This window comes from Paenibacillus sp. N22P23, assembly GCF_059383735.1.
The window spans coordinates 173,014-230,684 of the sequence record NZ_JBXENT010000004.1; the positions used below are offsets into that span (position 1 = coordinate 173,014).

Sequence of the window (57,671 nt, forward strand, 5' to 3'; positions counted from 1 at the left end):
ACCTCCGGATCCTGACTTAACGGGTTGCTCCACGCCCCCGCTTCCGCAATGACAATGTTTGCCGCTGCCGCTGCGCGAACGTACTCCTCGATTTGTGCCGAATCATCCACATCAGGAAAATAAGCAGCCGTATAACCACGCGCTACATGTGCAGCAATCCAGCGCTCCGGATCAAGCGTTTCCCTTGCCAGAATTGGACCTCCGAGTCTCATGGGGATCATTCCTCTCTGTCCTATTTTTCCTAACAACTGTATTCCTTGACCGCTGCCCGAAATCCTTCCATCTCGACTGCCACTAATAACAAAAACAGCAGAAACGGTCCATCATAACCCGCCCCTGCTGTATTAGCAACCGTCCTTCTACTTCGCGATATCAATAACAACCATCTGATGGCATTCCAGTCGATCCACGGTAAATGTCAGCTTCCCTTCGAGCTGAACGAACGGGAGCGCCGTTTGTTGTGGAGCCAAGTATACATTCTTGACCTCTTCCTGCAATTGCAAGGAAACCTTTGTATCGAACACAGGTAAAATATCTTCAATAATCTCAATCCCGTTGCCGCGTTTGACCGGTGTAGCATACAGCAGATGGTTGATGTATCGCCCTTCCGAAAGCTGCTGCTGCAGAGTCACAATTCCTTGTGCGGGCAAAGAAGTTTCGATCGTTTTCCGATCGCCAAGCAATCTATTCAGGGCATAAAGCACCGTTTCCCTAAGGATCAAACTGCCTTTCGTCCCGTAATCCTCGAACACATTCCAGGCGATATAGATGCCGTTCGGTCCTTCCACCATGCCAGGCCCACCGTCGCTCCGCGAGCTTGGCGTATGCTGATGAGAGCAGAACGTGAACACATCTCGGTTGAAATAGGGATCTTCCCGCCGCCCAAGTGCCACACCGCCTCCACCTTCAAGCGCAATACGTTGGCCTTTACCATAAAAAATAAATGCAGCTTTTCCGAGTCCGTTCACCTCAAAATCCGGCCGGAAATAATCCGGTTGAAACTCGTTCTCGCCTATCCACTGCACACCGAAATCTAGGCCAAATCCGCTCCCATCGTCCTTCAAACCCGATCGCCCTGTAGCCAGAACCTTACCGCCGTTAGCCAGATACAACGTAAGACTGGCGGCTAACTTACGGCCCAGCAGTACTTCGTCAGGCAAAATAATGACTTTATATCGGGAGAAGTCCGCATCCATATCGATAACATCAAACAAAATACCCCCTTCTAGCAGCATCCTCACAGCACCGGCATCGGAGTGTCCTGTGAAATCCACTTGCCCCGACGTCTTGTGAACGCCGACGGCCTCAAGAGAAAGCAGCGCAACATCGGCCACATTTAACGTATCCGTACACCATGCTTCCTTCTGCTCTACTTCGCGGTATGCGTGACCAATCAGCTCATAGGTGGCTTCATCCATAACGCCGTCCGGGTGAAGTTGATCACCGATGGAGCAGCGGGCACCATTCGCAAGGCTAAGCGCGGTCTCATAACGCAGCGCGTTAGGATGCTTATAACCGCCGAATTCTCCCCATGACGTGTGGAATTTGCCGGTCATACCCAGATAAGGCATGCCAAGCGTCTGTGAATAGCGCGCAGACAACGGGAAGTGGTCATATCCCCAGCCGCCTGTCGGCAGCGATTCCAGTTCCAGATGGGTATTCATCTGTGCCAAGTCCCGCCGACCACGGCGAATATGGCCGCCATTTTGGAAGATCGGCATCCCCGGCTTTAAGCCATGGATCAGCTCCTTTACCGCTCTTCCGTAATGAGCATAAGTGCGCTCGCCAAGTGCCAGCACATCTTCGGCATTGCGCGGGTCTTTGCCCTCGCGGCGCAGATCGGCCACGCAATATTGGCAGTAGCATTGACGAACGCCAACGATATCGAGGAAGATGCCGTCTGCATCGTAATTGCGGACAACCTCATCGATCTGCTTCAGCAGCATCTCCAGATAAGGCGTGTTCATGCAGAACTCATGGTAGCCGGGCTGCATGAAGTTCTTCACCCAGCTCGTTCTCTCTTCCTGATCTCGGAACAGCCATTCCGGGTGACGTCTGGCCAGCTTCTCATCCAGCCCTGCGGAAATATAGACAGGCGTCTTGACGCCGATTTCATGTGCAGCTTCAATCATCGCGCCGAGCAAATCAAACGCCAAACCGGGATGGCGCTCATTGGCTTCGGTAGGGTGGTAGGCCCAGCCGTGATGGCATTTAGAGAATACCGTAATGGAATCGACATGACCTTTGCGGAGCATCCCTTGGAACTGCTCCTTCGAAAACTGGCTGCCAATGCCCGGAATTGCCTCTGAGGTATGAAAATCAAGATGAACCTGTCTGAACCGCATGCGCTTCGCCCCTATCCTCGTAGTCAATCTTTCTTCACTATTACATAGTCGTTGCACAGGAGGATAGAGATGGAATAGACTTGTTATAGCACAAAATCGACCTTATAGGAGAGATCCCTCTAAGATGGAATGTTTGCAGCTACCCATACCGCCGCTTCCTCAATTCGTAACCATCGGCCATTCCATTTGGCGACCGGGAAACCAACATTTTGAACGCAATTTTCCGATGTATGACATGCTGCTTGTGATTAAAGGCTTTCTCTATATGACTGAGGATGAGCGTCCTTATACGATTGGCGCAGGTGATCTCCTGCTTCTGGAGCCCGGCCGCACGCATGTCGGGCATCGACCATGTGAAGAAGATACCGAGATTTATTGGATTCATTTCTACCATCCGCTTCCTGCTACCTCGTTGACCAGCCAACAAATCTCTTGGTCTTCCATTCTTGAACCGGGAACAGATGCCGATTTCCTCCCGCGCAGACAATCATTATTTCTGCCGAAATGGGCGAATATCGACCCTAGACCGCTGCTGCCCATGCTGCGCGAGATGATGGCGATCCAGCACAAACTGAATTTCGAAAATGCAACGCGACTGCATGGGCTGCTTGTCCGATTGCTGGAGCAGCTGCAGCAGTTAACGATAGAATCGACGAAGCCGTCGCGTTCCCTTACACTGAGCCGTCAACTGGAAGATTTCCTGACCAGCTTCATTAAGGAATCGTTTCAATCCGCTTTGCTGGAAGAACAATTTCATTTTAACGCTGAATATCTCTCTCGCTGCTTGAAGAAACACACCGGCAAAACACCTGTCCAATACATTCGTTACTTGAAGATCGAAGAAGCTAAGCGACTTCTCGCTGCAAGCGAGCTGCCTGTTCCCGTCATAGCCGAAGCCATCGGCATCGAAGACTATAACTATTTCATCCGCATGTTTAGAGAGACGACCGGCCAAACGCCGGGGGACTACCGCAAATCACGTCAAGGGCTGAGCTAATGGAATGAATAGGACGTAGAAGGCTTGCAATGAAGGACATTTCATGCGAGGAGAGAATGTACTTAAGAGTTACTTACTTTTCCGATGAGAAGAGGGATGATGGTGGAAGTTAATTTATTGCTTAATGAAGTACCGGAACGCGCTTTGCAGTGGATGAATGAACCGAGTCGTTCGGAGCGCACCGAGACCGGCGAACTCCTAATCGAGGCCCCGGCGAATGCTGACTTCTATCAAGACCCAGCTGGCAAACACATCATTAGTTCCGCACCATTCCTCCATCTGCCGATTAGCGGTTCTTTCGTGCTTACAACCCGATTGAGCGCCGTCATGACACACAAATATGATTCGGGCTGTCTCATGCTGATGGTGGACGACCGAAACTGGGCAAAGCTATGCTTTGAATACAACGGCGAATATCCCACCATCGTGTCTGTTGTCACCAAAGACGGCAGCTCAGACGACTGCAATTCCGAGCGGGTTGATATGGAGAAGCCGTATTTGCGCCTCACACGTGACGGCAACTGCGTCTCCTTCCACTATTCGGCTGACGGGGAGCAATGGCGCTTAATCCGGTATTTTGGCATGAACCTACCCGCGACCTGCCTCGCAGGTGTCGTTGCACAATCGCCGCAAGGGTCAGGCTGCCTGGTACAGATTGATGAGCTGGTGCTGAAGGAGCAATAATCTACTAACCAGACGCTATGTACTGGAAATTATATCTTGTTGAAGAATATCTTGTATTCGTGCTTAAATAGATTAGACTTAGTCACCCTCAAGCATTTCCAAACTGAATAATGGAGCCGATACATGAGCGAAATTAAACGTTTTTTTGAAACCCATTCGAACATGATCGTCGACAGTTGGATTGAACGATTAACTGCAGCCTATCCCGGTCAATATGACCTGACTCAGCTCCGCATACAAGGCACGCTTTATCTGGCTCTTATTTCGGATTTTCATATTCCGATCGAGCAGCATCCGGTTTATGTGAATTACAAGGATTGGGTTGAGTTATTATTTCGGCGAAAAGTCCCGATTGCCCATATTAACCAGAGTACTTTATTTTTACGGGAAGCCTTCCTCGAAGCCTTCAATCATTCGGATATCGATCGTAATGAATTCGTATCGATCATTACCACGATCTTTTCAAGAATTGATACCTTCCAATCTGTTCTCTCCACCTACTTCTGGGAGAATGCATTTGGAAAAATCGAGCAGCAGGACAAAATGATCGAGGACATGCATACGGATAAGCTTAATCTCATTGGTAAGATGGCCTCCAGCATGGCACACGAGATTCGAAATCCGCTAACATCCATTAAAGGCTTCTTCGTATTAATTCGCAAATCTCTTGACCCTGGCTCACTTACCAGCATTGAGAAGTATTTGAATATTATCGACCATGAGTTTCGAAATATTGAAATGCAAATAACCGGCTTCCTCAGCTTCTCTAGAAAACCGATTGCGGAAGAGAACCGCATCCTTACTTCACTTGGCGAGCTCGTCGATCAAACGCTGATCCTCGTCAATCCTTTGCTGCTCAACGAAAACATCGAGCTCATTCTAAACACGCAGCAGCAACTGCAAGTAGAGATTCAGAAGATTGCGATCGTTCAAGTGTTCTCCAATCTGCTTAATAATGCCATTGACGCGCTTCGCGAAACAAATGGTGATCCACGTAGAATTACGATACATACCTTTGTCGACGGCTCTCACGTCTACGTCAGAATAAGCAACACCGGGCCCGAAATTCCGTCCGAGATTCAGGCCTCCTTGTTCGATCCTTTCGTCACGGGCAAATCCGACGGCACCGGCCTTGGACTTGCGATTTGCAAGCAAATCGTGGAACGAAACGACGGCTCGATTACGTTTGATACAAATAGCAGAGAAACGACGTTTACACTGCGATTTCCGGCTCCTCAAGAGAATGGATAATTACAGGGAAGCTCTGTCCGATTCGTTTTTCGGCGGTATGACTTCCCTTTTCTTTTTTTGAACATCGATATATTCGTATACCTGCATGATCTCTTCTTCATAGCAGCGATCGATTTCAAAGTAATTGGCACCGTTCTCTACACATTTTCTTCTAAACGCTTCCTGTTCGCGTATATAATCAGCCATTGTACGCTCTTCCGGACCTCCTCGGTCTTCGATCGCATTTCGATGCTTTACAATACCCGATAGGAAGTTCTCTTCTATATATCGCTCCGTAAAACCTAGGAATACGGAAATGATCTTGTCCATATATTCGGGTTCAAAGTCTCTACTATGTTGAGGCATAATATAGCAGCCTTCAATAATGAGATGCTGATTATTCTCGATATTCGTCATTATAATTCCTTTAACAATCGGCCATAACATCTCCGCAATATGCTCGTTGCTGTCTAGCGGCGTAAACCCACAATCAGATGTGCCTCGATATAATCCCATTTTGAGATGGTCGATCTCGAACCCCCTTCCTCATTGGGTTAATACAATATAGCCCAACCATCCAATTACCATATAATTAGGGCAATTCCACACGAATGCCATCATACGTCTGCCTTTATCGATAAACATGGCCGACACGATATAGAAGAGCGGGAATACAAGACCCCAAAGCCGAAACATAGGAGAAGCAGCAAGATACAAGGACATCGGAATAATCAAACCAGCGGCAATATAAAGAAAGCGATAATTTCTGAATAACAGCCCTACAAGCGAACTTACAATAGATGTAATCATGAATGGCCAAAAGAAAACCGTAATCGTGAGCACCCCCTTGAAAAATCAGACTCTAAAAGTATATCAATAAATGGAAAAATAGGAAAATAAAAAAACCAATCAGATCAAGAGTTTGATCTAACTGGCTGTGCACTTGAATGTTTCACATCATGCCTCGCTTGTGTTCCATTCCGATTTCAACAGACCATACACAAGATGATCATGATAGTGACCCTTATTATATTCGGCCGATCGAATGATCCCTTCCTGCTTAAATCCAAGCCGCTGAGGAATGGCTTTACTCCTCGCATTATCCACTCTTACTCGAACCTCAATACGGTTTAATTCCAATTCCTGGAATACATACTTGATAATCGTCTTACAAGCTTCCGTCATGAATCCATTCCCTTGATGCTCTGCACATAACCAATAGCCGATTGACGTCTTCCGATTCTTCCAGTTAATATCATGGACACTAATATTTCCAATATATCGGTCTTGGTAGAAGATCCCGCATGAGACTCCGTTGTTTCCGGCGAATCTCTTCAATTCATATTCAATATATAGCTTCACTTCATCCACGCTTGATGTCGTTAGCGCCCACGGCAGAAATTCCCCTAAATGTGCTCTGTTCTTCTGGATCTCAGTAAACATCTCATCCGCATACTGCGTCTGCAAAATCTTCAATTTCAAGTCCGCGTTTATCTGGTAATTAAACAACGATGCACGCTCCTTCGAAATCAACTAAACCCTCTCTCTAAGCTCCATTTGAACTATGCTTCATCGTTTCGTCCCCTTCAAACAGAGGGATCGCAATGTCCATCGCGAACACTGCGATCCTTCGAAGCCTTCTAGCTGCCCGCAATAACACTTCCTGCGTATTGGCACTCGACAACCAGGTCCCTGGCTTCGGTGACTGAGCGCTTCTCGCCACTTGGCAGAGTGATCGTGACCGGAATGCCGGCTGGCCCGTTCACATGAATGGTGAACCGGCTGCCTTCCTGCCGCCAGGAAACTTCAACGAGGCCATGAGGCGTCGATGCGCTTCCCTTCGCCCAGCTAAGCGGCCCAACGACCGGAGAAATCCCGATTTCGGCAAATCCGGGAACGAGCGGCTTGATGCCGAGTATTTCGGCAGGAAATTCATAGAGCGGCAGGGCACCCCAAGCATGGCAATCACTGCGTTCCGAAACAGGATCCTCGACCCAAGCGGTCAGATGCAGATCCACTTGTCTGCGCCATGTATCCCATAGCTTAAAGGTTTGCTCATACATACCCATAAGCGCTAACGTACGGAACAGATAATACGACATGGCCGTCGAGATTTGCGCCAGGTCAGCTCCTTCGAGCATACGTTTCGTCAGCGCCTTCGCCTCATCTCCTTGCACAGTTCCTGTGAGGACTGCCCACATCTGGGCATGCTGGCTGTAAGCCTCCACCGCAGGTCCGTCGCGGAATAGCTGCCGCGACTCCGACCAGCAGTGACCGCGAACAGCATCACGCACGGATTCCGCCCGCTCGCGATACTCCGCGCCGACGTCTCTTCGGCCTGTCCATTCGTTCAGCTCAGCCGCTTTCACGAGCGCATCGGCATACATGAGATTGTAGACGGTGAGCGGTCCGCGGCGTGCTGCATGCGGCGCACCTGCATTATCCTTCCACGCCATCGTCCAATCGACGAATGACCAATACCCCTCCGGAATCTGCCCGACAAGTCCGTTCTCATCTCGGCGATTCTCGAACCAGCCTAGCACCGCATCCATTGTCGGACGATACGACTTAACAAGTGCAGCATCGCCATAATGGCTGTAATGATCGTATACCATCATGAGCCAAAACAAGGCAAAGCCCGGTATAACCTGTCTGTCGACGGACGGATAACGACTCTGCAGCATGCCGCTTGGCAGCAAAGAGCTGTGGAAATCGCGAATCGTCTTCCGACCGAGACGGTCATCTCCACTTACGGAGTATGTAAATATGGCTTGAAGACGGCTGTCCAATTCATACTGCATCTGCTCATAGAAAGGCGTATCTTCATACGTTTCATGCATGCACCCGCGAAGTGTATTTAAGCTGATTTCCCATAATGGTGCGAATGTAGGATCGGAACCATCAAACGCCGCCAATTCCTGCAGCGGATAGCCGCTCTGGCGATAGTCGATACCAGCCAGTACGACGGGTTCGTCCGCAGCTTGAAGCGTCAACCGAATAAATCGAAACCCTCTGCGGTGGATCGGCTCGTACACCTCACTTACAGCCGTACCTTGATCGCCGGCACCTGCAAGTGAATAGGAGTCCTCAAAGCCGAGCAGCGACTTCCCTTCTTTATCGTCACGAATTCCTTTATTGCGGGTACCGCCTTCACCGGGCGGATGCTCATAAGATTCGGCATAAAGTACGGCAGCTTGCGCTCCTTTGCCTCCATAGAACTGAATGCGCGGGTATCCGCTTGTCATCCGCGAAGTATCCAGCTCTACAATCAGCTTCTCGCCGGGAGCCAGCGAAGTGCCAACCAACTGCTCCGGTGAATCGCCTTCGTTCCACGTTCGTACTCCACATTGTCCCTGCATAATCCGAGTAAAGGGACGAATGGTCTCTTGCATGAATGGAATCGACCGCTCGGTTAACTGCCACCGGCTCAGCTGCCCATACATCGAGTCCATAACCTGGCTGACGACCACTGCATTCGACCAGTTTCGGTCATCGTAATCGAGATTCGTGAAACCAATCGGCAGTTCGCTTCCTTTTACGATTTCCCCGCCGCCAATGAATAACGTGAACCACTCTCGCTCGAATGTGAAAGCACCGGCATCAAGCCGCAGTGTCCGCCACCGTGCATCTGTGCTCAGATCTTCAATCGTGCTGCCCGCTCCATTTACCAATTGGCCATCCAGCAGGAAAGCTCCCATATCTGATCGCCAAACAGAAGCAGGTCCGGTTCGCCCCGTATAGTAAATCACTTGAGCCGCCCATACATTCTCCCCGTCACGGAGCTTGTCCGTCACATCGATCACTTCATAGTAATGCGTGTTCATGTCCCCTTTAAGCGGACCGCTTACGAGCGATTCTCCATTCAGCCACAGCCGATAACGGCTGTCTGCGGATACGCGTACAGTCAAGCGAGCGTTCGTCTTATCGGCAACATGAAAGCTGCGGCGAAAATAAACAATTTCCGGTTCTCTATCACCTGCCGCCTGCGCGAGGCCGGTCCGATTCGGCCAAATCCATTTTGCCTGCCAATTGAGGTTTTCTTCCATTCCCGGTTTCCAACTCCTTCTAATAGCTGGTATGAAGCCATTCTTCCAAGTGAGTTGCCATCAAGCTGTCATCTTCCATTATAAAGAAATTCAGAGCTTTCATCAGCAACAATCTCTCTACGCCGCATTCGCGAATAATTTATCCATTAAAGCTAATAAATGGATAGATAGTTGTGACTCCAGTACCTATTCTTCCTGTTTTAAACATTCACACATGACAGAATCAAATGTTATAATAATCATTACTTATGACGAAATTGTTAACCTTCTTTATTCGTTTATCTAAAATTCGTACTCGACCGGGAGGATAACATGTCAGCTACAATCAAGGATGTAGCGAAGATGGCGGGCGTTGCTGTATCTACCGTCTCCTACGCACTGAACAACTCACCCAAGATCAGTGAAGAGACGCGCCGTAAAGTAGTTCGTGCCGCTGAGGCACTGAATTTCCGACCAAGCGGGGCTGCTCGTAATTTGAAGAAACGCAAAAGTGAAACGATCGGACTGTTTCTGAACGATCTTGGCGGACCTTTCTACAGCCAAGTTATTGAAGGGGTCCAAGAAATCGTAGCCTCGCATGATTACAATTTAATCGTCTGCAGTACTTATGGCGGTGAGAACAGCTCTGCCCACCGTTTCTTAAGAGAGAAGTTTGTTGATGGCGCTATCATCATGGGAACAGCCATAAGCGACAGTCTCATTCTACAAGTAGCTTCGGAATCCTTCCCTATTGTCGTTCTCGATAGAGAGCTGAGAGGCGATTACGTACATAATGTCCTCATCACTAATGAGCAAGGCGGTTATGATGCAGTCGCTCACCTGATCAAGCTGGGCAGACGCAACATCGAGTTCCTGAGCGGACCAACAGCTGCCTTCGATAACACGCAGCGATACGAAGGGTACAAACGTGCCTTGCACGAACATGATCTTCCTATCCCTAAGCGGATTGCGATGCACGGACGATTCCTCGAAGCCGGCGGCTATCAAGCGGTCAAGCTCCTGATTGCCAGCAAAAGGCTGCCTGATGCTATATTCGCAGCCAACGATGAGATGGCGATCGGTGCCATTCGTGCCCTGCACGAAGCAGGCCTTCGCGTACCTGAGGATATTGCCATTGTCGGTTTCGACAACATTAACCTTGCTCCTCTAATCAGACCTGCATTGTCGACGATCGGCCATTCCAAATTTGAAGTCGGCGCTATTGCCACCCAACTCGTTTTTAATGCACGCAAGGAAGAAGACTCCATCATCCTGCCCACCCAGTTGATCGCCAGACAATCCTGCGGATTCTCAGGCGTCGTGAGTGAACAAGATCATGACAACTTGGTCGCTTCCATTCTTCATGTCGGGGGACGAACGAATCATTAACACTAGGTCGCTTTATTCAGAAGGGATCTGTTGCATTTCCTGAATGTGTGATCCGACAAATGCGAATAAAGCCCGCGGAAATCCGCGGGCTTCATTCTGTAAATACGCTTGTCAATCGAAATCTGCCCCCTCTCCAACAGTTCTGCTTTTTCTCAAGCACGAACCCAGCTAATTTTGGATATGAGTAGGAAACAGACAGCAAGTAGAAGGAACGCAAAGCCATTCTCCAACCGCATGAGTCCGATATGAAAGCTACCCCATTGCACAATTACGAATAGCGCGGAGATTACGAAGCCGATGGCAAGGCCTAATAGCCTCGACCTGACCATTTTATGCTTGAATCCGTCAGGGAGCCCTTGCATTTGAACCTTTGCCTTCTCGGAAGACACGCCAAGATTCACCACCGCAAAGCCGAAGCCTGCGCAGGACACCGCAAAGGTGATGACGGATGAATCGCTGCCGCTCCACGTTAATAGACAAATCGATGAGAACATGCATAGCAACAATCCAATAGGGATGGAAGACCAAGCTGATCGAGCTAGCATATTATCCGGAATGTAGGCTCCAACACCTAGCATGATGCCGGTAATGAGGTTCAAACCTATCGAAATCGGAGATAGGTTGAAGCCCTCCGATAGCGCATACCCAGCAGAAACAAGCAGCACCGTACAGAAGAAATGGGAGGCGAAAAGGGCGATTAGAAGCCGTCGATGCCGCGGTCCATGCTGATTATTCATAGCTGAATGCCGTCGTGTAGGCTTCATCTGATCATCCTCCGTTTATCTTCGAAAATTCCAACCGTCAGCGCCATATTTATCGATCGCAAGCTGGTTGGCCAATTCCGTTTCGAACTCCGTTAAGGTGCCGTTGATGAGTTCGGTTTGCAGACCTTGAGCAAATCCGATGCGAAAAGCTCCCTCCACATCTGAAAGCATTAGAGGCAACTCCCCTTTCCGCCGCAGACAGGTATTTATCGCGACTGCTTTACGCTCGAATACTTTTTTCATCAGCCTTTTTTCCGTCTCGTCTTCGAAACGCAAAACATCGTATAACAGATCCGCATCCAGTTCAATAAGGATGGAGCCGTGCTGGAGGATGACTCCTTTGGTTCGCATTTGAGCGCTTCCCGCGATTTTCTTACCTTCAACGACAAGCTCATACTTGGAAGGAGCATCGAAACAGGCAGCCGACATCAGCTTTCCTCTTGAAGCACTACACGTGGATTGATCCGCCAATACATCAGCCTCTATGCCTTCCATACCCGACATGTTCGCGGCTAAACCTAACTTACGAAAGCCAAACAGCAACCCCATGCTGAGCACGCGATAGGCTTCAACTACGCTGCTCGGAATGCCGGGATAATTCTCGGAGACGATGAGGCTATAGGTGAGCTCTTGATCGTGAAGCACCGCACGTCCGCCGGTTGCCCGCCGAACGAAGCCGAGGCCATGCTTGTGCAACGCATCAAAGTCGACCTCTTCGGCAGCCTTCTGGAAACAGCCAATGGACAATGTCGCAGGACTCCAGCCGTAGAATCGAACGGTTGGCGGTACAAGTCCCCGTACATGAGCAACGACGATCGCTTCATCCATTGCCATGTTCTCTGCCGGCGTCCGATTCCCCGTGTGTACGAACCTCCACATCGCAGTCACATCCCCAGAGCCAGGTTGTCGGCCTCGAGCATGGCTTCGCCGATAATTTCGGAGAGCGTCGGATGCGGATGAATCATTCGGCCGACTTGCATCGAGGTTGCCTTCAACAGCTGCGCAAGCGATGCTTCGCCGATGAAGTCCGTCACATGCGGTCCGATCATGTGAACGCCAAGGACATCTCCAGTCTTTTCATCCGCAACAACTTTAACGAAGCCGTCGGAGTCGCCTAAAACCAGCGCTTTGCCAATCGCCTTGAACGAAAATTTGCCTATTTTGACCGAATGCCCGCTTTCAACCGCAGCTCGCTCAGATAGTCCGACACTAGCAAGCTCGGGACGGCTGTATATGCATTTCGGAACGGAAACAGCCTCTGGCGAATGAGCGTCAAGTCCGCAGATGCTCTCTGCCGCCACCACCCCTTCATGACTGGCAACATGTGCGAGCTGCAGACCGCCGACGACATCGCCGATTGCATAGACATGAGGATCATTCGTCCGCATGGATCGGTCTACCGCGATGACCCCCTGTTCGATCCGCGCCGCCGTTCGTTCGAGGCCGAAGCCTTCAGTATTCGCCGCTCGTCCAACAGAGATAAGCATACAATCTGCCATCAGCGTCTCGATCTTGCCTCCCCGCGAGACCTGCAAGATCACGCCACCACTGTCCGCGAGCACACTGTCCGGAAGCAGCATGGCGCCTGTCAACGTTCTGATCCTGCGTTTCGTGAACAGTCGCGCCAGTTCGCGGGACAAGTCCTCATCCTCCGTTGGCACGATCCGATCTGCCGCTTCGACGATTGTTACTTGCGCGCCGAAATCGTTCAACATCGAAGCCCATTCAACGCCGATGACGCCGCCTCCGACGATTACAATCGAAGCCGGAATGGCTTCCATGGCAAGAGCTTCGTCACTGCTCATAATCCGCTCGTTTACCGGCAACCCGGGGATACGACGGGGACGTGATCCCGTAGCCACAATGAGGTCACGATAGCCGATGCTTATTGGTGAATCACCTTCCGCAATGCCGCTGCCCTTTACTTCTATAACGCCATTGCGATCGCTCGTAATTGCAGTATTAGCAATCATACCCATGCCTTCATAGACATCGATCTTGTTCTTCTTCATCAGGAAGCGTACGCCGCTCTCGAGCCGCTCAACGATAGCATCTTTGCGGGCAAGCACATTACTATAATCAAGTTCGATCCCCTGCACGAGGATGCCGAAGCTTGAGCTGCGCTTCATGGTCTCGTAGAGTTCCGCGCTGCGCAGCAGCGTTTTGCTGGGAATGCAGCCCTTATGCAGACAAGTGCCGCCCAGCTTCTCTTTCTCGACCAGCGCAATACGTTTGCCCAGCTGGGCAGCTCGGATGGCGGCTACGTAACCGCCGGGGCCGCCACCCAAAATCACGATATCATAGTCGTTCATAGTAACACTCCCCCTACAGCACTGGCTGCCTTCGCGCGCTCGACTTGCTCGCGGGCGTGATAAGAACTTCGGACGAGCGGCCCTGCCTCGACATGGGCGAAACCAAGCGCGAGTCCCGCCTGCTTGAGCGCTTCGAATTCCGTTGGATGATAATAGCGAACGACATCCATATGCTTGGAAGTCGGCTGCAAATACTGCCCAATCGTCAGAATATCGCATCCGGCTTCTCGCAAATCACGCATGGCTTCAATAAGCTCTTCCTTCTCCTCCCCCAGTCCGACCATCAAGCCGGATTTCGTCGTCTGACTTGGACGGAGTTCTTTGGCCATGCGGAGCACAGACAGTGAACGGTCATATTTGGCCTTTGCACGCACTTTGTCCGAAAGCCGGCTCACCGTCTCGAGATTGTGGTTCAGCACATCCGGCTTCGCCTCCAGCACGACTGCTAGACGATTCGCGTCACCACCGAAATCCGGGATTAGCACCTCGATGCTCGTTAGCGGGTTTTCCAAGCGCACAGCCACAATGGTCGCAGCAAACATCGCTGCACCGTGATCATTCAGATCGTCACGGGCGACGGAAGTGATGACGACATGCGCAAGTTCCATCTCGTTAACGGATTGCGCCACATGCCGGGGCTCCTCCAGATCGAGTTCTGTCGGCTGGCCCGAGTTCACGGCGCAGAACCGACAGGCGCGCGTGCAGATTCTTCCCAAAATCATAAATGTTGCCGTCCGCTGACTCCAACACTCGAATATATTCGGGCATTTTGCCTCCTCGCACACCGTGTGCAGCTGGCGGCCGCGCATCATCGATTTGATCTCTTGGTATCCGTCTCCTGTATTAAGCGATATTTTCAGCCACTCCGGCTTGCGTTCCCTAGGCTTCGGCATCTTGCGCACCTCCTTATTTGGATGCAACGAACGCCGCGTATCGCTCAGCGCTCCAAAGCGCAGCCACCACTTCCGCCGCTTCGCCTTCCACCTCGACCTCGATAATCCAGCCTTCGCCATACGGGTCCTCGTTCACTTTTTGCGGTTCGTCCAGCAATTCCTCGTTCACTTTCACGACAGTTCCGCTAACAGGGCTGAACAGATCGGATACGGTTTTTACCGACTCGATCGTCCCCATCGGCTCGTTCGCCTCAAGCGTTACCCCCACTTCCGGGAATTCCACGAACACAATGTCGCCTAACTGACATTGCGCAAAATCCGAAATGCCAATTCGAATGATGGCTCCTCGCGCCTCAGCCCATTCATGCTCCTCTGTATATCCCAATCCTGCTCTCACTTCACTCATGTTCAACATCCTTTCCGTTATATGGTAGTTGACTGCTGTTGTCCGTCTGCTGCGATTCCTGCAACGTCCAGGCGTTATTGAGGAGCATTGCTGCATATGCTTTAAAAGAAGGATTTAGTGCCTTGCCGAAGCATACGGCCTTGGCCGCAATGATATGCATAAGCGGTCCGCCTTGGATGCTTGGAAAAATAAATTTATAACCCTGGACCCTCCTATAATGCCGGTAAAGCAATAAAAAGGGACAGAGAACCGGCTATGCGCCAAGTTCTCTGTCCCGGGTACCTGAGAGTTTAAACGGTTCAAGAACCGCTCTTACCCCTTTGGTGGCTATTCGCTCTCTCCAGAGTTGCGTCGAATGGCGGTACGTTTACCTGAGAGATTAATCATCGGCCGGCCGGCCGTCGACTTGCTCCTTCGGTGCCTCCAGAGCGGTTCGCTCCTTCAGTCTCTCCCTGCCATCGTCATCCGCTTATTTGGTTGTTGATGGGTTTAGCTTAAATCAGAGTTATTATTCATGTCAATATATCTAACAAAATATTAACATCATAAATACTTTTTGTTGACACAACCTCTCATTACGGTGTAAGAATAGAGGATAACAACTAAATATGCGGATGATGATAATGGGAGAGATCGCCAATAAGCAATATTTCGGCGGCGCCGAAGGAGTAAACCTTACATAGGTGAATCTCTCAGGCAAAAGGACCTTTATCGGACGCGCCTCTGGAGAGCATCCCGTTCGCGGGATCACCCACGGGGAAACTTATGTCCCTTCTTTTCATACGGACATAGGGTAACTCTCAGGTACAAAGGACAGAGCAAAGAGGAAACGCAGGCAGCTTCGGCTGAGAATGCGCTGCCTTTTTGTTGCTGTCCTTCTTTGCGTTAATATCACGAATTCGAGGAGGAGAGATAAGAATGGCCGATTTGAAAAGAACCCCGTTATACCCGCTCTATGCCGCTCATCCGGAGGTCCGCTGCATCGATTTCGGCGGATGGGAGCTGCCCGTCCAGTTCTCCGGCATACAGAAAGAACACGACGCTGTTCGGCAGCGCGCCGGTCTGTTCGATGTCTCCCATATGGGAGAATTCAAGGTGACAGGCCTATTCGCGGAGCGCTTCTTGCAGCTGTTGACGACGAATGACGTCACTAAGCTCACCGACGGCCAAGCGCAATACTCACTGATGTGTTATCCGGATGGAGGCGTCGTCGACGACTTGCTTGTCTATCGAATCACGGCCGATCAGTTCATGGTCGTCGTGAACGCTTCGAACATCGATAAAGATTACGAATGGATGCGAGATCATTTAATCGGGGATGTCCTGCTCGAGAATATCTCCGATAAGCTGGCCCTTCTCGCCTTGCAGGGACCATCAGCCGCTGCTATTATGGCTGCCGCCGGCGCCGGTGCCGACGTCCTCGAACTCCCTTCTTTCCGATTCGCAACAAGCACCTCACTCGCGGGAGTGAATGCGTTAATTTCGCGAACCGGCTACACGGGCGAGGATGGTTTCGAACTATATGTTCAGGCAGACCGAGCCGGCGACGTCTGGAAAAGCCTGCTCGCAGCCGGCGAACCGCTCGGCTTAATCCCTTCCGGACTCGGCGCTCGTGACACTTTACGCTTTGAGGCGCGTTTGCCGCTATACGGTCAAGAGCTCTCGAACACCATCACGCCTCTTGAGGCAGGAGTCAGCTTCTTCGTCAAGCTCGACAAAGAGGACTTTATCGGCCGAGAAGCGCTGGTCAAGCAGAAGGAAGAGGGACTGTCCCGCAAGCTTGTCGGCATCGAGCTGATTGACCGCGGCATCCCCCGCTCGCATTATCCTGTCTACGGAAACGGCACATTAATCGGAACCGTCACGACAGGCACACAATCACCGACGCTGAAGCGTAACCTCGGTCTCGCTTTGATCGATGCGAACTATGCCGCTCTCGGCACCGAACTGACAGTTGAAATTCGCGGTAAACAGTTAAAGGCCAAAGTCATCAAGACCCCATTTTATAAAAGACTTCCTAAGGAGTGAAATTCATGGCTAATTTACACCGCTACATCCCCGTAACCGATCAAGACCAATCCGATATGCTTGCAACGATCGGCGCAGCATCGATCGAAGAGCTGTTCCGAGACATTCCGGAATCCATCCGTTTCCGCGGTACGATGCCGATGTCCTCCGCGCTCGACGAGTTCTCCCTACTTGAGCATATGAAGGAGCTTGCCGGCCGCAACGCCGACACCGACCGTTACAAAAGCTTTCTTGGTGCGGGAATTTATGATCACCACTTGCCCGTCGTTATCAATCACATGATCTCTCGCTCTGAATTTTATACGGCTTATACGCCTTACCAGCCGGAGATCAGCCAAGGCGAGCTTCAAGCCATCTTCGAGTTCCAATCGTACATTTGTGAGCTGACTGGTATGGCTGTCGCAAACGCGAGTATGTATGACGGCGTTACCGCCCTAGCCGAAGCAGGCGCCTTGGCTGCAGGAGCAACGAAGCGCAACCGGATCGTCATCTCGCGCACCGTCCATCCGGAAGCCCGTGAGATGGTCCGCACGATGGCTCGCGGCCTAAACCTGGACATCGTCGAAGTCGGCTATACGAACGGCGTTACAGATCTGAACGCCCTACAGGCAGCCGTAGACACCAAGACCGCAGCCGTGCTCGTGCAATCACCGAATTTCTTCGGCGCAGTCGAGGATCTAGCCGCCATCGAGCCAATCATTCACCATGTTAAAGGACTGCTTGTTGTCAGCAGCAACCCCTTGTCGCTCGGTTTGCTGGAGACCCCAGGTAAGCTCGGAAGCGACATTGTCGTCGGCGATGCACAGCCGCTTGGCATCTCGCAATCGCTCGGAGGGCCGACCTGCGGGTTCTTCGCCGTCACCGAGCCGCTGATGCGGCGGATGCCGGGCAGGATTGTCGGCCAGACCACGGATATCGACGGAAAGCGCGGCTTTGTTCTGACGCTGCAAGCTCGAGAGCAGCATATAAGGCGGGAGAAAGCGACGTCCAACATCTGCTCGAATCAAGCATTGCTTGCTCTATGTGCTTCAATCTACTTGTCGACGATGGGCAAAGAGGGCTTGCGCGAGGCCGCTAACTTGAATGTACAGAAAGCCCATTATACAGCCGATCAGTTTGCAAAACGTGGCTTCGAACTCCCCTTCTCCGCTCCGTTCTTTAATGAATTTGTCGTGAAGCTGCCGACCAACGTTTCCGTAAAGGAAGCGAATCTGAAGTTGCTTGCAGCCGGCTTCCTCGGTGGCTGCGATCTTGCGTTCGCCTACCCGGAGCTGCAAGGACATATGTTAATTGCTGTGACGGAGAAACGTACGCGCGCGGAAATCGATAATTTTGTCACGAGACTGGAGGAAATGGCATGACTACGCATTTAAATGATGGTGATTCTACCATTGCGCATCAGAACGATAAGAGGAACATGTCTTTGAAACCGGCCAAATCGCTGATATTCGAGCTCAGCAAACCAGGGCGCGTCGCTTACTCCCTCCCACCTTGCGATGTACCGGAATCGGATCCTTCTGCCTTCATTCCTGCCGCAATGCTAAGACAAACGCCTGCACAGCTTCCCGAGGTTTACGAGGTCGACGTAATCCGTCATTACACCGAGCTGTCCCGGCGCAATTTCGGCGTCGATAACGGCTTCTACCCGCTCGGCTCCTGTACGATGAAGTATAATCCGAAAATCAACGAAGACACCGCTCGTTTCGCGGGCTTCGCCAAAATTCATCCCTATCAACCGGAAGAGAGCATCCAAGGCGCGCTCGAGCTGATGTATGTGCTTCAGAACGATCTGGCTGCACTCACCGGCATGGATCAGGTTACGCTTCAGCCGGCTGCAGGCGCACATGGCGAATGGACCGGGCTGATGATGATTCGCGCTTACCATGAGAGCCGCGGCGATGTGCGCACCAAAGTGATCGTTCCGGACTCCTCGCACGGAACGAATCCTGCCAGTGCCACCGTCGCAGGCTTCGAAACCATCACAATCAAATCGAATGAGCACGGCATGGTTGACCTATGCGCGCTGCGCGCAGCTGTCGGCAAGGATACCGCAGCGCTCATGCTCACAAATCCGAGTACCCTCGGCCTGTTCGAGGAACAGATCATTGAGATCGCAGAGATTATCCACGAGGCTGGCGGCCTACTCTATTATGACGGAGCGAATTCGAATGCGATCATGGGCATCACCAGACCCGGCGACATGGGGTTTGACGTTGTCCACCTTAATTTACACAAGACGATGAGCACGCCGCACGGCGGCGGCGGCCCGGGAGCCGGTCCTGTCGGCGTGAAGAGCACGCTCATACCGTTTCTGCCCAAACCTCTTGCAGCCAGACGCGATGACGGCACCTATTACTTTGACTACGACCGTCCTGAATCAATCGGCCGGGTCAAAGCGTTCTACGGCAACTTCGGCATTCTTGTACGGGCATATACGTATATTCGGACTTATGGACCGGAAGGGCTCCGCCGCGTCTCGGAATGTGCGGTTCTAAATGCCAACTATATGATGCACCGGCTCGCTCCTCATTTCGAGCTTCCTTACCCCGGCGTCTGTAAGCATGAGTTCGTGATGTCCGGTCGCGGCCTGAAGGAGTACGGCGTCCGCACGTTAGACGTAGCCAAGCGGCTGCTCGACTTCGGTTACCATCCGCCAACCATCTATTTTCCGCTCAACGTCGAGGAATGTATCATGATCGAACCGACCGAAACAGAGAGTAAGGAGACTCTCGACGGGTTTATTGATACGATGATCCAAATTGCCGAAGAAGCACGCACGAATCCAGCCCTTGTACTAGGCGCACCTTATAATACCGTCGTACGCCGACTGGACGAGACGACAGCCGCCCGCAAACCGGTCCTCAACTGCGCGTGCAGCTAATCAGCAGCGCAAGCTAAGCCAATATCGAAAAAAGCTTAATCCGATCTCCTCTAAGAGATTGGATTAAGCTCTCATCTTTATTTCAAACTAATTTGTGTCGTTCTTTCTCGACGCGCGCCGATCTATTTTTTCTGAACAGGGCTCAAGCTCAGCTTCTCATCGACAAACTTATCGACGAACGCACGAGCATCCTTCTTTTCCTGATCGGCTTCTGATTGCGTTAGTTGTTTCTTATCCACAAGCTTCTTCAGCTGCTCTTGTACATCAATAAGCAGAGCATCGATGAGCTGCTGACGAGTAAATCCTTTGTCTTGCGCGATTTCGGTAAGTGATTTACCGGAATTCACAAGCTTCTCAAGTGCGGCTTTATCTAGCCCAAGGAACACAATCGCTGCTTTTATATTGAGACCATACTTGTCATCCGACATTTGCTTATTCAGAGGCTCATTTACAATCCGATTCGCCTCGAAGCTGATCTTCTTCTTCCGATTATTCTTGTCATCATCCGTCAGTTTCTCGGAGTCATCAGGATTCTGCAGGCCGCTCATGAGCTGATTAGTCACTTCATCAATAATCGGCTGAATCGCGATTCCTTTCTCTTTCGCAAGATCCGCGAGCGATTTGCTCGCTTTAGCTGCCTTCTCATAGGCTTCTTTATCCAGACCGAGCTTCGTTATTGCAATTTGGGCTACGTCGACGCCTACCCCGCCGTGATCCTCTTTATAAACCCGTTCACGCTTAGCCGCCTTCAGCTGTTCAGCCAATGGCTCGGTTACGATGCGGTTCGCCTCTAAGCCAACCTTCTTCGTGATATTGCTTTTCTCCTCAGCCGTCAACTTCTCGTCATCATTGTGCTTCTGTATACCTGCCAGCAGCTGTTTAGTCAATTCGTCGATAATCGGCTGAATCGCGATCCCTTTCTCTTTCGCCAGATCGGTGAGTGATTTGCCGTCTGTGACCGCTTTCTCGAAGGCTGTTTTGTCCAGACCGAGCTTCGTCATGGCCAATTCAGCGATGTCGGTTCCAATGCCGCCATGATCTTCGATATATACCGCATTGCGCTTGTCATCCTTCAACTGCTCAGACAGCGGCACGGTTAAGACCCGATTCAGCTCGGTGCTGACTTTCAGATTAATATTGTTTTTCTCTTCGTCGGTCAGTTGCCCCTCAGAGCTGCGTACCTTCTGTATTTCTGCCACCAGCTGTGCAGTCAACTCATCGATAATCGGCTGAATCGCGATCCCTTTCTCTTTCGCCAGATCGGTGAGTGATTTGCCATCTTTGGCTCCAGCCTCGATAGCTGCCTTATCCAGCCCGAGCTTCTTCACCGCGATGTCGAGTACGTCAATTCTTGCATCCTTACGTTCCGATTTGACACCACTTTTGTTGATCGAAATCACATGATACTTCTTGTCCGGGTTCTTCTGGCTTGCCCCATCCGCTGCCGCATATGCCGATACCGGAATCGCTACAGCTAGTGCAATGGCCGCTCCGGCCAGCTTCCACTTCTTGTTCATGTTGATGATAACCTCCTGTACCTTAATTCCGCCCATCAGCGGTTACAATACTGATTCTATCGAGACATTCTGAAACTAATCTGAAACGTTCGGCATCGTCACGCGAAATGTCGTACCAACCTCTGGTTCACTCCATACCTGCAATCTTCCCCTGTGCGAAAGAACGATTTGCTTCGCGATGGCGAGACCGAGTCCCGTTCCTTCTGAGCGGCGTGTGCGCGCTTGATCTAACCGATAAAACCGCTCGAATATGCCGGTTAAATGCTCTTTCGCAATACCGATGCCGGTGTCGGTTACCGTGATCGAAACTTCATTATGCCCGGATTCGATTGCAACGGTTACCGTTCCCCCCGAACGATTATACTGAATCGCATTCTCCGCGAGAATGAACGTTAACTGCCTGATTCGCACCTCATCGCCTAAGAAGTCTCTTTCAATCGGCTTTTCGGAGCCTTCCACTAACTGCAGTCGCACCTGTTTGCCCTGTGCAATCGGCTCCAACTGATCCATCACTTGCAGGACCATGCTGCGCAAGGAGAAGGGCCGCTTCATAATTTCAATCCGTCCGTTCTCACTGCGCGCAAGCGTCAGCAAATTATCGACAAGTCGGATCAATTGATGAATTTCCTTACCGGATTTGGCGAGCACATTTCGGTAAAACTCCGGCAGCGTCTCTCGCTGTTCATTAAGCACCTCCACTGAGGACCTTAGAATACTAAGCGGTGTGCGCAACTCATGGGATGCATCAGCCGTGAATTGCTCCTGCCGCCGGTAGGCATTAAATATGGGAACCATTGCTCGACCTGCAAGTAAGTACCCGGCAGCGGCTCCTGCCAACAGCATAACCAGAGCAAATCCTGCAAACGCCCACCTCAATTGGACAAGCAAGGCGACATCGCCTGTCACTTCCTGCGCGACGATGACTCGGTATTCTTCACCGGTTGAGGCATGGAGCATTAACCCGCCGATACGAAACGTTCTCCCATCAGCACGCACATTGTGATAGTCGTCGTCCGGCTTGCTCAGCAAGCTCGGAAGCAGCGGCAGAATGGGGAAGTTGTTGGGTGATAGCTTACCATCCTTGATCCCGGGCGATTGAAGCAGAATTTCCCCGCGGGCTGAAATCAGCCACGACATCTGATTTAATTGAAGCCCCTTCGGTGAGAACGCATCATTAAGCTTCTCGTCATTTATTTCTTGGTCAAACAGTACAGCCGCTTTCGGCGAATCCAGCAGCTCTTGGAGATCCTTCGCGTATTGATGACTAAGTGAATTTAGCTGGTTATTCTCCGTCGACGTAAGGATATATTGGACCATCCAATGCGCGAAGAAGACGGTAAGGAGAAGAATAATTCCGATCGTGATTGAAAATTGGCGCGTCAGCTTGGTCTGCGTTCGTTTAAACATGATGCTTCCCGCCGTTCTGCGAGAGACGGTAGCCTGCACCGTAAACGCTGTGAATACATTTGTGCACGAAAGGCCCGTCCACTTTCTTGCGAAGCAGCTTGACTGTGGAATCAACCGTATTCAGTGTCACTTCTGCTCCTACGCCCCAAACTTGGTCCAGCAGCTGTTCGCGCGACAGCACCTGCCCTTCATGACGCATTAAACAGACAAGCAGTTGAAATTCACGCCGGGTTAACGTAATCGCCGTTCCATCGCGCGTCACTTCGAATCGATTCAGATGGGCAACCAGCTCCCCAACCTGCAGGGAATCGGATTGTATGACACGTTCTTGACGCCGGAATAACGCAAGGAGTCGCGCCTCCAGTTCTTCGAACGCAAACGGCTTGATCATATAATCATCTGCCCCACCGAGCAATCCTTCTACCCGATCCTGTACGGCGTCGCGCGCTGTAAGCAGCAGAATCGGCGTATTGTCGTCCTTTTTCCTGGCTGCTCTAACCAGCTCCATGCCTGTTGCACCCGGAAGCATCCAATCGAACACATAGACATCATAACGGCCGGGAGCCATCGCTTGCCGCGCCTCCGTACCATCCTTCATCCAATCCACGACATGATAGCGCCTCAGCAGCTGATGCTCCGTTAACTCGCCCAAAGTTTCATCGTCTTCCGCAAACAGAATCCGCAACTTCTTTTCCCCCTATATGAACTTGACCCATTTGATATCCAGCAAACTGCTCCCATCATTATACCTGCAAAAGATGAAAGCATTCTGAAAAACCAGAAACGAAAAAAGCTTAATCCGATATCCCCATAAGGATTTGATTAAGCTTTCTTGTCGATTTCAAGCCAGGCTAGGTCGTTCGCTCACGACGCACGCCGATTATATATACGGAAGTATACCGAATCAATAAATATAGAAGCAGAGCAGCTTGCGGAATAACCGTTTCTAGTGTCGGGTAGATGCCCAGGACATTCACTGAGATGCTTCTCGAAATGGAATGTGCCGGCACCCAGGCAGCAACCTGCAGCGAATGAATGCTTTCGCCGATGAACCGGAACACCAGCACATAGATGAACGCCGAGGCCGTGAGGAAGAACGGGCGAAGCGGCAGCTTCACACTGTACTTGATCATCAGTACGGCAAGAATCAGGAGTAACAGCAGCGCCACCGCGATACCAAGCAGCATTTGCATCGGATCGATCGACGGGGCCATTCCGACATAGAATATAGCCGTTTCCGCTCCTTCACGGAAGATGGAAAGCCCCGATACGACAAACAAAGACCATAAGCTGCCCCGTGCCAAGGCACCTCCGACCTGCTTATCGATGAAGGCATTCCACGCACGAATGTTGGACTTCTTATGAAGCCAATTTCCGACTAAGAGCATGAAGAGAACGGCAGCAAGCCCGCTTAACCCTTCAATCTTCTCACGCATAGTGCCTGACATCGCCTGCGAAACCACATAGGTCAGAACAATGGCCATAATTGCGCTTAGCAGCAGGCCAGCGCCTGCACCGCCCCAGATCCATTTGCGCTTATCCGCATGACCGGCTTTATTCAGATACGATATAAGGGCAGCCAAGACTAGAATAGCCTCGAACCCTTCTCTGAGCAAAATAGCTCCTGCATCGAAAGCGTTGTAACTCGCTTCCTCCAGCATCGGTGCCAATTGTTCCTTCATGCCTGCGATGATCTCGCCGGCTTTCTCTGTCTCAGGAGGCTCGGAAACCAGATAGCCTGCAGCTTCTGTCATCCGATTCTCGATATCGCGATAAACCGCAGCTGATCGCAGCTGGACTTCTCCTTCTACGCTCGGCCACATGCGAATGAAAGCTTGCATTTGGCCGTTCGATTCCGCAGCATGACCTGCCTTCGCATCCGCTTCCGCTTGATTGAGCACTTCAAAAGCATCTGCTAGCGTTAAACTCGTATCTGCTGCTGTCTTGGCAATCTTTCCGGACGCATAATCCTTGACCTGCTGCAGCAAAGCAGCGGTTTCCGCTTCGGCTTGTGCTGCGCGCGGAGGGTCCGAACGAAGCGCGATCCGAATCATGCTCATGCTCGTCTCAAGTGAGCCATACACGATGACGTTATCGCCCCGAATCGGCTGCTCGATCTTCTTCCAGCCACTGTCGATCTGTCTGTAGTCCGCATTCGCTGCAGACCAGGACGCTTCCTTAATATGCGTACCCAGCTGTTCCAGTAGAGGGATCAGCGTCGCTGCTGCATCAGGGCCGGTCATTTGCGTCTTGCCGCCGACTGCCTTTGCATAGGCATTGACGGCCTTTGCTGCTGCTGCCAATGCTTTCTTCGCCGCAGCAGGATCATCTTTCGCGGCAGCCACAGCTTTATTGGCATGCGCCATTGTAGAATTCACATTCGCAGCCAGGTCCGAATTCTCCGCCTGAATGCCTTCCCAAAGCTGACTCGCCTCAGCAAATGCGTCCTGTGCCTCCGTAAACTTCTCTTGTCCGATATCTACAAGCGCTTCGCCGATCAGGGGAAGCACTCGTTCGACCGGCGATTGTTCAACTGCCGCAATAGCTGTACTTCCCATTGGAAGCCACAACATAAGCGCTATAAGCAAAATAGGGAGCAAGCTTGCTTCCCGCTTCATTCCATGCATGAGTGTACTAAACTTAGACTTCATCCCTATCGTCTCCTTCCGCTCACAGCAGCGTCTCTCCAATGTAGCCGCCTTTGCGGACACCCGGAAAGCAAGCGAATATCGCGCTCCCGTGGTGAAGGATGTATTCGTTCAGCTTGTCGGTTGCAAGCCGCTGCTGCATCGGAATAAACTGCTTGGCTATATCACGTTGATAGCTGATGAACAGTAGGCCCGCATCCAATTGTCCGGTCACCTTATCGAGACCGCTCGAATACGAATAGGAGCGCCGAAGAATCCGAATCGAACTGTCTCCTCTTGCAAGGCGAACGTGGGCATCCATCGGAATGATCGGGTTCCCCTTCTCATCCTTCGCCGCAAGATCGAGCTTATCCGTTTCCTTCTGACTTCCAATCGGTGCTCCGCTGTGCCGATGACGGCCGAACGTGTCTTCTTGATCCTTAAGCGTCGAACGGTCCCATACTTCAACGCGTATCCGAATTCGCCTTACCACCATATAGCTTCCCCCTGCCATCCAAGGAGCGCCATCGCCTGCCCCAGCCCAGACGACCTCTTTCATCGTCTGCGCATCATGAATATCGGGATTGCCGGTACCATCCTTAAAACCCATGAGATTTCGCGGTGTTGCACCAGACGGATCCGCTTGGCCGGTGCGTTGAAAGCCCTCCTGCGTCCATCGAAGGACTGCTTTCCCTCGCGCTATGCGGGCGAGGTTACGAATAGCATGGAAAGCAACCTGCAGATCATTGGCACAAACTTGCACGCCGATATCTCCACCCGTCCATTCCTCACGCAGCGCATCGCCGTTAAAGAGCGGCAGCTCAGCGAAGTTCGCCGGACGTTTTCCCGCAAGACCAAATCGTTCATCAAAGAAGCTTGGACCTACCCCAAACGTAATCGTTGTACGAGATGGGTTCAGTCCGGCAGCTTCCCCCGTATCCGTAGGAGGTACATGTTCATTCTCATGAACAGGCTCTCCGACTAATTGTCCACGAGTCATTGCGCTGGAAGCTTCCGTCCACTTCTTGAATAGCTCACGTACATCCGCAATATCCGTCGTTCGCAAATCAAATGCGGCAAAACAAATAAAATCCTGTGAAGGCGTTGTAATGCCCGCCTGATTCGAACCGTAGAACGAAACCATATCCTCTTCGGACTGTGAAGCCTCGTTGCCGCGCAGACGGCTGCTTGCTTCCAGCAGCCCTCCGGTTCCAAGGCCGCCCAGCAGAAGTCCAGCTCCGCCGATACCGGCCATCTTAAGCAGATCGCGCCGACTAACAGGTTTTTTCCAAATCCCGCTTTGTCCCTCTTCCGGACGGTTTTTCTTCTCCCGGTCCTTCATATGTCATTACGCCCCCAAAATAGTACCCATCTGTGAAAGCGGCTCTGCAAGCGCATCAAGAGATTGGCTTAGCGATTTGGTATCGGCATCCTTTAAGTCAGTAAACAAGACATAGCCGTCGCCTGATTTGTACTTATCAAGAAGACCTTCCAATTCGGTAAAACGTTCACCGATTTGCTTCTCCAGATCTGCATCTTTCTGCGCAAGCGCAGGCTTCAGCAGTTCATAGATCTTCTTCGCTCCCTGTACGTTCGCAACAAAATCGTACAGATCCGTGCGGGAATAACGCTCCTCTTCCCCTGTTACCTTCGAGGAGGAAACCTCGTTAAGCAGCTCTACCGCTCCGGTCACGAGCATCGTGCTGTCTACTTCAACGGTTTCCATCAATGCGCGAAGCGCTTTGACATCACTGAGAAGTCGATCGGCAAACTCTGTCATGCCGTCCGTAGAGTTATCGACCCACAGCGCTTTCTCGATGCGGTGGAATCCGCGCCAATCGGCTTCAGCCACATCGCCCTCGCGCGCATCGATATTCGGATCGAAGTCGCCAAGCGATTCTGCGATCGGCTCAATACGCTCATAATACATGCGTGCAGGGGCATAAAGGTTCTTCGCCTCATCGATATTGCCTGCTTTGACGGCATTTACGAACTTCTCCGTATCCGCGATCAATAGATCACACTGCTCAATGCCGAAAGCTTGATATTGGGCTTGCGCCTCGGTTAGATCAACTGCTCCTTCACCATTCGCAGCTGCTGCATTGGTTGCCTTGGACGCATTAGAATTGTTGTCATTCTTACCGCAACCGGATAATACGATTGCTGCCGCTGTTAATAGAACTGCTCCTCTATACCAAACTTTCATTTCAACATCCTCCTAGTAATGATAATCAATCTCATTATAAGCCTGTGGATGTGAAATCGTAAATGCTATGCCAAAAAAAAGATGACCTCTCCATGACGAGAGATCATCCTTTAAACCTTTCACTTAATAATGCCCGTACTTGTAATATGAACTCGAAAATCCGGTTTGATCTTCACTTCCTTATAGTGATCCTTCCAATCGATGGATTTCCACTGCTTGGGATGATGAGCCTTAAGGCTTCTTCCGATGCCAAGCGCATCGCATTTCGCTTGAAGCAATTTGCTCGCCACTTTCGCTGCTTGTTTGTTTAGGCTTGCGTTAATTTCTTTCTGCACCTTTTCACGATCGATTGGCAGCCCCTGATACCCGGGATAACTAGTAATGTTGCCATACAGGTCTACCTTAACAGTATATTCGATTTCAGACGTCGTTTCATTGACCGACAGATGCCTCGAGTGCTTTAACTTGATTGCACGAAAAGTAAGTAAGCTCCGTTCGATAGGAATATCCAACATTGCAAAACCGCCGAGCTTGCCACGCATGAGCAGTAGTATACTGCTGTCATCATTAGACAAGGTTACTCCGGTGTACTTGTCTCCACTGAACAATCCGATACTGTTAATGGCTAGCGCTTTCTCTTCGACTTTATGAATGACGGGAAGAACCATATCTTCGCCCGGATCAAACATTTGACTCCAGATCGAATACAGCGTTTGATTCGGAACAATCGTCGTGCGGACGGCTCCATTCATCATCTGCTTGATCCCAAATGCGACCGGACTATTGTCTAGCTTCTTGAAGGATAAGACTTCGGAAGCTAAACCCTTGCTTATTAGAATATTCGAATTCAGATATCCTTTCGGATTCCGATAAAAATATTCTAGGGGTGCCATTATCCCCTGTTTGGCGAGTTTTTCCCCAATGATGACAACATGCGTCTTGCTGGCTTCGACGGTGCCGGGAAGCATGTTATCTATTTGAAAGCCGATACTGCTCGTTGTTGTTCCCTCAGCTTGCATCTCTTGGTCCTTCACGTTGAACTGGCCGCCGCCTTTACTATCCAACTGGATGGCTCTGATAGTCACCTTTAATGGATTGTCTTCCGTAACATCCAAACTGATCCCGTTTACCATTTTCTTCGTGGATAAATATTGGCTGTCCCAGCAGCCTGTTAAGATAACCGAGCATAGGAATAGGATCCCAACCGAAACAATCATTCTTCTCATGTTGATCCGACCTTTTCTTTGGTTTTAACAAGGAAGGATGCAAGCCAGAGCAATGCCGGCACCGCTGCAATCATGATCAAATAGCCATATTCCAGCCATTTCGTGAATGGCTTTGCATTTTCAATTGTCGAAATATACCATGCGGCGAAGAAGACGATCCCCCCGCTGAACCATACAAGTTTGCGATAGGAGCCTTGTTTAGTCGTTAGGCTTTTCCCTGCGACGCATAAATACGAAACGATGGTAGCAGTCATCGGAATGATCCAAATTGACAGGAAGATCAGATCTAAACGATCAAACAGCTGAAAAGACAGTCCTTTAAATAGAAATAGTACCGGTTCTTTCACCTGCTCTAACGCCTTAGGACTGAGTCCAATCAAACAGATAAAGACAAAGTACGTATAAAACAAAGTCACAAAGAAATTGGCTAACGATATGACGGCCAACTTGCTCTTCCGGGTTCCTTGAACATGAGCATAGAAATACAATGTCACCTCGAACCCGAGCATCGAGAAGAACGTTTTCTCGCTTCCGCTCAGAATTTGTGTCACCCCTGAATGGCCAAGAGGCAGAATGTTCGAAATATGTGTAACATTTTTAAAGTTTAAAATACTGATCAATATCAAAACGGCAAACAACACGGAGGATAAAACAAAAAATCTAGCGATGACCCTCAAATTATCAATCGCCAAATAAATACTTGTGCAGACGATAAGCAGAAGCAGCACCCATTCCGGAGTCAAAGGGAGCATCCAAGTTGTGATCAGCCCCGCGTAAAGTGAACATGCATATGCCGCAATGAGTAAAAAGAAACTATAATAAACGAAGTTGATCGCTCTTCCCATAAAACGTCCCAGCATGCGTACCGTAATTTCGCTTAATGTTTGGTTCGGAAATTTCTTAAGCAAACGCCAATAAATGAGCAGCATCAGCTGAATGATTGCCCCTGCAATAATGACCGAAATCCAGGAATCTCCATCCGCCGTGCTCTGAATATCAGAAGGCAAAGATAATAAGCCTATTCCAATCTGCGTTTTGATGATCAAAAAAAACAATTGGGATCTGCTTATTGTCATTTTCACGGCCGTTTCCACCTCCCGAATATCGCCTGCTTTATGGGACTGCCTTCCGTCTTACTTGTGCTTTTATTGACCATCCACAGCGGCAGTCTGAGAAAAACATCTTTAAAGCTTTCTTTGCCTTGAAACGGACCGAACGGCGCGAAATACGGGATGCCCAATGTCTCGATCTTGCAAAGGTGAATAAATATGAGCATGACCATAATGGATATGCCGAAGAATCCGAACAGGGATGCGGCCAACATCATCGGAAATCCCAGAATTCGAAGGCTCGTTCCGAATTCGTTAATTGGGGTTACGAAGGACGCGATCGCCGTTAACCCGATGACAACAATCATCGTATGCGATACCAACTGGGCTTCCACCACGGCGGTTCCGATGACTAACCCGCCTACGATACCGATCGTTTGGGAAATAGGCGTGGGCAGTCGAATTGCTGCCTCTTTCAACAGCTCCAGTATGATTTGCATCACAAGCGCTTCCAGAATAGGCGGTAAAGGAACGTAGGTTAACGACACCTTAACCGAATACAGAATCCCGATTGGCAGCACTTCAGAATGGTAGGACACGGTAGCGATGTAGATCGCCGGCAAGCAAATTGCCAGAACAAAACTAATCAGCCGAATGAACCTATAAAAGGAGCCGATGATCCAGCGGCTGTTGTAATCATCCGGCGACTGGTAGAACGAGAAGAATGTAATCGGCAGGACCAGAACGCTTGGACTGCCGTCGACGATGATCGTAATTTTGCCTTCCATGAGGTAGGAAACCGCCCGATCCGGCCTCTCGGTCTGCAGCGTTTGCGGAAACGGCGACAGCGGGTGCTCTTCAAGCATTTCATCAATGTTTCCGGCGGAATACAAATATTCCAGATCGATCTCGGCGAGCCTTCTCTCGCATTCTGCAACGACTATGGGATCCGTAAAGCCATCCATGTAGAGCATGGCTACTTTCGTATTGGTGACACTGCCTAACGTGTAATATTTCACTTTCAATTTGGGATTCTTCATACGATTGCGAAGCAAAAATAGATTTGTACTGAGGCTTTCAATAAAACCATCATGCGCGCCTTTAATGATCTGTTCGTCTCTAGGCTCTTGTATGGCTCGGTCTTGCGACTTTGCTACGGGTATCACGATGACTGTCGAGTCGCTTTCCGTTACAATGACGCAATTACCTTCAAGCATATATTTTCCGATTTGAATTAGATCGGATGACTTTTTGACTTCGACTGCAGTTAATTTCTGCTCGATATCATCGGAGCTGGGTTCCAGCAATGCATCGATGATAAGAGTTTGAATGGAAGCCGACTGTACAAGTGACTCCAGATAGATCAATGCGCAGGTTTGATCCGAGTATGTGAGCTTCTGCATCTTCAAATCTTCTGTATGCGAGAAATGCTGCTGAATCTGAGCACTCTTCTGATCGATATTGCCGGATTTCAATTCAATCGTTACTTTAGGACCGGAATTTGTTTTTCCTTTCTCCATGCGAAACATGCCATCACCACCTGCCAATAGTTAATTCTTTCCTTATTGTTCTCAAGCAGGCTATTATTTATGAAAATGGTGCGGCTATACAAGAAAAAACAGTTAGATCAATGGTTTGATCTAACTGTTCGATGATGATTCTATTCTATTAATTGCCTCAATTCCATAACCAGCCAGCCCGCTCGCTAGGTTTACTTCCTCTGTAAGACATGTTCGATCCGCTTATCGGGCACAAACCAAATGATCGCGACCAGTGCAAAGAAGAAACACGAAACCCAGGCGTTAAGATAGGCGGTCACGATTGCTAGTGTATAGATCACAGGCGATATCTTGCCTTTGAAATCTCTTCCTATCGCCGCTCTAATAGCAGAATCAGATGGGTGCTGGCCCAGAATCGCGCGCTGCAATAACCAATATGCTATAGAAGCAAGCAGCAGCACGATGCCATATAACGCTGTAGGCGTGGGAGCAAAGTGACTCTCTCCAATCCAAGCCGTAGAGAATGGGACGAGAGAAAGCCAGAACAGCAGCAGCATATTAAGCCACATCAGCTTGCCGTTCATCGTATGTACGGCGTGAAGAAGATGATGATGGTTATTCCAGTAGATGCCTACGTAGATAAAGCTGAACAAATAACTGAGCATCTTCGGCGCCAGACCTACCAGCGAATGCCATTCATGGCCCTCCGGCACTTTCAATTCAAGCACCATGATCGTAATAATAATGGCTATTACGCCATCGCTGAATGCTTCCATTCGATTTGCTCTCAAACTGCTCCCCCTCTCTATGTAAAGACGTTGCCCTGGTTGATTCGACAGATGCGATCGAAAACCTCTTTCACGGACGGCAAAAAAGGCAACCATAACGGTCGCCTTAGGCTCAAATCGCACTCCTCATCTTGAATTCCGCGAAAATCTAACGAACCGTAGAGGCGTTATTGGGCCGAATTTCGGGGCTTCGAGAATCTAACGAACCGTGGAGGCGTTATTTGAGGATAATCGGCTCCAAACTACTCCAAAACCGTCAAATAGAGCCCGTACGGTTCGTTAGAATGTTTTCGGAGCCAATAATGGGCAAATAAGCGCCATACGGTTCGTTAGAGCATTCCGCACTTACGAAAGATATTTGGCGTCATTGCACGCCGCAGATTTCATCCTGCACTTAACTGCTCTCAACCTCCTTCAAACCAACCCGATAACCAAAAGAGAAACCCAACGTTTGAAAAAACGTTGGGTTTCTCGACATTCTGAAGGCAAACGTGACGGTTGCCTTCTTTTGTACCATTAGGCAATATTATTTTTCTTAATATCCCAGCCGCCTGTGATCGGAGTACGAATTCCTTTTGCATCCGTGATCCAGTAGGTCCACTTGATTTTGTTGAAATTCAACACCACTGTTTCTTCTGTATCATCGAAGGTATAACTACTAATGATCACATCTTCCAGCTCAATCATCAGGTAAGGGGTTTGATTCCCAGCTGCCCCATTACTCATATAAACAAGTTTGCCTTTCGGAATATGTAAGCCTTTCATGGCATTCAACATGATCGGTACGGAAGCGGCGTCGACGGATTTCGTGATCGTGAGTGCTGACAGACTTACTTTACCAGCGCCTGCACCGCTGCCTGCTACAAAAGAGCCCTGATTTTCTATGGAGAAAGATGCACCTTCAACTACACTCCACTTCTCGTACCCTTTCATGGTCGATTCGCCGGAAATCCCATCCAGCTGCAGCAATATGTTGCCGGTGTACGGTGCTGCCGCACTTGCCGGCACAACGCTGAGTGTAACTAGCCATAAACAAGCAACCAAAACAGACATTAGCAGCTTCTTCAAAAAAGATCACTCCTCCTTCGTTATAGATACATTATGTATCAAAGAAGGGAATTTGACAATAAAAAAACCCACCAATACATGGTGGGCTGCGGCGCAATTATTTCATATACAGCTTCTGTAGAGCCTCTCGCTGCGGAGGCTTAATGTTGATCTTGGCACGAATGCTCTTAGCTTTCTCTTCCGCGTCTTCCTTTCCCTCTGCTTGCTCAAGCTCGATCAGCGTACCGACTGCAACGACACCCGTTCGGCCGCCGCCACCTGCACAATGGAAAGCTACCATCTTGCCACTCTTGTACGCACCAACGACTTCATCAATCGCTTTCTTAAATAGGAGGTGGTCTTCTGCCGTGTTATCGCCTAGCGGAATCTGGATCCACTCCACATCTGAACCTTCATATGCACAACCGGTAGCTTCGGCACGCAAGTCGATGACGACATCAACCTCTTCGTTCTTGATCATATCTTCTACATCCGCAGCTCCGCCCATAAAGATTCGATCTTTAATTAAGGCTTGATAGTTATTCTGTGTCATGTATAATGGCTCCTTTGCTTTTTCTTGACCATGCCAAACTATATGTTCCAGCCTAGCAATAGTCTGAAAAAATTGCAATTGAAGCAATTATTCGAATTCACATTCAATCCACGAACCAAGATCCGTAATGTGATGCGGGAACGATTGGCCAAGTTCAGTGAAGATCAAGCTGTACTCCGCGTGACGCCCGCGCCTAATAGCCTGCAGCCTAATCGTATTTCTTCCCTTGCAGAGTTTGACTTCCGAGTGATGCCGGTTCTCGGCAGTCCACCAATCATGGTGATCGGCCTCACTAATTAATTGATCGTTGATCCATAACCGGTAAGCCTCAGTATGTCCGAAAATAATATTGACCTCTCGGTCATCCGGAAGCTCAATCTCCCGCTCCGCATATACGACGCATGGCCCCTGAAAGCCGATCAAATCGGAAACCGAGAACAAGTCCTCTGTTACATTTACGAGCCGATAATCGTTCGGATCGACCAAACTTCGATAATCCTTGCCTGCATCTGCCTTCGTATTCAGATGAAATTGCCGCGACAAATCTGCAATCTCATCCCGTGTGCCTTCGAATGCGGCGTAATACCACTCGCCCAGCTCCGTACGAGGAATGTCGATGTGATTCTCCCAGAACGGTCCATACACTTTCCAGACCTGTGCCCCGTTCAGTCCGAAGACGAACGAAGCTTCTCCGCAAGAAGCCGTCAGCAAATTTTTCTCCGACAAGTAAGCCACTTGTTCAGGTACGCTTATCGCAAGCTGAACGGAAGTCGATTCTCCCGGCTGCAAGACGATGTCTTGCCAAGACCATTCACTCAGCCACCCCTGTGGCAATTCGACTGTTAACGGATGACTAATCGCATCTGCTGTCTCGTTCTTAACGCCAATCGCTATCGTCTTGTTCTCACGCCATCCAATGACAGGAATCCCTTGATAATCAACGGAAATCACAATCGAAGGCTGCGGCTTGTTCGCCGGAATAGAGCCCAGCCCGGAAGGCAGGCCTGTAATCGCTATCGCATCATTAAGCTCTCTCATGATGGTTAAGCCTGCCACGCAAGTATCTTCAGCCAAATCCGCTAGCTGGTTAGAGCGCCGAGTCACTTTCACGTCGAGCTTGTAGCTTGTATCGTAGAAGGAATGTTTCTCGATTAAATAGCGCGCCCCATAAATAATCCCTAATAGAGCACCTGCCGTCGCACAGCTGCAGTCCGTATCGAAACCGCAATTAAGCGCGATCATCGTCGTCTCAAGAAAATCCCCTTTGCCGTAAAACAAACATACCAGTGTAAATCCGATATTCTGATAGAGGTTCGTGCAATCCGGATGGCCGTAATCGCGAATAATACGAGAACGAACCTGCTGCCAAGTCAAATCCTGCGAGCACCATGCCATCGTGTCTTCCACGAGCCGGCGTATTCTCGAGCCCTCCGGCAAATATACCATGCCATCCCGAAGCAGCTTCATCAGATCGCTCTCGACAAATGCCATCGCTTCGACGGCCGCCAAATATTGCTCCGCGTAGATGGAATCGCCCTCGTGATCCAGCATGCCGTCACGTCCCGCAAACTCGGCCGCGAGTTCCGGATTACCCGGAGCGACGCAGGCCCAGATTTCCGAACGTATCGGGCAGCCCATTCCGTTTATGTAGTAGCGGTTATTGAACGCCCCCGATACGGGAGGATAAATGCCGCGATTGTAATTTTTCTTAAAATAGGCGTATTCACCCGGCACGAAAGGATAACGCGCATAGAACGCTTCCGCCAAATCCATCGAGGTGAAATAAACGCCTTTGTGCTCGAGTACATGCAGCCAGAGGACTTGAAGATCCAAATCGTCGTTCGGAAGCATTTCGGCGATCGCACGAGGGTCATATTCGTAATCGAACAATTCCTTCCTGCCCTCGAAAGGTGCGCCGATCGTGCCTGCTATGCTCTTCCCGAGCCACGCCCCGTATACTTTATCCAGATAATTCTCATAGGTTAATTGGTAGTTGACCATTGTTAGTCCCCCTCTAGTCCATGATACGCTCTTGAAGCCTTATCGTGACGAGCTCTCCTGCCTTCATCAGGATGCCTTTCCCTGCCGCATCCTCCGCCTGCTCCTTCAGACGCTCATCTAGGAATGTCGAGTAGACATCCAACACATGGAGCGCGCTTTGAACCTGAACATGCTCCGTTTGGACCGGATTCCACAAACGAGCAATCCACCCGCTGCGATCCTCGGCTTGCTTGAGACAGCTCATAAACAAGTCGCTGCTCGCCGTGGAGTTGAAGGAGAAGAGCGAGCCAGACGACGGCCATTTCCCTGGATGTTGAAGAGCAGCTTCAATTAGAAAAGGCGTGCGGAAATCAGCTGCTTTCCCCAGACATTCACCTTGCCGCCAATCCCCAACATGTGGAATAATCGCGTATTCAAAGCGGTGCATACCTTGGCATTGACCGCCCGGAGCCGGATAATTGGCGCCTGCCGCTTGACCGATGCTGCCCGCTGACCTTACTAACGTCAGCATCACAGTCGTACCCTTGCCGCCGCTTACAGCTTCGTATGCCGGAAGTCCCTTTGTCGAAATACAAAAGCCTTCTATGCCGTCTGAAGCATCCACAAATTCCTGAAACGGCTCATCTCTCCACTCTCCTGCGGCAGCTCTAACCCTCCGATCCACGACATGAAAATGATCGTATGCCGCAACCGTCTTCGCGTGCATTCCGGTCTCGAAAGCAACTCGAAGCATGTGATCCCTGCACCTATTGTCCATATCAATCGCAATGTCGAGCCTCTCGATACCCGCATATAAGGTTGCGTACATCGTCATTGGAAGTGCAGCCTGCACGGATGATCGTTTACCATCCTTGATCGCTTCAGGCAGCGCCCAGCTCATCTCGGCTCTAAATACGATACGGTCCGCAACATGTTCATGAAGCTGCCACTTCGCTCCGACAGCCCTGGAATCTCGCTCATCATAGACCGCATATTCATGATGATCATATAAGTCACCCGTTTCTTCACGATTGACGAAGTAATTGAGCTGACGATATTCCCGGCCTGTACGCTTATAGAGGAGATCAAATGTACCATCAGCATGAAACCGAACTTGAATGGCTTCATTCTCCATCCCGTTCTCACGCAAGCGAATGGATGACTCCGCTGGTGCAGGTTCATTCTGAACTCCGGCGGGTTTCACCCAATAAGTCCGATATCCGTTTGCGGGAACTTCCTCAGCTATAAAATCAAGCTCAAGCACCGTGAACACCTGATTAGCCGCACGGTTATCCTCGCTAGTCTTCGAAATCAATACGGCCAGCATGTCAGCGGTCATATATTCGCTCTCTAAATCTTTATTTTTATCTACGATATGGCGGATTCTCGCTGGAATGGTTTGACCCTTCTCATCTACCAGTGTATAAGCGTCATGCTTGAATCGCTTCGTAACCCGCACATAACGTTTCACGGGGCCACTATGTGTGCGGCCTAGCGGATTCACTACGACAGCAGCAATTGAAGCTTCTTCCGGAGAGGTCGTATCTATTGCCCCTATTAATTGGTGCAATCCATCCTTGAGCAGATAAGCGCCCGTATGCTCGATTTCCTCGAACCGGTTCCGCATATCTTTGTGGACCTGGTCCAAACTGCAGCCGCAGATGGAATCATGCGGGTGGTTGGCAAGCAGCAGCTTCCATAGATGATGAATAATGCCTTTCGGATAGGATATGCCTGTCGCGCTGGAAGCCATCACCCACAGAGGCTCCACTAACCGCTGCAGAAGAATTTCACTGGCGTCGTTCTGCTGCTTTAAGCTCATATAAGAAGATAACGTGCCTACCAAATCCATCGGAAGGTCGTCCGAGCCTCTCATCTCTCCCGCATAAGTAGACAATCCATCCGCAGCTGCTGCAACTGCAGCCAAATAATCTTCCGGCATCGCGTACCTGAGCTCATACTCCTCTTGATGCTGATTGATATAATCGACTATTCCGGGCAGGGACGGCCGAGGCTCCATATGGTCTATCCCAACGGACATGTAGAGATTGGAGGTGGCAGCCTTATCGTGCTGCTTCCCAGCCTCATCCAGGAAGCTGTCAAGCTGATTCTGCGCATCCGGTTCTAGGGATGAAGGGGCGCTAATATCGGTCCATATATCCGGATAGCTCAGAAAAACCCCATGACTATACCCATGGTTAGCCGCCAAAACCTTAGAACCAGCCGGACCCTCCCACCAGAATTCATAGTCCGGAAGACCATCATCCCACCGAGGACGTCCACGTCCAAACGTTGCATAGTGAATCCCAAAACCATTCAGAATCATTGGCAGGCTCGCAATACTCCCGAAGGAATCCGGTACATAACCGAGCATCATCGGCCTGCCGCGCATGTGCCGAATGAGATCCATGCCAATCAGCAAATTCCGAATCGTAGATTCGCCATTTTCCAGAAATTGATCTGCAAGCACGTACCAAGGACCCGTAACCAGCCTGCCAGACTCCATAAGAGTGGATATCCGTTCCCTCTGCTCCGGCTTAATCGCTAAGTAATCTTCAAGTACAATGGCTTGCCCATCCAGCAAAAATTTGTAGTTTGGATGTTCATCCATAATGCACAGCAGCTGATCGATCAAATGAACCAAGCGAACCTGGAATTGGCCTTTCGTCATGACCCATTCCCGATCCCAATGCGTCGTCGGTGTAATGAACATCGTTTTCTTATCCATTTGAGCCTCCATTGGTTCAAAAAAAGGGCTGCTACCCTCCGGGAGCAACCCTCTTCCGTTATATTATTGCGCTTGCTTCGATGCAACGAATTCCGCTGCTTGCTTCTTCACTTCCTCCAATACCTTTTCTGCGCCGGCTTTCTTGTATCTTTCGATCAGGTCAGCTACTGCGGCGTCTACGTCTTTAACAAGACCCATTTGAATCGGTGCAGAGTATTGCTTGTCGATGTTCACGATATTCGCAAGCTCCGTCTTGATGTTTGTCGTGTCGATGTTAAATCCGTTAAGCAGGAATGGCTGCGCCTTCTCAAGCAGCGCTTTCTTCGTGTCGATGTATTGCTGCGTATAGCTCTCAAGCGGCGGCCATTGGTCACGGTTGTTGGACCACCAGCCCGCACCGTACATCGGATACGGATTCGGATCTGCCTGAGCGACAACCAGCTTACCGTCGCCATTAAGCGTATAGTTCTTGCCTTCGATACCGAATGCGAGCAGCATGTTATACGCTTTGTCTTGGTGCAGCAGGTCAATCGCCATGAGCGCTCTTTCGTAGTTTTTCGTTTTCGGCGAGAATGCAAAACCGTTACCGGTAGCAGGACGAGTCATGACGACGCCGCTGTCCGTCAGGTTATTGACTGCGCCAAGCTCCCAGCCTTTAGCGATCATATCGGAACTGTATTGCGCATAGTTCTCGAAGGCATTCGCCCAGTAGCCGGATTTGCCTTCTTTGGCAAGGTCAGCCGCAGCTGTCTTCTGTGCGAAAGCGTTCTTAGGCAGCAACCCTTTGTCTGCCCAATCCTTCATCGTTTTGGCAGCATCGATAAACTTCGCTTTGAACGCATCGTCGAGCAAGCCCGTAATCGTGTAGTTCGTATCATCCGGGAAGAAACCGGTGATATATGGAGCTTCTTTAATCACGTAGTTCTTCATCAAGCCGCCGAAAATGCCTTGAATATCAGAGGCTGAACCGTCGACAGGAAGCATCCCTTTCTCATTGTCTTTCAGCGCTTGGAAGTAAGCGCCTAGGTCTTTGAAGGTTTTAATTTCAGGTACATTGTACTTTTTACGAAGATCTTCTCGGATGAAACCTGTACCAACGTCCAATTCCTTGAACGTTTGCGGAATCATGTAGATTTTGCCATTTACGCGGGCATCCGTCCATTGGCCTTCGGACGTAGCCGATGCCGTCAATGGCATAAACTTGTTTACGTCGTCTAGCGTAATTTCGTGATAACCGCCTTTGGAAGCGTTGGAGCCGTAGTTGACGTTACCGAAGATGACGTCCCAATCCTGCGGGGAAGCCAGTACGAGCGGATACTTTGTATTAATGTCTGCAAATGGAATATAAGTCAATTCAATGGTCGCGTTAATGTCTGCTTCGAGCTTCTTGTTGACTTCAGCCATGACCGCTTCGTTATCCTTCGGAGCTTCGCCGAGAAGAACGAATTTCAACGTCACTTTATCCAATTGCGGTTTCTCTGCGTTGTCGGCAGCTGTGTTGTCGGCCGCAGCGCTGTTGTCCGTGTTGCTGGCCGCTGCGTTGTTCTTCGTCTCATTGGCAGGCGTGTTGTTAGCTGTGTCTTTGTTGCCATTGTCATTCTTGGAACAAGCGGACAAGATTAACATCAAGCAGAGCATTAGCGATAAACCAAGACTTAGTGCTTTTGATTTCTTGCTCATCTTTGTTTAACCTCCCAATTATTGAATGAACTATGTTAAACCGCCGCGTAGCGGAATTAACCAAACCCACCTATCCTTTGACAGACCCGATCGTAAGACCGGCAACAAAATACTTCTGAACGAACGGGTAAGCGAATACGATCGGCCCTGTCGCGACGACTGTCAGCGCGAGCTTAACCGTTTGCTGCGGCAGTTCAATGGCGGATGCAGCCCCGTTATTCTGCAGCATCTGTTTCGCGAAGGTCGTGGAGCTCAAAATTCTGTAAAGCGTATACTGGAGCGGAAACAGGTTGTCTTTGGTAATGAACAGCGTTGCCGTATACCAATCGTTCCAATACCCGAGGGCGATGAACAGCCCAATCGATGCGAGCGCCGGCTTGAGCAGCGGGAACACGACTCTGATGAAGATGGAGAAGTCATTTGCCCCGTCGATCTTCGCCGATTCGGAGATGGAATCCGGAATGCTGTTCGCGATATAAGTTCTCAGAATCAGGATGTAGATGACGTTAAACATCCCGTTCAAGAGCAGAATCATCATCGTATTTCTGAGCTGCAGATAGTTGGACATCAGCAGGTAGTACGGCACTAAGCCGCCGCTGAACAAGGTCGTGAAGAAGAGGTAGAAGGCCATCCCATTGCGGTACTTCACGTCTTTTCTGGCTAGAACGTAAGCGGTCATCGAGGAGAAGAAGATGGATATTCCGGTACCTGCTATCGTAAGAAATATCGTGACCAGATAACTGTGGAAGATCTTCTCAGGCTCCAGAAAAATGAATTTATAAGCGCCGAGGTCAAATGTCCGCGGAAGAAGCGAGTATCCATACTGCAGGATCGAGCTCTCGGATTGGAAGGATCCCACAAGCAGCATGACGAATGGCAATATCGTTGCGATGCCAATGAAACCTACGACGATGAATGCGATGATATTAAAGGTGATGACGTCTTTTCCCATTTTCATAGACTTGAACCGCCTTCCCTGCTCGAACCGAGAGTGACTAATAGAGCGCATAATCGCTGTTCCATTTCTTAACGCCCCAGTTTACCGCGTAGATAATGAAGAAGCTAAGAACGGATTGGTACACGCCGCCGGCGGAAGCCATGCCGAAGTCGTTCGCGAATATGAGGGATCGGAAGACAAACGTATCGATAATGTCCGTCGTGTCGGCCAAGAGACCGTTGTCGCCGATAAGTTGGTAGAACATATCGAATTCTCCGCGCATGATTCTGGATAGTCCGAGCAGAACCAGTGTAATGATGGTCGGCTTCAGCATCGGAATGGTAATGTACCAGATCCGTTGGTACAAATTCGCGCCGTCGATCTTGGCGGATTCGTAGCTCTCATGATCGATTCCCATAATCGCCGATAGGTACAGCACGCTGGAGAAGCCGATTCCCTTCCATACATAGAATAGCGGTAGGAGGAAAAGCCATATATTCGGATTCGAGTAGATGTCGATCGGCTCTGCGCCGAGCGACTTCAGCCACGAGTTGAGCGCGCCATAATCATAGTTGAAGATATTGTAGAAGAACGCCGAGACGGTAACCCAGGAGATGAAGTACGGCAGAAACATGAACGTCTGCGCCGTCTTCTTGAAGTATTTGCCGACCATTTCCGCAATTAAGATGGCGACGATAACCGATAGAATCGTGCTGACCGTCAGAAACACGAGATTGTAAAGCACCGTGTTCTTCGTAACGAGCCACAGCTTGCCGGATTCGAAGAAGTATTTGAAGTTTTCGATTCCATTCCATTTGCTTCCAAAGATGCCGCCATCGTAAGAATACTCCTTGAACGCGATGACGATACCCGGCATCGGAAGATAAGCCAGTACGAGAAAGTAGAGCCCGACGGGCAAAAACATCAGATAGAGAATACGGTTTTTCATAATCTCGTATAGGAATCCTTTTTTCTTCAGAACCCTTTGCATTCATCCACCTCTTACCGAATGTCGTTTGTTGGTTACGCTTTCATAATAAAGCGTTTTCATAATCTATGCTACGAGAGAATATTACGAAATCTTTGCAATCTTACGCAACATGAAGTCCTACTCATAAAGAAAGCTTACTGGAATTCACCATCCGAGCATGAATGCTCTTTCGGTAAATTCTAGTAAGCTCCGAATCCTTCTCTCAATTGCCACTATCGGCGGATCACGCTAGGCGAGTTGCCATTCCTGCCAAGAAGCTTAGCATAAACTGTACGGCAAGACGTGAAGTCACATTACGCACATCGACGGATGGATCAATGCAAACAAAATCAATCCCCATCACCTGCGGCAAAGCTCCCAGACGATATAACGCATCGAGCGCATCCCACGGATTCATCCCCCCTGTCCCGATTGCCGGACAGCCTGGCGCGAAGGCTTGATCGATGACGTCTACATCGAAGCTCACATAGATCGCTTCCGTTCCGTCGCCGGCAAGCGCGAGCGCCTGATCGATGACCGGATCGATGCCCATGCGACGCACGTCTCGCGAGGAAAACACGTGTACTCCCTTACTCTTTACATAATCGTGATACGGCTTCGCATTCATAAAACCTCGGATGCCGATCTGCACGATGTTACGCCCTTCTACGACGCCCGATTCCAAGATACCGCGGAAAGGCGTGCCATTCGTGACGCCGCCGTCTTCGAAATTGCGTACGTCATGGTGAGCGTCGAAATGGATAATTCCCACTTTTTTGCCTGGATAACGCTTGGTGAAAGCTTTGATGGAAGGGCAGCTTGTCGAATGGTCCCCACCTAATATGATCGGAACTAGTGACGGCTGAGCCCCGTAGATCGCATTCATGCTTTCCTCGATGCGACGGTGGCATTCCGCGATGTCCGTCACGTGCATCTGAATGTCGCCGAGGTCACGAACGGCCATGTCCTGCAAATCAACGTCATATTCGAGCGAGTAGGTCGTAAACGACTTGAATGCCGTGCGGATCGCTGCCGGTGTCGTCGAGGCGCTGGATATCGATATCGATGGCTTAGAAAGCGGTATACCGATGATCCCCGCCAGCAATTGCTCCTTGCCGTCCCACTCTCGAATCCAATGAGCGACCTTGGTCTCCAGATGATCTCTAAACACGGCCTGATCAGGTCTTCTCAGGAAAGGGATCTCCTGGCTCATGGCAGCGTCCCCTCCTTCGATGCTTGCGAGGCCATGATTTGCCGGTTCCAAACGGCGACATTCCCGCCCTTAATCACGCCATACGTATGGTTAATGCCGAAATGATAGGGCAGATAGGCCAGATTCGGCGCGTCGAATAGCGTTAGATCCGCGCGTTTTCCTACCTCAATCGAGCCGATTTGATCGCCTCTGCCAATCGCGTTTGCCGCATTGATCGTGCAGGCCGTCAGAATCTCTTCTGGCGTCATCTTCAAATTTAGCGAGGCTAGCATGATTACAAGTTGAATCGATTCGGTCGGACAGGATCCCGGATTGTAATCGGTTGACAAGGACACCGGCAGATTGAATTGGTCGATCATCTCCCGTGCTCGAGCGTGCTTGTTTAGGCCAAGGTTAAACGAAGTGCCGGGCAGGAGCACCGGGATGACGCCGCTTGCCGCAAGCATGCGCAAGCCTTCATCGGATGCTGCCAGCAGATGCTCTGCGGAAATCGCGCCGATTTCTCCCGCTAATTCAGTACCGCCGAGCGATTCGATTTCATCGGCATGAATTTTAGGAAGTAAGCCATGCCGCCGCCCTTCAAGCAGAATACGGCGAGACTGTTCCACGGTAAAAACCCCATGTTCGCAAAAAACGTCGCAAAACTCAGCCAGCCCTTCTTTCGCCACTTCCGGAAGCATGTCGCAAACGAGATCTACGTAATCTTGAGTCCTGCCTTTATACTCAGGCGGCACCGCATGAGCACCCATGAACGTTGAAACAACGTCAATCGGATGGGTTTCGTTCAGCCGTTTCGCCGTACGCAATTGCTTAAGCTCATCCTCTAAAGTAAGGCCATAACCGCTCTTCGCTTCCACCGTCGTAACACCTTGCTGCAGCATAATGTCGAGGCTTCGATACGCCTTCTCATATAATTGCTGCTCGCTTGACGCCCGGGTAGCTTGAACGGTGCTTAAGATGCCTCCGCCCTGTGCCAGAATATCCAAATAAGGGACGCCTGATCGCTTGAGCGCGAGCTCATGCTCGCGTGAACCGCCATGTACCAGATGCGTGTGCGGATCAACGAGACCCGGCGTGACCAGACAACCGCGAGCGTCCAGCGTCTGCGCAATTTCAGCGCCTTGCAGCAGATCAGTCACTTCCTCTTCGGAACCAACAGACGCAATTCGGCCGCCTTGAATGGCGATCGAAGCATTCGTAATCTCCCGGAGCTCCTTCATCTCTATCCCGTAACGAGGCGCGTTCCCGATAGGGGTTACCAAACGGCCGATTCCTGTCAATAGTAAGTCTATCCGTTCTATGATCGTCACGCTCCTTTAGGTTAATCACGCATCGGGATGCGAATTCCGTGTTTCTCCGCGCTATCGATGGCTTCGTCGTAACCGGCATCCACGTGACGGATCACGCCCATTCCCGGGTCTGATGTCAATACGCAGCGAAGGCGTTCAGCTGCTTCATCGGTACCATCGGCAACGACAACCATGCCTGCATGCAAGGAGTAGCCCATGCCGACGCCTCCTCCATGATGGACGGATACCCACGATGCCCCTGCCGATGTGTTGATGAGCGCATTCAGAATCGCCCAGTCGCCAACCGCATCGGATCCGTCCTTCATCGCTTCCGTCTCCCGGTTCGGCGATGCCACGGAGCCGCAGTCCAGATGGTCGCGGCCGATCACGACCGGTGCTTTCAACTCGCCGTTCTTCACCATCTCGTTAAGCGCGAGACCGAACTTCTCCCGTTCTCCGTAACCGAGCCAGCAGATTCGTGCCGGCAGACCTTGGAACGCTACGCGCTCGCGTGCCATCTCGATCCAGCGGCGGAGATGATCATTCTCCGGAAACATGCGGAGAACGAGCTCATCTGTTTTACGAATGTCTTCCGGGTCGCCGGAGAGCGCTGCCCACCGGAATGGGCCTTTGCCTTCGCAGAACAGGGGACGGATGTAGGCAGGCACGAAGCCGGGGAAGTCGAATGCATTCGCTACCCCTTCATCAAACGCGACTTGACGGATGTTGTTCCCATAATCGAACACGACCGAGCCAAGTTGCTGCAAATCGAGCATCGCTTGAACATGAGTTGCCATGCTTGCCTTGGACAGCTTCATGTATTGCTCCGGATCACTCGCTCGCAGTGCTGCCGCTTCTTCCAAGGAATATCCCGCCGGAATGTAACCGATTAACGGATCATGAGCGGAGGTTTGGTCCGTCACGAAATCCGGCTTGATGCCGCGACGCACAAACGCCGGATAGATGTCAGCCGCATTCCCCAATAGGCCGATGGCGAGCGCTGCTCCATCTGAAATCGCTTTGTACGCCAGTGCCAAGGCTTCATCCAGCGTTTCCGCGAGAACATCGCAGTACCTCGTTTGAATGCGTCGTTCAATGCGCGCACGGTCGACTTCGACAGCGATAACGACGCCTTCGTTCATCGTGACAGCCAAGGGCTGCGCGCCGCCCATGCCGCCTAGCCCCGCCGTCAAAGTGAGCGTGCCTTTGAGCGTACCGCCTGAGCGTTGACGAGCCGCTTCGGCAAAGGTTTCATACGTCCCTTGCAATATCCCTTGAGTCCCGATATAGATCCAGCTGCCCGCAGTCATTTGACCGTACATCATCAGCCCTTTCTGCTCCAGCTCGCGGAAGTGCTCCCAAGTTGCCCATTTCGGAACGAGTACGGAGTTGGACAACAGGACGCGGGGGGCGCGTTCATGCGTTCTGAATACGCCGACCGGCTTCCCGGATTGGATCAGCAGCGTTTCGTCGTTCTCTAATCGCTGCAGCTCACGCACGATGGCATCATAGGAAGGCCAATTGCGTGCCGCTTTACCAATACCGCCGTAGACGACCAGCTCTTCCGGACGCTCCGCAACGTCAGGGTCAAGGTTATTCATCAGCATCCTGAGGGCTGCTTCCTGCACCCAACCCTTGCAAGACAGCTCCGTACCACGCGGGGCGCGGATTACACGCTTTTGCTCTTTATTCGTAGTCATATCGGTTCCTCCCGTAGAACATGATTGGTTAATATAGCGGTCCGGTAATGGCTTCCACCGCGTCCAGAAATTCGCCGGACAGCAAAGCGGCCGCCGTTCGTTCGATATCTGCTGAAGTGGAACGGTCATCTACAACCGGTGGAACGAGGGTTCTCAGCTTCTCGTATAGGACGCGAGTTGCGGGCGCTAACCCGTGTGCCCCGATAAACTCGGCTGCTTCAGCAGCGCAGATCAATTCGATCGCCAGTACTTTGGAAACGTTGTCAATCACCTGTACCGCATGTCTGGCGGCCGTTGTCCCCATGGACACATGATCCTCCTGGTTAGCCGATGATGGAATCGAATCTACGCTTGCCGGATGCGCGAGCACTTTATTCTCCGAAACGAGCGATGCGCTCACATACTGCGTGATCATCAAGCCTGATCCGATGCCCGGATTGTGGCTAAGGAAAGGGGGCAGACCGCAGGATAACGCCGGATTAACGAGTCGTTCGGTTCGACGCTCCGAAATATTCGCGAGCTCGCTCATGCCGATCTTCAGAAAATCCATCGCAAAAGCAATCGGCTGACCATGGAAATTGCCTCCCGATATGACCTGCCCATCTTCTAGGAATAGGAGCGGATTATCGGTAGCGGAATTGATTTCGATGGTCAGTTTATCCTGCACATAATCAAGCACTTGGCGAGTAGCGCCATGCACCTGCGGCAGACAGCGAAGCGAATAAGCATCTTGAACCCGGATTTCCCCTTGCCGAGTCGTTAATTTACTGCCTTGTAGCAGCGTCCTGAGATTCCTAGCTACGCCAATCTGCTGGGGATAAGGCCGCGCGAGATGTACTTCCTCAGCGAATGCTTCCGGGATCCCGCGCAAGCTCTCCAATGTGAGCGAAGCGATCACGTCTGCGATTCGGGCCAACCGCTGCGCTTTCATGAAGGTAAGGGTACCGATGGACGTCATGATCTGGGTGCCGTTGATGAGCGCCAATCCCTCTTTGGCTTGCAAGGTGATGGGTTGAAGTCCTGCTTTGGCCAGCGCAGCAGCGCCGGGAAGCCGCTCCCCGAGATAGAAAGCCTCCCCTTCGCCCATCAGCACAAGCGCAAGATGGGAAAGCGGTGCTAAGTCACCGCTGGCACCGAGCGATCCCTGCTCAGGTACAACGGGATGTACGCCTAGATTGATACAATCGATCAGCAGTTGCAGCGTGACCGGACGAATGCCGGAATAGCCTTTGGCCAGCGCATTGGCGCGAAGCAGCATAAGTGCTCGCACCGTCGCCTCCGGCAAAGGGCTGCCTACCGCGCAGGCGTGACTGCGAATTAAGTTGATTTGCAGCTTTGCAGCGTCTTGAGGCGAGATATGCACATCACTGAATTTACCGAAACCCGTACTTACTCCATAAACGACTTTACCGGTGGCAACGAGCTCCTCCACCATTTCACGGCAGCTATTCACACGCACAGCCGCTTCCGCACACAATTCGACCGCTCTATTCTCCAACGCCACTTCCATGACCATTTCAGGCGTTAGCTTCTTTCCATCCAGTACGATAGGCGTCATGTCAACACCCCTCTCTTGTTGTTCGGCGACTAACATTTCAAGTGATCCCCTTTCTTGCTTTAATATAAGAAAGGGACCGAGCGGAAGCTTTAAGCTTCCACGCGGTCCCTTTTTGAAAAGGGGATATGCGATTGTCCCGTATTATGCTTTCGCCAATACTTCATCGCGACCCACTTCTTTCAGTTGTAATTTTCGATTCATCTCTAATTGTCACACGCCGGTTCAAATGTTGTCAATGGGATCTCGCGGACTCGGCGCGGAAATGTGACCTAAGATTTACCACGGCAGCTCGATCATGACTGTGATTCCGGGACCTTCATTGCGCCGATAAGTTAGGCCATATTCGTCCCCATAGAGAAGCTTAATACGCTTATTAATATTGTTTGCTCCATAGCCATGGAAAGGGTCGGTTCGATCCATATTGAAGATGCGATCCAAATTCTCCTGCGAGATGCCTGCCCCGTCATCCTTGACCTTGATCACGAGCCTGCCATCGACTGCAATGGCGCTGATCGTAATCGTACCCGTCTCACTTTCCGTCTCCAGAATGCCATGAATGATTGAATTCTCGACAAGCGGCTGCAGCGTGATTTTGGGCATCGGATGATCATACAGCGCTTCCGGAATATCGATCGACAGCGTAATGCCATTCTTGAATCTGGCGTTCTGAATGTCAATGTAGGCGGCAATGTGCTCCACTTCATTGCGCAAGGAGACGATGTCCTCCCCTTTGCTCAAGCTAAGCTTATAGAATTTGGACAGCGATTGAACCAGATCATAGATGCCTTGCTCTTGAATTCGCATCGCCTTCCAGTAGATCAGATCGAGCGTGTTATAGAGAAAATGCGGATTGATCTGCGCCTGCAGCGCTTTGAGCTCCATCGACTTCACTTCTTGGCCCAGCGCATATTTCTCATCGAGCAATTGGGCGACCTTGGCGATCATCGACTTGAAGTTTCGCGATAATTCCCCGATCTCGTCCTTCCCCTCATGCTGGATATGAAGGTCGAAATCTCCCTGCTTCACGCTCTTCATCTGAGCGATCAAGCTGCGGATTCTGCGCGTCCCGGACGCGGCGGCCAGAAAGGCTAATGGCAGCAAGAACATCGCGATTAAGAAGGCAATGAACAGCATCTGCTTCATTGCTTTCTTCTGCGAGCCCAATATTTCCTTATACGGCGTCAAACTAACCAAATACCACTCCGTATCCGCAACCATCTGTGCACCAACCAAATACTCTGCATTGCCGAAACTCCGCTTGCCCCAGACGCCATCCTTGAACTGATCGGTCGTATTCACTTTCAGAATGTCGGACTTGAACGACAGCATGCCGGCATTCGCATGAGAGGAATGGACCATAACCTCACCGTCTTGGTTGATTAGGAATACGGAAGACTCCTTCGTAAACGCTACACGATCTAGAATGGATTCGAATATGCTCTTCGGCATATCGACGCTAAGCACGCCGATGACATTTTGGAAACTTTCGTTATCGAAGATACTCCGTGCAATCGTAAACGTATGTAATTTGTCGGTCTGCAAGTCGTTCAGCAAGATATCGCTTGGGAAAATCTCAAAGGTGGTGCTGCTCTTATTCAGGTTCGCGTACCAGGATGTATTCACAATACGATTGGTGCTCATCACGTCATCAGTTTCGTTCGTGCTTGCTACGGCCTGAGACGTATATAAGCTTGTTTTGACAATATCTTCACTTGGCTTCGTAATATAAAATTGCTTGCGGATCCCTTCGACATCAAAGCTCCACAACCCGTAACTATTGAAATAATAGCTGGCGTTCCGATGCAAAATATCTTGGATTTTCTCATTCGAGGCCAGAATGGTCAGGAAGTTCTTGGCGACATAAAGCTTAAACTCCATAAATGATCGGCTCTGTTCGAACACTTGCCGGGAGGAATACCTCGCTTGCGACTCAAGATCCTTAGACGAGATGCGGTAGTTCACGATAATAAACAAGGTGAACGGGATCGCAAGCAGCAGCAAATATTGCAGGAAAAGCTTGTAATGCATTTTCAAATCGCGGTAGATGTTAATTTTCATAGAGTTGCTTCATCCTATACTCGGATGGTGTGGAGCCCGTATATTTCTTGAACAGCGTCGAGAAATAGTTCGTATCCGTGAGTCCAATCTCGGTCGTAATATCGTACAGCTTCTTATTGCGGTCCTGCAGCAGCTCCTTCGCTTTCTCGATTCGAAGCTCCGTAATGAATTCATTCAGCGTAAGGCCGGTCGATTTCTTGAAGAAAGCACATAAATACGTTTGGCTCAGAAACGTATGCTGCGCAATCGTCTGAATCGACAGCTGATTGCTGTCGTAGTGACTTGCGATATACTTCTTAATCTCGTCGATTTTCTCGATGCCGCCTGCCTTGTTCTCCGATTTCTGCATCGTCATTTCGATATTCGACAGCAGAAATTCGGCAAGCTCGCCAAGCGTGATGCGCGTATCGATTTCACGCCACATATACGTGGTTTCTTGCTCATCGGCGGAATCGGCCGCATCCCACTGCATGGTCACTTCAAACAGAATACGCAAATGATTGAAATAAAGATTTCTGATCTTGTTCGTATCGGGATCCCCGGCAGCGGCGATCATCTCTGTCAGCTGATTCACATAAGCGACGATGGCCACAGGCGGGTCGCTTCTGAGCATTTTCTTATAGCGGACATAGATGGCCTTATCCAGCTCATAACAAGCAGGCGCAGCGGAATTCGGAAAATAAATCCGATTCGTCCCGGCGTAAAATTGACCTTTCGCTGCTTCGGACGCGGCCTTGTATAGGATGGAGAATTCATCGGTTCGGGCAGTTTGATTGCTGCAGCCGGCAGATAGCGAATAGGCACCTAAGGAAGCCTCCCCAATCTGATCCAGCAAACGCTGGGCGAATGCTTCTGCTTTTGTCTGCTGTGGTGTCGCATCATCATTCGCAATGATCGCCAAACACTTATCTCCCACGAATCCCGCGATATATCTACGATCCGTGTAGTCCGGGTCTTGATTCAACAGCAGCAGAATTCGCTGCTTGATCAGCGTCTTCTCGTCTTCTGCTGCCGAAGACGACCAATTAAACAGAAACGTATAGACGCGGTAGGGTTCACCTTTCGTTAACGGCAGAATGTCAGAGTCGACACGATCCATCAGGGCGGATAGATCTGTTTTGTTGCAGATTAAATCGACAACGATTTCTTCACGCCGGTACTGGATATCTACCGTTTTATTGGCCGCATTTACAATCTTCTTCACCACTGCTGCGAACAGGGTTTTCAATTGCTCCATGTCGACCGGCTTATCTAAATAATCGACAGCATGTAATTGGATGGCCGATTTCAAGTACTCCTTGTCCGAGAAGCCGCTAAGAAATACAATCTCGCACTCCGGATAAAGGTCGCGGACCCTTTGTGCCAGCTCGATTCCATTCATCTTCGGCATGCGAATATCTGTTAGCAAAATCGACGGCTTGAACTTCTCCGCAAGCGCGAGCGCCGCAATGCCGTTCTCCGCCGAATGTGCCTCCGTAATTCCCCAATCGGACCAGGGCACCAACTCCATCAAACTATCACGCGTCGTTTCTTCATCATCGACAATCATCAAGTTAATCACCCTGCTCCACCCCCTTGAAATCGCTTTCAGCCATCTCTATTATACAACTTATTTTTTCATAGGTGCATGGAAAAACCGCTTACTCCCATGTCGATGGAAGTAAGCGGCTACTGGATCGGTGACTCATTGCTGCGGCGGCCAGACGATTGTCCCGCTGCGATTGATGTAACCACGGATATAGTCTCGGGAGTCCGGCACATTCAAGTAAACTTCCGCCAGCTCCCCGGCGAACGAGGCCGCCCATTCGAGCTGCTCCTTGATCATAAACTTGCCGGACGTATTGATAAAACCATATTTCTGCCCAGTGCTTGCCGGTGCCAGTCCGCCGGAAAAGGTTCCTCCTGCTTTTATATTCTGAATCACCTTCTGTCCTTTCTTGTTAATGTAGAAGGTAACCCCATTGCGCTCTACAAACGCCAGCCCCTCCGAGAAAGGCTGCGCCATGGAGAACTGCGGCTTCAGCACATACTCCCCGGCTTTATCGACATAACCATATTTGCCATTCTCATATACAACTGCCGCTCCATCAGAGAACGACTCTGCATGAGTAAACCGCGGAGACACCACGAGCTTCCCCGATCTGTTGATATAGCCAAACTTGCCATTCAGGGCCAGCTTAACGACTGCCATTCCCTCTGAGAAATCTGCGGTGTAGCTGAATTGATACGGAATCACCAACTTGCCTTTCGTATCAATGAACCCGGAAGCTTTGCCAAGATTGACGCGAGCCAGCCCCTCCGAGAAATTGAACGCCATTACATAGATCGGTTGAATCGCGATTTGCCCCTGGCTGTCCTTAAAGCCTAATCGAAGCTCGGATTTCCCATTAGCCCCTTGGATTTTTGTTGAAAATAGGGTTCGTCCGTCGTACATCAAGCCGCAGGTATTCAGCGCACAGTCAAACAACTTGTCTCCCGCAGGGCTAAAGTACGTCTGCTTCTTCGCTGCAAGATTCGTGATGACATAAGGACTCCCCGGTTCGCCGTCGTACCAAATTCCTTCGTATAGCGGCGCCACGACCTGCTCGCCTTTACTATTGATCAGCCCGTATTTCCCATTCAATTCGACGCGATATAGCTTCTCCTCGTCGGGCTTTTGTACAACTGTGGTTGGTTTACTGGCGGTAGACACCTCAGCCTGTCCATGCCCCACCCAGGCAAATCCCGTCATTGTAAGCGTCATTGCAGCTATGGCTGCGATCCGTTTGAACATGTAGTTGTTTCCCCCCGCTCATTTTCCAATATTCTGTCATTCTCCTATTTACTAGACGCAGCTTAGCGGAAAAAGTGTGCAACTGGCTGCTTGGAATTCCATTCATTCAGCATTGAATTTCCTCATTACATCCCGTAGAATGCAGGAATGAACGCAGTAGCAGCGAGAGGAACCACGATGAAAAAATGGATTTGGCTCTTAGCCGTTTTTGTGATTGTTGCTGTAATCAGTTTAAAAACGATAAATTACATCAATAAATATCCCTCATTATTGGGTAATGAAGTTTATGCTGTTCGAATGTTTGACTCTCACTCTAATCTAGTCGCACATTGGTCGATAAACCCACAGACGAAACGATTAACAGACCATGACAAGAAAACGAATAAATCCATTCAAGGCATCTTAGTGCCCTTTAATGAAAGAAAGCTGGTTGATGGTAAAACCGGTGAGCCGAACTATTATGTTCGGATTGACTCCAAAACAGGAAACGGATTCAATTACCTAGTATGGCTGAGAGAAGGAGAGCCTTCAGGTTTTGTTGAAAGCTCAGTTCCTTTTGCTTTTAAAAATAACGAGTATCTCCCTGGGGAGCAGTATTTTGCGATATCCGAGCAACAACAGGAACAATTACTCGCTCTTCTAGCTTCTTCTACCTCATAACAAAACACCAGGTCATCGATTATCTCGGTGGCCTGTGTTATTTGAAAGTGCGGAATGCTCTAACGAATCGTACGGGGCTTATTTGCCCGTTTATGGCTTCGAAAAAATTCTAACGAATCGTAGGGGCTCTATTAGAAGGTTTTGGAGGTGTTGGGAGCTGATTATCCCCAAATAAGGCTTCTACGATTCGTTAGATTCTCGAAGCCCCGAAATTCAGCCCATTAAGACCTCTACGATTCGTTAGATTTTCTCGCAAGGCAAGCTGAGGCGTGCGAGATGAGATTTAAGCCCGTCGGGGCTCTATCGACAGCCAAAGGCCACCGATTACCTCGGTGGCCTTTGGTTTCGTTCTATGTGAGGACAAATTAGAGCAGGCCTTTTTCTTTCAAGTTCAAATAGCTGACCGTCGCAGTCTCGATACCCGTAAGGTTACGGAGCTGATCCTGCTCAACTGTCATCCATTCCACGCCGATTTCAGTAGCCGCATCAATGGACTCTTGAATTTTCACTAAACCCGTACCGACTGCTGTCCACTTTCCGACCTCGTCAGTACCATAGACATCTTTCAAATGAATCGCCGGTACGCGGCCCGCCATCTTGCGAAGGATATGTGCCGGATCTGCGCCGCCCAGTGTAATCCAAGCCACATCCATACGGAAGAAGAGATTCTTCGGATCTGTATGCTCAGCTAGAATATCCAGCGAGTATACGCCATTGAACGTTCTCTCAAATTCATGCGCATGGTTATGATAGCAGAATCTTAGACCCTCAGCCGCAAAACGTGCGCCTGCAGCATCGTACAATTCAGCATCGCGAAGCAGCTGCTCTCTATTATCGACTACGTCCCACCAGAACGTAACATCCTTCGTTTGCAGGGCGTGTGCCTCACGAATCAGGCGATCGATTTCCTTCTCATCACGAAGTGAATCCTTGCTGAGGACGCTATGTGTCGCCACTTGCAGCCCCAATTCATGGAAACGTGCGACATTCGCATCGACATCTCCTTTGAGCAGCTCGCCGCTGCCCTCGATCCCCTTATAACCGATCTCCGCTACGCGCTTCATCGTGCCCCAGTAGTCTTGCTGTGCTTCTTCATGAACGATTCCAATTAATCCAAGCTTCGGTCTTGTCATGGCTAGTTTCCCGCTCCTTTATTTGGCGAAGTGGCCGTCATTAAGCATTGTGATGAAAGGACTGTCCGTAACGCCGGTAAGCGGAAGCTCTACACGTGCATTGCGGCGCACCGACTCATATACAGCAAAAATAATTTCCGAAGCGCGTGTTGCCTTCTGATGCGACGCTTCAGGTTCTTCACCTGAAACCAGACAATCGATCGCATGACGGACATACCCGATCATCTGATCGGACATCGAGGACAATTCCATCTCGACCTTCCAAGAAGGATCCTCGTAGTTGACTGCTTTAACAATTTGCCCGTCCCACATGACTTCAATAAAGCCTTCGCTTCCAATGATGCGAACGCCCGCCCAGATCTTCGTCATATCCTCATTCGGTTCCCAAGTATCGATGGAGCCGGAATAGAGGCTGGCTTGAACGCCATTGGCGAAGAGGATTTGTCCTGACGCGCCGCATTCGGAAGGCACGTTGAACCAGTTATAAATTTCGGTCGTATCGACTGCCCCAAGCACTGATTTGGCAGGCGTTTCTTCCATATAGCTAATTGCTTGGTCAAAGGTGTGGATACCGCAATCGAGTAGATTAGGCGGTGAATAGAGATCAAGACGAAGCAGTTGACCGATTTTGCCTTCTTTGATGAGACGACGTACCGTTTGATTGCCCTTAGCGAAACGACGTTGAAGCGAGAACGTCAGCTGACAGCCAAGCTCTTCTGCGATCCGGCCCATCTCTTGACATTCGCCCCAAGTTGCCGACATCGGCTTCTCACACAAAACGGCTTTGGCGCCTGCTTCCGCACAATCGCGGAAAACGGATAAATGCAGAGGTGTCCAAAGACAGATCAGGACAACATCAGGCTTCTCCTTCTCCAGCATTTCCTTATGATCGGTGTAGATCTTTGCTTGAAAACCAAATTCAGTATTCAGCGTTTCGGCCGATGCAGCTGAAATATCGGACAATGCAACTACCTCAAGTCTGTTGTCGGCTTGTACACCGATCGCATGTTCATGTGCACGCTTGCCGCAGCCGATAAAAGCTACTTTATAAACGGATGATGTGTTCACTTCGAAATCCCTCTCCCTCAAGCTCTATTCTCACAGATCATTTCTCATTCCATTGAAACGTTTCGATATACCTCCAGAATACATCAACAGTTACAGCGCTTTCAACCCAATTTTTTCAAATCTACCCGATTTCTTGACGTTCCTAGTTGATTCGAGTACTTCCTCTACGTTTAAATAATGAGGTGTACAGGTTTTGGAGGGAGAGAGCAAACTTTGGATCATAAGAGCGACAATATTACATGGCACAATTCCAATATCTCCAGGGATGATCGTCAGAAGAGGAATCGTCACAGAAGCTGTACGTTATGGTTGACGGGTTTATCGGGTTCCGGAAAATCGACGCTGGCGTTTGCACTGGAGAAGGAACTGTATGCTAGAGGAATTGCATCTTACGTACTCGATGGGGACAATATTCGGCATGGACTTAATCGCGACCTCGGATTCTCCAATGAGGACCGCCAAGAAAACATTCGCAGAATCGGTGAAATTTCTAAGTTGTTCGTGGATGCCGGACTCGTCGTGCTGGCAGCGTTTATCTCTCCAAGTGAGAAAGACCGTCTCATGGTCAGAGAAATGCTTCAACCGGGGGATTACAACGAAATTTACGTAAAATGTTCGCTGGCGGAATGCGAGAAGAGAGATCCAAAAGGCTTGTACCTTAAAGCAAGAAGCGGACAGATCCCCAACTTCACGGGGATTAGCGGGCAGTATGACATCCCAAGCGCACCTGAGCTCATTATTGATACGGAACAATTAACGATTGAGCAATCCATTGCCGCTATACTAAAATACCTCGACGAACGAAAGGACCTCGCAAGCAATTAAACCTCTGCTGGACATAATCTTGACAATAGAGGGAGCCAAGCGGCTCTCTCTCAGCATGTAGAGAACTCTACTACCTTCACCTATCTTTCGCTCCAATGCCCACGTCTCCAGAGGCTTGACGAATCGACAATACAATCCCCATCCCAAGGCGGAGGGGTGGTATTCTAAAGGTTGGGAGAGCGCTTATATGGCAGGATTTCTTGCCACCAGGAACCTAACGAATCGTATGGAGCTTTGTCAAGTGTTGAAAAACTCGATGTAGCGATATATTCCTGGTAGGCCTGCTGTTTTGTTCGATAAGTTGGCTTACAAACGATGATTTCTTTTTAGTATGCTGCCTTTGCCGCTGCTCACCCATGTGAACACCTCCTGCTAAGACCCAGGTGTCCAGGGCATGCTGCTCTAACGAATTGTAGAGGCCTTATTTTGTAGAAATGGGCACCTCCGATATTCTAACGAATCACAGAAGCCTTATTTAGCAGAATTCAGCAGAAATGCAGTGGTTTTGGAGCAAATAAGACCTGTAGGATTAGCATTCCAAAACGTGTTTTTGGGGGCAAATAAGGTCAAAATCCCCCTATTTCCGCCCGCAAACCTGCAAATAGCGTCTCTACGATTCGATTTCATTTTTTTTGACTCTAACGGTTACCAGAGACCTTATTTGTCCTTTTACAGGCGGATACCATACCTAAATCGCGAAATAGCTTCTCTGGCAACCGTTACAATTTGGGGCCGCCGCAAAAACGAAGATTAGGCTCTCTGGCAACCGTTAGACTTCGGGAAGCGACTTTCTCGGGCAGTGGTTTCTAGTACTCTGGTTAACAGACCTCGAAGGAGCCATTCAGCTCCCTCTGTTAAGGCACACGTTTATCCGATTGAAAATGTAACAACTTGCTAAACGTGCCTTTCATATCCGCGGAAAGCTGCTGAAAGCCTCCTTTCTGAATGACTTCACCTTTCTCCAATACGACGACTTGATCCGCGCTGCGTATGGTAGACAGCCTGTGAGCAATGACAATAATGGTCATTCTCCCCCTTAAACGATCAAGCGCGCCTTGAATTTGGGCTTCATTTTCACTGTCTAAGGCGCTGGTTGCTTCATCCAGAATTAGAATGCTCGGCTTCCTTAATACCGCCCGAGCCAGCACGATCCGCTGCCGTTCCCCGCCTGAAAGTCTAACTCCGCGGTCACCTAGTACGGTATCCAGTCCCTGCGGCAGGTTTCG

At 50.2% G+C, this 57,671-nt stretch carries 46 protein-coding genes, 1 pseudogene and 4 riboswitches (2 of these 51 only partly in view); of the genes and pseudogenes, 9 read left to right on the forward strand and 38 right to left on the reverse strand.

Annotated elements, in window-relative coordinates:
• Both AC506A_RS18940 and AC506A_RS18945 read right to left on the reverse strand, forming a co-directional pair.
• Nucleotides 1–212, reverse strand: the 5' end (the start) of a protein-coding gene (locus AC506A_RS18940; RefSeq protein WP_495462569.1) for a sugar phosphate isomerase/epimerase family protein. The gene continues 622 nt to the left of window position 1, outside the view; 212 of the gene's 834 nt are visible here — the first part of the coding sequence; the start codon lies at nt 210–212; its stop codon lies off the left edge, out of view.
• A gap of 147 nt (nt 213–359) precedes the next feature.
• Nucleotides 360–2,345, reverse strand: coding sequence for a beta-galactosidase trimerization domain-containing protein (locus AC506A_RS18945; RefSeq protein ID WP_495462570.1), 1,986 nt, complete (start codon nt 2,343–2,345; stop codon nt 360–362).
• Nucleotides 2,346–2,469: 124 nt separating this feature from the next.
• Between AC506A_RS18945 and AC506A_RS18950 the strand changes: the two genes are divergently transcribed.
• The 3 genes from AC506A_RS18950 to AC506A_RS18960 all read left to right on the forward strand — a co-directional run bounded on the left by AC506A_RS18950 (nt 2,470) and on the right by AC506A_RS18960 (nt 5,277).
• Nucleotides 2,470–3,342 (forward strand): helix-turn-helix domain-containing protein, encoded by an 873-nt coding sequence (locus tag AC506A_RS18950; protein ID WP_495462571.1) that lies wholly within the window; start codon nt 2,470–2,472, stop codon nt 3,340–3,342.
• Between the two features lie 99 nt (nt 3,343–3,441).
• The gene (locus tag AC506A_RS18955) at nt 3,442–4,026 is read left to right on the forward strand and encodes a DUF1349 domain-containing protein (RefSeq protein WP_495462830.1); all 585 of its coding nucleotides are present in this window, start codon (nt 3,442–3,444) and stop codon (nt 4,024–4,026) included.
• A 123-nt stretch (nt 4,027–4,149) separates the two neighbouring features.
• Nucleotides 4,150–5,277, forward strand: coding sequence for a sensor histidine kinase (locus tag AC506A_RS18960; protein WP_495462572.1), 1,128 nt, complete (start codon nt 4,150–4,152; stop codon nt 5,275–5,277).
• On the opposite strand, the gene AC506A_RS18965 is transcribed toward AC506A_RS18960, so the two are convergent.
• The 3 genes from AC506A_RS18965 to AC506A_RS18975 all read right to left on the reverse strand — a co-directional run bounded on the left by AC506A_RS18965 (nt 5,278) and on the right by AC506A_RS18975 (nt 9,302).
• Nucleotides 5,278–5,772, reverse strand: coding sequence for a 2-phosphoglycerate kinase (locus tag AC506A_RS18965; protein WP_495462573.1), 495 nt, complete (start codon nt 5,770–5,772; stop codon nt 5,278–5,280).
• A gap of 441 nt (nt 5,773–6,213) precedes the next feature.
• A complete protein-coding gene (locus tag AC506A_RS18970) occupies nt 6,214–6,765 on the reverse strand; it encodes a GNAT family N-acetyltransferase (protein ID WP_495462574.1) in 552 nt (183 codons plus the stop codon).
• Between the two features lie 131 nt (nt 6,766–6,896).
• Nucleotides 6,897–9,302 (reverse strand): alpha-L-rhamnosidase-related protein, encoded by a 2,406-nt coding sequence (locus AC506A_RS18975; RefSeq protein WP_495462575.1) that lies wholly within the window; start codon nt 9,300–9,302, stop codon nt 6,897–6,899.
• Between the two features lie 312 nt (nt 9,303–9,614).
• Between AC506A_RS18975 and AC506A_RS18980 the strand changes: the two genes are divergently transcribed.
• The gene (locus tag AC506A_RS18980) at nt 9,615–10,670 is read left to right on the forward strand and encodes a LacI family DNA-binding transcriptional regulator (protein WP_495462576.1); all 1,056 of its coding nucleotides are present in this window, start codon (nt 9,615–9,617) and stop codon (nt 10,668–10,670) included.
• 152 nt (nt 10,671–10,822) lie between these two features.
• Here AC506A_RS18980 and AC506A_RS18985 read toward each other — a convergent pair whose 3' ends face one another.
• The 6 genes and pseudogenes from AC506A_RS18985 to AC506A_RS19010 form a co-directional block, all read right to left on the reverse strand.
• Nucleotides 10,823–11,434, reverse strand: coding sequence for a hypothetical protein (locus AC506A_RS18985; RefSeq protein WP_495462577.1), 612 nt, complete (start codon nt 11,432–11,434; stop codon nt 10,823–10,825).
• A gap of 15 nt (nt 11,435–11,449) precedes the next feature.
• A complete protein-coding gene (locus AC506A_RS18990; RefSeq protein WP_495462578.1) occupies nt 11,450–12,313 on the reverse strand; it encodes a lipoate--protein ligase family protein in 864 nt (287 codons plus the stop codon).
• Between the two features lie 5 nt (nt 12,314–12,318).
• A complete protein-coding gene (lpdA, locus tag AC506A_RS18995; protein ID WP_495462579.1) occupies nt 12,319–13,746 on the reverse strand; it encodes a dihydrolipoyl dehydrogenase in 1,428 nt (475 codons plus the stop codon).
• A complete protein-coding gene (gene lipA, locus AC506A_RS19000) occupies nt 13,743–14,648 on the reverse strand; it encodes a lipoyl synthase (protein ID WP_495462831.1) in 906 nt (301 codons plus the stop codon). The genes lpdA and lipA overlap by 4 nt, the downstream gene beginning before the upstream one ends.
• 4 nt (nt 14,649–14,652) lie before the next feature.
• Entirely contained in the window at nt 14,653–15,045 is a 393-nt protein-coding gene (gene gcvH, locus AC506A_RS19005; RefSeq protein ID WP_475781643.1) for a glycine cleavage system protein GcvH, read from the reverse strand.
• 40 nt (nt 15,046–15,085) lie between these two features.
• Nucleotides 15,086–15,241 (reverse strand): annotated as a pseudogene (locus AC506A_RS19010) (serine hydroxymethyltransferase); the annotation flags it as partial.
• Between the two features lie 71 nt (nt 15,242–15,312).
• Nucleotides 15,313–15,391: riboswitch (glycine riboswitch) on the reverse strand.
• A 3-nt stretch (nt 15,392–15,394) separates the two neighbouring features.
• Nucleotides 15,395–15,510, reverse strand: a riboswitch (glycine riboswitch).
• A gap of 149 nt (nt 15,511–15,659) precedes the next feature.
• Nucleotides 15,660–15,763: riboswitch (glycine riboswitch) on the forward strand.
• Between the two features lie 3 nt (nt 15,764–15,766).
• A riboswitch (glycine riboswitch) is annotated at nt 15,767–15,864 on the forward strand.
• Between the two features lie 99 nt (nt 15,865–15,963).
• On the opposite strand from AC506A_RS19010, the gene gcvT reads away from it, so the two are divergent.
• From gcvT to gcvPB, 3 genes are read left to right on the forward strand one after another with little or no spacing between them, the layout of a single operon-like run.
• A complete protein-coding gene (gene gcvT, locus AC506A_RS19015; RefSeq protein ID WP_495462580.1) occupies nt 15,964–17,073 on the forward strand; it encodes a glycine cleavage system aminomethyltransferase GcvT in 1,110 nt (369 codons plus the stop codon).
• A 5-nt stretch (nt 17,074–17,078) separates the two neighbouring features.
• A complete protein-coding gene (gene gcvPA / locus AC506A_RS19020) occupies nt 17,079–18,434 on the forward strand; it encodes an aminomethyl-transferring glycine dehydrogenase subunit GcvPA (protein WP_495462581.1) in 1,356 nt (451 codons plus the stop codon).
• A gap of 56 nt (nt 18,435–18,490) precedes the next feature.
• On the forward strand, nt 18,491–19,954 hold the full coding sequence (gcvPB, locus tag AC506A_RS19025; protein WP_495462832.1) for an aminomethyl-transferring glycine dehydrogenase subunit GcvPB: 1,464 nt from the start codon (nt 18,491–18,493) through the stop codon (nt 19,952–19,954).
• A 122-nt stretch (nt 19,955–20,076) separates the two neighbouring features.
• Here the strand turns inward: gcvPB and AC506A_RS19030 are convergent, their stop codons facing one another.
• The 24 genes from AC506A_RS19030 to AC506A_RS19145 form a co-directional block, all read right to left on the reverse strand.
• Nucleotides 20,077–21,471, reverse strand: coding sequence for a hypothetical protein (locus AC506A_RS19030; RefSeq protein ID WP_495462582.1), 1,395 nt, complete (start codon nt 21,469–21,471; stop codon nt 20,077–20,079).
• Between the two features lie 75 nt (nt 21,472–21,546).
• Entirely contained in the window at nt 21,547–22,878 is a 1,332-nt protein-coding gene (locus AC506A_RS19035) for a sensor histidine kinase (RefSeq protein WP_495462583.1), read from the reverse strand.
• Entirely contained in the window at nt 22,871–23,563 is a 693-nt protein-coding gene (locus tag AC506A_RS19040) for a response regulator transcription factor (protein ID WP_495462584.1), read from the reverse strand. Before AC506A_RS19040 ends, AC506A_RS19035 begins: the two co-directional genes overlap by 8 nt.
• Before the next feature lie 166 nt (nt 23,564–23,729).
• On the reverse strand, nt 23,730–25,529 hold the full coding sequence (locus tag AC506A_RS19045) for an FTR1 family iron permease (RefSeq protein WP_495462585.1): 1,800 nt from the start codon (nt 25,527–25,529) through the stop codon (nt 23,730–23,732).
• A gap of 19 nt (nt 25,530–25,548) precedes the next feature.
• Nucleotides 25,549–26,847: an iron uptake transporter deferrochelatase/peroxidase subunit gene (efeB, locus tag AC506A_RS19050; protein ID WP_495462586.1), complete on the reverse strand. Its 1,299-nt coding sequence runs from the start codon at nt 26,845–26,847 to the stop codon at nt 25,549–25,551.
• Nucleotides 26,848–26,853: 6 nt separating this feature from the next.
• Entirely contained in the window at nt 26,854–27,711 is an 858-nt protein-coding gene (gene efeO / locus AC506A_RS19055) for an iron uptake system protein EfeO (RefSeq protein ID WP_495462587.1), read from the reverse strand.
• A gap of 119 nt (nt 27,712–27,830) precedes the next feature.
• Nucleotides 27,831–28,937 (reverse strand): Ger(x)C family spore germination protein, encoded by a 1,107-nt coding sequence (locus AC506A_RS19060; protein WP_495462588.1) that lies wholly within the window; start codon nt 28,935–28,937, stop codon nt 27,831–27,833.
• Entirely contained in the window at nt 28,934–30,013 is a 1,080-nt protein-coding gene (locus tag AC506A_RS19065) for a GerAB/ArcD/ProY family transporter (RefSeq protein ID WP_495462833.1), read from the reverse strand. The genes AC506A_RS19060 and AC506A_RS19065 overlap by 4 nt, the downstream gene beginning before the upstream one ends.
• Nucleotides 30,014–30,015: 2 nt before the next feature.
• Nucleotides 30,016–31,515, reverse strand: coding sequence for a spore germination protein (locus AC506A_RS19070; protein ID WP_495462589.1), 1,500 nt, complete (start codon nt 31,513–31,515; stop codon nt 30,016–30,018).
• Between the two features lie 182 nt (nt 31,516–31,697).
• Nucleotides 31,698–32,276: a TMEM175 family protein gene (locus AC506A_RS19075; protein WP_495462590.1), complete on the reverse strand. Its 579-nt coding sequence runs from the start codon at nt 32,274–32,276 to the stop codon at nt 31,698–31,700.
• Nucleotides 32,277–32,789: 513 nt separating this feature from the next.
• Complete coding sequence (locus AC506A_RS19080) at nt 32,790–33,341, reverse strand: Hcp family type VI secretion system effector (RefSeq protein WP_495462591.1); 552 nt, start codon at nt 33,339–33,341, stop codon at nt 32,790–32,792.
• 97 nt (nt 33,342–33,438) lie between these two features.
• Nucleotides 33,439–33,873: a protein-tyrosine phosphatase family protein gene (locus AC506A_RS19085; RefSeq protein WP_495462592.1), complete on the reverse strand. Its 435-nt coding sequence runs from the start codon at nt 33,871–33,873 to the stop codon at nt 33,439–33,441.
• An 87-nt stretch (nt 33,874–33,960) separates the two neighbouring features.
• Nucleotides 33,961–35,874: an ADP-ribosylglycohydrolase family protein gene (locus tag AC506A_RS19090; RefSeq protein WP_495462593.1), complete on the reverse strand. Its 1,914-nt coding sequence runs from the start codon at nt 35,872–35,874 to the stop codon at nt 33,961–33,963.
• Between the two features lie 13 nt (nt 35,875–35,887).
• Nucleotides 35,888–38,581, reverse strand: coding sequence for an alpha-mannosidase (locus AC506A_RS19095; protein ID WP_495462594.1), 2,694 nt, complete (start codon nt 38,579–38,581; stop codon nt 35,888–35,890).
• 63 nt (nt 38,582–38,644) lie between these two features.
• Complete coding sequence (locus tag AC506A_RS19100; RefSeq protein WP_495462595.1) at nt 38,645–40,261, reverse strand: ABC transporter substrate-binding protein; 1,617 nt, start codon at nt 40,259–40,261, stop codon at nt 38,645–38,647.
• A 70-nt stretch (nt 40,262–40,331) separates the two neighbouring features.
• Nucleotides 40,332–41,219, reverse strand: a complete 888-nt coding sequence (locus tag AC506A_RS19105; protein WP_495462596.1) for a carbohydrate ABC transporter permease — start codon at nt 41,217–41,219, stop codon at nt 40,332–40,334.
• Between the two features lie 37 nt (nt 41,220–41,256).
• Nucleotides 41,257–42,189: an ABC transporter permease gene (locus tag AC506A_RS19110; protein ID WP_495462597.1), complete on the reverse strand. Its 933-nt coding sequence runs from the start codon at nt 42,187–42,189 to the stop codon at nt 41,257–41,259.
• Between the two features lie 223 nt (nt 42,190–42,412).
• Nucleotides 42,413–43,381 carry a formimidoylglutamase gene (hutG, locus tag AC506A_RS19115; protein WP_495462598.1) on the reverse strand — a complete coding sequence of 323 codons (969 nt, stop codon included), beginning with the start codon at nt 43,379–43,381 and terminating at the stop codon, nt 42,413–42,415.
• The gene (gene hutI, locus AC506A_RS19120; RefSeq protein WP_495462834.1) at nt 43,378–44,682 is read right to left on the reverse strand and encodes an imidazolonepropionase; all 1,305 of its coding nucleotides are present in this window, start codon (nt 44,680–44,682) and stop codon (nt 43,378–43,380) included. The genes hutG and hutI overlap by 4 nt, the downstream gene beginning before the upstream one ends.
• 20 nt (nt 44,683–44,702) lie before the next feature.
• Nucleotides 44,703–46,370, reverse strand: coding sequence for a urocanate hydratase (gene hutU / locus AC506A_RS19125; protein WP_495462599.1), 1,668 nt, complete (start codon nt 46,368–46,370; stop codon nt 44,703–44,705).
• Between the two features lie 28 nt (nt 46,371–46,398).
• Nucleotides 46,399–47,928, reverse strand: coding sequence for a histidine ammonia-lyase (gene hutH, locus AC506A_RS19130; protein ID WP_495462600.1), 1,530 nt, complete (start codon nt 47,926–47,928; stop codon nt 46,399–46,401).
• A gap of 276 nt (nt 47,929–48,204) precedes the next feature.
• Entirely contained in the window at nt 48,205–49,986 is a 1,782-nt protein-coding gene (locus AC506A_RS19135) for a sensor histidine kinase (protein ID WP_495462601.1), read from the reverse strand.
• The gene (locus tag AC506A_RS19140) at nt 49,976–51,547 is read right to left on the reverse strand and encodes a response regulator (protein WP_495462602.1); all 1,572 of its coding nucleotides are present in this window, start codon (nt 51,545–51,547) and stop codon (nt 49,976–49,978) included. Before AC506A_RS19140 ends, AC506A_RS19135 begins: the two co-directional genes overlap by 11 nt.
• 123 nt (nt 51,548–51,670) lie before the next feature.
• The gene (locus AC506A_RS19145; RefSeq protein ID WP_495462603.1) at nt 51,671–52,759 is read right to left on the reverse strand and encodes a WG repeat-containing protein; all 1,089 of its coding nucleotides are present in this window, start codon (nt 52,757–52,759) and stop codon (nt 51,671–51,673) included.
• 177 nt (nt 52,760–52,936) lie between these two features.
• On the opposite strand from AC506A_RS19145, the gene AC506A_RS19150 reads away from it, so the two are divergent.
• Entirely contained in the window at nt 52,937–53,419 is a 483-nt protein-coding gene (locus tag AC506A_RS19150; RefSeq protein WP_495462604.1) for a hypothetical protein, read from the forward strand.
• Between the two features lie 365 nt (nt 53,420–53,784).
• On the opposite strand, the gene AC506A_RS19155 is transcribed toward AC506A_RS19150, so the two are convergent.
• The gene (locus tag AC506A_RS19155) at nt 53,785–54,552 is read right to left on the reverse strand and encodes a sugar phosphate isomerase/epimerase family protein (protein ID WP_495462605.1); all 768 of its coding nucleotides are present in this window, start codon (nt 54,550–54,552) and stop codon (nt 53,785–53,787) included.
• Between the two features lie 18 nt (nt 54,553–54,570).
• Nucleotides 54,571–55,620: a Gfo/Idh/MocA family protein gene (locus AC506A_RS19160; protein ID WP_495462606.1), complete on the reverse strand. Its 1,050-nt coding sequence runs from the start codon at nt 55,618–55,620 to the stop codon at nt 54,571–54,573.
• Between the two features lie 213 nt (nt 55,621–55,833).
• On the opposite strand from AC506A_RS19160, the gene cysC reads away from it, so the two are divergent.
• On the forward strand, nt 55,834–56,445 hold the full coding sequence (gene cysC, locus AC506A_RS19165) for an adenylyl-sulfate kinase (RefSeq protein ID WP_495462607.1): 612 nt from the start codon (nt 55,834–55,836) through the stop codon (nt 56,443–56,445).
• 854 nt (nt 56,446–57,299) lie between these two features.
• Here cysC and AC506A_RS19170 read toward each other — a convergent pair.
• Nucleotides 57,300–57,671: the 3' end of an ABC transporter ATP-binding protein gene (locus AC506A_RS19170; protein WP_495462608.1), read on the reverse strand. 1,434 nt of this gene lie beyond the right edge of the window; only the last 372 of its 1,806 coding nucleotides appear in the window; its start codon lies off the right edge, out of view; it ends in the stop codon at nt 57,300–57,302.

What these genes read in the sequence shown, in the direction of transcription:
- AC506A_RS18945 (WP_495462570.1), bottom strand. Translation starts at nt 2,345, where the DNA reads ATGCGGTTCAGACAGGTTCATCTTGATTTTCATACCTCAGAGGCAATT.
- AC506A_RS18950 (WP_495462571.1), top strand. Translation starts at nt 2,470, where the DNA reads ATGGAATGTTTGCAGCTACCCATACCGCCGCTTCCTCAATTCGTAACC.
- AC506A_RS18955 (WP_495462830.1), top strand. Translation starts at nt 3,442, where the DNA reads ATGGTGGAAGTTAATTTATTGCTTAATGAAGTACCGGAACGCGCTTTG.
- AC506A_RS18960 (WP_495462572.1), top strand. Translation starts at nt 4,150, where the DNA reads ATGAGCGAAATTAAACGTTTTTTTGAAACCCATTCGAACATGATCGTC.
- AC506A_RS18965 (WP_495462573.1), bottom strand. Translation starts at nt 5,772, where the DNA reads ATGGGATTATATCGAGGCACATCTGATTGTGGGTTTACGCCGCTAGAC.
- AC506A_RS18975 (WP_495462575.1), bottom strand. Translation starts at nt 9,302, where the DNA reads ATGGAAGAAAACCTCAATTGGCAGGCAAAATGGATTTGGCCGAATCGG.
- AC506A_RS18980 (WP_495462576.1), top strand. Translation starts at nt 9,615, where the DNA reads ATGTCAGCTACAATCAAGGATGTAGCGAAGATGGCGGGCGTTGCTGTA.
- AC506A_RS18985 (WP_495462577.1), bottom strand. Translation starts at nt 11,434, where the DNA reads ATGAAGCCTACACGACGGCATTCAGCTATGAATAATCAGCATGGACCG.
- AC506A_RS18990 (WP_495462578.1), bottom strand. Translation starts at nt 12,313, where the DNA reads ATGTGGAGGTTCGTACACACGGGGAATCGGACGCCGGCAGAGAACATG.
- lpdA (WP_495462579.1), bottom strand. Translation starts at nt 13,746, where the DNA reads ATGAACGACTATGATATCGTGATTTTGGGTGGCGGCCCCGGCGGTTAC.
- gcvH (WP_475781643.1), bottom strand. Translation starts at nt 15,045, where the DNA reads ATGAGTGAAGTGAGAGCAGGATTGGGATATACAGAGGAGCATGAATGG.
- gcvT (WP_495462580.1), top strand. Translation starts at nt 15,964, where the DNA reads ATGGCCGATTTGAAAAGAACCCCGTTATACCCGCTCTATGCCGCTCAT.
- gcvPA (WP_495462581.1), top strand. Translation starts at nt 17,079, where the DNA reads ATGGCTAATTTACACCGCTACATCCCCGTAACCGATCAAGACCAATCC.
- gcvPB (WP_495462832.1), top strand. Translation starts at nt 18,491, where the DNA reads ATGTCTTTGAAACCGGCCAAATCGCTGATATTCGAGCTCAGCAAACCA.
- AC506A_RS19030 (WP_495462582.1), bottom strand. Translation starts at nt 21,471, where the DNA reads ATGAACAAGAAGTGGAAGCTGGCCGGAGCGGCCATTGCACTAGCTGTA.
- AC506A_RS19035 (WP_495462583.1), bottom strand. Translation starts at nt 22,878, where the DNA reads ATGTTTAAACGAACGCAGACCAAGCTGACGCGCCAATTTTCAATCACG.
- AC506A_RS19045 (WP_495462585.1), bottom strand. Translation starts at nt 25,529, where the DNA reads ATGAAGTCTAAGTTTAGTACACTCATGCATGGAATGAAGCGGGAAGCA.
- efeB (WP_495462586.1), bottom strand. Translation starts at nt 26,847, where the DNA reads ATGAAGGACCGGGAGAAGAAAAACCGTCCGGAAGAGGGACAAAGCGGG.
- efeO (WP_495462587.1), bottom strand. Translation starts at nt 27,711, where the DNA reads ATGAAAGTTTGGTATAGAGGAGCAGTTCTATTAACAGCGGCAGCAATC.
- AC506A_RS19060 (WP_495462588.1), bottom strand. Translation starts at nt 28,937, where the DNA reads ATGAGAAGAATGATTGTTTCGGTTGGGATCCTATTCCTATGCTCGGTT.
- AC506A_RS19065 (WP_495462833.1), bottom strand. Translation starts at nt 30,013, where the DNA reads ATGACAATAAGCAGATCCCAATTGTTTTTTTTGATCATCAAAACGCAG.
- AC506A_RS19070 (WP_495462589.1), bottom strand. Translation starts at nt 31,515, where the DNA reads ATGTTTCGCATGGAGAAAGGAAAAACAAATTCCGGTCCTAAAGTAACG.
- AC506A_RS19085 (WP_495462592.1), bottom strand. Translation starts at nt 33,873, where the DNA reads ATGACACAGAATAACTATCAAGCCTTAATTAAAGATCGAATCTTTATG.
- AC506A_RS19090 (WP_495462593.1), bottom strand. Translation starts at nt 35,874, where the DNA reads ATGGTCAACTACCAATTAACCTATGAGAATTATCTGGATAAAGTATAC.
- AC506A_RS19095 (WP_495462594.1), bottom strand. Translation starts at nt 38,581, where the DNA reads ATGGATAAGAAAACGATGTTCATTACACCGACGACGCATTGGGATCGG.
- AC506A_RS19100 (WP_495462595.1), bottom strand. Translation starts at nt 40,261, where the DNA reads ATGAGCAAGAAATCAAAAGCACTAAGTCTTGGTTTATCGCTAATGCTC.
- AC506A_RS19105 (WP_495462596.1), bottom strand. Translation starts at nt 41,219, where the DNA reads ATGAAAATGGGAAAAGACGTCATCACCTTTAATATCATCGCATTCATC.
- AC506A_RS19110 (WP_495462597.1), bottom strand. Translation starts at nt 42,189, where the DNA reads ATGCAAAGGGTTCTGAAGAAAAAAGGATTCCTATACGAGATTATGAAA.
- hutG (WP_495462598.1), bottom strand. Translation starts at nt 43,381, where the DNA reads ATGAGCCAGGAGATCCCTTTCCTGAGAAGACCTGATCAGGCCGTGTTT.
- hutU (WP_495462599.1), bottom strand. Translation starts at nt 46,370, where the DNA reads ATGACTACGAATAAAGAGCAAAAGCGTGTAATCCGCGCCCCGCGTGGT.
- hutH (WP_495462600.1), bottom strand. Translation starts at nt 47,928, where the DNA reads ATGACGCCTATCGTACTGGATGGAAAGAAGCTAACGCCTGAAATGGTC.
- AC506A_RS19135 (WP_495462601.1), bottom strand. Translation starts at nt 49,986, where the DNA reads ATGAAAATTAACATCTACCGCGATTTGAAAATGCATTACAAGCTTTTC.
- AC506A_RS19145 (WP_495462603.1), bottom strand. Translation starts at nt 52,759, where the DNA reads ATGTTCAAACGGATCGCAGCCATAGCTGCAATGACGCTTACAATGACG.
- AC506A_RS19150 (WP_495462604.1), top strand. Translation starts at nt 52,937, where the DNA reads ATGAAAAAATGGATTTGGCTCTTAGCCGTTTTTGTGATTGTTGCTGTA.
- AC506A_RS19155 (WP_495462605.1), bottom strand. Translation starts at nt 54,552, where the DNA reads ATGACAAGACCGAAGCTTGGATTAATTGGAATCGTTCATGAAGAAGCA.